The sequence below is a fragment of the Cellvibrio chitinivorans genome, assembly GCF_035117775.1.
Taxonomy (GTDB): domain Bacteria; phylum Pseudomonadota; class Gammaproteobacteria; order Pseudomonadales; family Cellvibrionaceae; genus Cellvibrio; species Cellvibrio chitinivorans.
In genome coordinates this window covers 1,441,787-1,499,457 of the sequence record NZ_JAYKKN010000001.1, presented here as the reverse complement: position 1 = coordinate 1,499,457, position 57,671 = coordinate 1,441,787, and the positions used below count along the sequence as shown (strand labels likewise).

The following is a 57,671-nucleotide window of genomic DNA, read 5'->3' as shown; positions in this document are numbered from 1 at the left end:
TGCTTAAACGCATCGACTAACGCCACAGCGTATTTGCTGGTAATAAATTCGGTGCGCTCACGCGCAAGCTCTTCCACCAAATATTCTACTGCGCGACGAATATCCAATGCAGTTACAACCAAGGGGTGCGACTCAATAAATTCGCTCAGCGTTTCGGTGATCTCTACAACCAACAAATTGATTGCATCCAGACTGCCAAACAGTTGCTGCATTTTTTTGGCAGTTATAGCGCGATCAGTCCATGTTTCAAAAGAAAGGTTACCTTTCTGGTTTTTTGACTTGAGTGAAAATTCATTGATGTTCGCCCAAAAAACTTGCGCCAAGGCACGGGCTAATGGATCAAACTTAAGTAAATCTACTGAATCCAATGCCGGAACCAAGGCTTTTAAAATAAGTACAGCGTCCTGATCATGAATCCCTTTTTGATAACCCTCTTTATAGCGAGCAGAACTGAAATCGCGCACTATTTTTGCGAGCTTTTCATCACTTAGTAAGGCTTCATGCAAAAGATCATGAGTTAAACCATCGGTTTGTTGTTCGGCTGCATCAATAATCAACGCAGCTAAATATTCCGCACGATACACCTGCGGCGTTTCCGACTCCAAACTGACTGACCAGTAATCTTTTAATTCCAGCAATTCAGTTTGGGTAACCGGTGCGTAGTAATCAGTACCCGACAAATGGAAACTGAGCGCGCCTTCGCGCGGAATAATCGTTAAATCCAGCTCTTGGGTATTTACACTGAATTTGTGTTTACCCAGTTTGATAACATTGCCGCCCTCTTCAAAAATATCGCTCTTATCGCGCAATGCACGCAGCGCTTGACCTTTAATGGCCTTAAAGCGCGCATCCAAATCATCCGCTTTAACCGCGTTATCAAGAGCTTTTAATTGCGCAACTAAATCTGCAACTTTCAGCACCAAGGCATCGGATGCAAAATAGGTATTGAGTTCATCTAGTGCACTTATGGAGAGCGAGCGTTTTTCAATACTGGCGAGAATACGCGCCGCTGCATCGGTAATGCTTTGAGCTTTTTTCTGGCGCTCATCCAGCAACCGCTGCTTGTGCTCCTGGAAACTTTCATACAGTTCCTCGCGTTTGGCCATAATGTCCGCAAGGAATTGATCGTATTCGCTAAACTGGCCTTCCAGCTCTTCCAGTCGCACCAGAGACTTGGACAATTGTTCATCGCATTTTTCTGGCGTAGTTGATAAACCCAAAGCATGGGCAATGCTTTGCGAGAACAATTTAAACTGCGCGCCAAATTGTGCAACCGCCTCGGCGGAGCCGAAATTCTTTTGTTTGTGTTTAGCGTTAGCGCGGCTTTGATTGAGTTTGGCGTAGACTTCGGAAATGGAATCAACAATGCGGGTGCGCAGAGTGGCATCGTCCACTTTTAGCGTGGCCATTAATTCCGATAACAAATCCAGACCCGCGGCGGTTTTCTCAATCGTTTCAATCACTGGCGCAATAGCCGCTGTGGTTTCTACTTTTTCAATTTGCGAATTTAATTCATCCAACTTGGTGAGATAAGGTGTAAGCGATTTTTCATCAGCCAGAAAAGTTACCGTTTGTTCACTCAAGCTAGTGTTGGATTCCAACAACTGTGTATCAAGTTGCTCAATACGTGCCTGATCGATATAACGATACTCTTTAATAGTGGCGAGCTGACCGCGCTGTTTGCGCAAGCGGCTTAAGGCATCCACATACTCTTCTGCTGAATTCCAATTATCTGGCTGCAATGAGCTCAGAATATCGGATTGAGCCTGTTCCGCTTCCTGCATCGCTTTGGCTGATTGCTGACGAATAGATTCTACTTTTTCAAATTCATCAATCACCAATTCCGCCGTAGCGGAAATATCTTTCAGCACCGCAGCAATTGGTTGAACATCAGTTTCACTCAGCCAATAAAAGGTATCGAATACTTTACGCGCAGCCAGACTCAACTCTTCATAGAGCCGTACCGATACCGCCTGATTATTGATAATGCGCCCAATACTGTAAAAATCAGAAATGCCGCGCACCAATTCATTGTTACCAATGCGGCCATAAAAATTCTGGCGCGCAGGAGCTTTGCTGGCGAACTCGGCACTCACATAAGGTGTTTCCCAAATTTGCATGGGGTGCACGCGGGTCGGCTCAGCCTCTGCAGAAAAAATAACAATTTCGCCATTATCAGCAAGCGCGTAACCACTTCCAAAAATAGGATTCTGTAATTTCTTTTCGATGATGTTATAGGCAAGCAAAGAAACAATGCCAAGCGCTGGCTCATAAAACACATAAAGTACATCCTCACCATTGGGAGAACGAATCATGCGCTTGAAACGGAATGCACTATTGTCGCCGTCAAAGGTTTTATATTCGCCCGTGTTAAGGTAATAACCACCCGGGAAAATAATGCCGTGACTCTCAGGCAACTGCACACAGCTTTGGCCGATTTGATCAATACGCAACACACTTTGTGTAAGCGTGTTGTAAATCAAATAACGAAACTCTTCTTCGCGATAGGGGCGAATTTTAAGCAATACCAGATTGCCAACGTCGGCGTAAAAAACGCTGGCATCGTCAAGCGACTGGGTTTTATCCTCTACTTCTTCGCGATAAATTCCCAAACCATCTTCGGTATTATTTTCGATTTTTATGGTGAGATCGCCACCGACCGTCTCCACAAATACTTTATCGAGAATATTCAAATGCGGATGACGACCATGAACAGCGTTTTCGCGGGTAGCGGAAACCCATTCAAAATCAAAGGCAGGCGGCAACTGAATGTCACGCTCGCCGCGGTTATCTATGTACTTTACAGTTTTCCCATCGGGCGACAATGACCAGCGAAACACGCGAATATCATCCAACCGCTCACCAATCTGGAAGCCAGCTAATAATTTTCCATTATTGATCGTTAGCTCAACAATGCGCGTGTCTTTGTAATAGCGATAAAGCTCGTCAAAATCATTAACAAAGCTTTGTTCAGCCAAAAAAGTTCCAGCAAAGGCAACCGACTCCAGCTCTGCACCTGCTTCCGTATCTTTTTTAATGAACAGTGAAAATACATCTTCCACTTTGGTTTCTTTTTTCAAACCAAGAAAGACGTTGTAGCCGAACAACAGGTATTCACCCACCTGTACTATATCGCGGGGGATACAATTATTTTCCGTGCGCACACGCACGCGCGCAGTTGCCACCATAGCTGAACTGCCAAACTCAGCAAGGCGCGCATCATTCAGCTCACGGACTTTTTGATTGAGCAACTGCCCTTGGTCGAGCAAACGCTTGCGAATAATTTCATAAGCGCCGCCCTCAGCGACGGCTTTATCGACAATATTTTCTGCAGCGGTGTCGGTATTTTGCGACATGGTTTTTTCCTTTTCACCTTCAACCAAAACCTTCTCGTGATCTCCCCTATAAATAAGGAGAGATCACACGATGGAATTAACCAATAACTTCAACGTCTTCCGCTTTTTCTTTCACTGATGTGCTGGCAACAGGTGCGCTAGCTGCTGGCTTAGTAACAAAGCGATCCAACACTGCCTGAATCACGCCACTCTTACCTGCAAGGCCGTCGATAGCTTTCCCAATCGATAATGACTTGGCGAAGTTATCGAAGAATTGCGCTTCGCCACCAACGATATCGATATGCGCTTTCTGCAAGGCAATGGCCAAAATCTCCGCATTTTCTTTGGCGATTTCTTTACCTGCCGCAATACTTGCGAGCGTTTCTTTCAACGAAGTTTCCAAGCCCATACGGAACTCTTCATGTGAACGCGCGCTTTCGCTCATCGCATTCATAGCTTCAAACTTCTCGGTTAAACCGTCCGCCTCAGCTTTAAATTGTTCGCGGGTAACATCAGCACCAGCCAAACCTACTTCTTTCTTCGCTGTCGCTTCTGAGGTTCCTTTGGTTGCAATTACATCGGCTTCAGCATGACCTTTCGCGGTAATCACTTCCGCTTCCGCTTTACCAGCTTCAGCATTAGCAGTGCCTTTCGCGCGAATCACACTTGCTTCAGCAACACCTTCTTTTTCCAGCGCAGTTGCTTTGGCTTCTTGTACTTTTGCATCTGCAAGACCAGGCGCTGCACGCTCGGCTTGAATACCTTCGGCCATTTTTTTCATGGCTTCCGCTTCTTTGGCTGAAGCTTCCAATTTGGCTTGCGCGATAGTCATGATTTCGCTGGCTTTGTGTTTGGCCGAAAGCTCTTCTGCTTCTGCTGCTTTAACTTGCTTCACTTTTTCTTCTTCAGCAGCGGCTTCTGCTGCCAATACTTGTACTTGTTTCTTACGATCTGCATCGGAAACTTCGCGCACTTCTTTAATACGCTCCTCTTCAATCGCAACGGTTTTATCTACCACCACACGCTCGCGAATCACATTGGCAATTTCTTTCTTCTGCAATTCAATCGCTTTTTCTGCCTCGATGGTTTGCAATTCCACTTCGCGCTTGCGTGCAACCACTTCCAGATCGCGCGCACGGGTAACTTTTTCTTGCTCGATTGCTACTGCACGCAAACGATTTTGCTCGGCCACTTCAATTTCGCGTTTCTGATTTTCAGTTTGCACCGATAAATCCTGCGCAACTTGAATCGCTGTCTGTTCGTATTTGCGGCGCTCTTCTTCCTGCACTTTTTTGGTTTCAGCTTCTTCACGCGCTTGAATAGAGGCTATCTCACGCTTTTGACGCGCTTCGGCATCCGCTTGTTGGCGCTCCAGCGCCAACATCGCCTCGGTGGTTTCTACGTTCTTTTTCTTGATCGCCAACTCTTCGTCGCGCTCCAGCATATTGGTGCGTACGTTTTGCGCAGCGGTCAACTCGGTAATTTTGCGAATACCTTCAGCATCCAAGATATTGCTTGGATCAAGTGATGATTTTGGTGTTTGTTCGATATAGTCAATCGCCACATCTTCCAGTACATACCCATTGAGATCATTACCAATTACCTCGATGATTTTTTCGCGGAATTCCAAACGGTTTTCAAACAACTGAATAAAGTCAATTTGCTTGCCTACTGTTTTTAAGGCTTCGGAGAATTTTGCGGCAAACAAAAGATCAACTGCATCTTTATCTGATGCACGCTCAGCGCCAATCGCTTTAGCTACACGCAGTACATCTTGCGGCGTCTCGTTTACACGCAAATAGAAGGCAACGGTGATATCCGCGCGCATGTTGTCTTTGCAGATCAAACCATCGCGTCCGCGACGGTCAACATCGAGGGTAATTAATGAAATGTTCATTAATTCTTTTTTATGGATGATGGGCCACACCAAAGCACCGGTAAAATGCACCTTAGGAGTTGAACTCATATCGTTAACAATTAACGCTGTACCCTGCGCAACCTTGTTATAAAACGCATTAAACAATCCCGCCAAACCTAATAGCGCCAAAAATAAAACTCCAATCACTGTTAGCACTGGTGTGGCCATAGCTGCTTCAAATGCTGTTTCAAACATTGTCTTACTCCTTCTACCCATTAATAGTTAACAATTATTCGTTAGACTTGCCTAAAAACTCTGCTTCCGATATCACCCGATAATGATGCTGCTCGGGAACATACTCCAACAATATAACTCTATCACCGCGCACAAACACCTTATCGCCAAAGGAGCGAGCGAAGAGAATCAAGCCTGCGCCGCCATCATCAAAATTTACTTCACCAAATTGCGCATCGACTCGCGATGACCTCACTACCGCAACCTGCCCAAGAATTTTTTTCTCAATATGCTGGTCAGCTTTGGTAAACAGCTTACGCAAAGGTTTGATAATTTGCGCAGTCATCAACACCCCAACATAAAACGAGAAAATCAGAATAGGAATACCTGCAAGGTATCTGAGCCAGTTATAACCCAATAAAAAACTTTCAAAATAACTCAAATAATAACAAGTAAACCAACCGACAAGAGCAATCAGCGTAATAACGATAGTGACAGGAACACCATTGAGACCCAGTCGCAAAAGAATACCTGAGAAAGTTTCTGCAAAAGTATGTTCCGCATGCGAATGCAACTGCCCATCCAAATCTGGACCATCTACATCCAACAACTCGATATCAACCAATCCAAAACTGGCAAATAGCCAATATAGAAGAGCCAGCCCCAGCCAGAAAGTAAAAAAAACCGTGGGAAAGCTCACAATGGTCAGTAAAAATTCGTTCATTGTGTTTGCAAGCTCCTTTCAAAAACACCTGCAGATTAGATACAGCTGCTGAGCAAAAAAATATGAAGAACTCAAATAGCCGCTGTCTTTAGCCACTTATTAGTCAGTGGCTTTTTTATTTTTAATGCGCGCAAGAATATCTTCCGCTGATGCACCATCAGTCGTTATTCCTGCAGCCTCCAGCTTGGCTTTAAGCGAGTCATCACTGCCAGTTTTTGCCATTTCATCAGCGGCTTTGATTTGTGCATCTTTTAATGCCTGACGCTCTTTAATGCGCTCCAGTGATTCCATAGCAGTGCGCATTTTCGAATCTGAACCGCTATGACGCTCAGCAACCGCTGCCTGTGCGCGCTGTACATTTTCAGTGGCTTTTACCGTATCTACTTGCTGCTTCAAACGTTTGATATTTTTTTCGGCCTGATCAATCGCTGCGCGCAATTTAGCAACACTCTGCGCAAAACCATCAGATGCTTCTTTTTCAGATGTCAGACTATTTTCAAACTCCGCAATACGACCCGCCACTTCCAGTGCGAGTTTTTCATCGCCCTTCTCAAGCGCTTTTGCGGCGTAGCCTTCATGCTCTTCGATATTTTTTTGCAGTTGCTTACATTTTTCTTCAGCAAGCTTTTGGCGTGCCATAATTTCCGCAAGGCTGTCTTTGGAACGCTTCAACTCTTCGCCCGCATCGCGCACTTCTTGATCCAGAATACGCAGCGCCTGGCTATCGACAATTGACTCGCCCGCTTCATTCACACCACCGCGCAGGGCGGTAATCATTTTCGACCAGATATTCATAGGGTTTTACCTCGTCTATAACCGCAATTTAAAAAATAGTTAACTTAAAAAATCCGCATAAGCTTCGGTTGCCTGAATGACATTGGAAGCCAGAATTTCGATTTCAAATAACACATCCTGCAAGCTCGACGCTGAGCTGAGTGCACCAAACATGTGGTAGCGATCTTCGCCATCAATCTTGTCCAGACTAATGGTCGATAACGGAAAATATTTATGCGTGCGTAACACGGTTTCATTAAACAGCGCAGGGTCAGTCACTTCTGACAGCGACCAAAGTGTTGCCTCCACAACAACCTGCTCACCCGACACAGTGACAAACAGTGGCAGATCGCCGTATTCATACATGGTGAGATGCAGAGCGGGCGCCACACCTTCGATTAGCTCAACATCCGCACGCTTGCTGGAAAACAATTCCGCTTTGATGAGCGCGTCATAAAGGCTGGTGGTGGTCCAACGGTTAACAACATCGGTCATTCGACTATCTCCTTTCACTGGCATAAACCCACGGGACACAAGCTGTTTAGCAGAAACCCGCAACTCGGCCTCATAAAGCGTAAGACGGCGCGCATTCTCCGGGAGAATCCACACTTCTTTTTTCACGAACCCCTGTTCCCTGAGCCGGTTACGGTATTCGCGCTGATAATGTGCTGATGATTTTTTCTGCATGAACGAACACTAATTCATCACATGTAATAATTCAAATATTACATGTAATAAAAACTTAATTTGATCAGAAGAAGAAAGATGAGGAAAAACAGCGACTTAAAAGCAGAAAAAAGAAAAACCCCGTTTTTTGATAACCAAAAGACGGGGTTTTAATATTTGATCAATCAGGAAAAATTCTAACCAAGCAACTCCAATCATCAAGTGTGGCTATACATCTCCCAGGTTTCCTGTTTTTTCTTCTCGCTTTTTCGCAACAAAATATAAGTCGCCCCGACCCAACCATGCCGCTTTTGCGCAGAGTGGAACGCCATCACCTCATTTAACTGCGGCAACCAGTGGGCAACACAGCTTTTTAGCTGCGCCGGCTGTTCGCGCCCTTCCCCCTTGCCGTGGGTGATAAGCGCGCAGCGAATATCGTTCGCCATACAATCATTTACAAACTGGAACACCGCATTGCGCGCCTGATCGACAGTCATATTGTGCAAATCCAGGCGCGCATCTATCTGGTACTTACCCATACGCAAGCTGCGGTATACACCATTTTGCACCCCATCGCGTTTGAACTCGATCACCGCCAGCGGGTCAAGCGGCTCGATGTATTCGCCCGACAGAAAGTTTTTATCTTTCTCTAACTCCGCCGTTGCCGCTTTGCGCCGCTTTTCCAAGCTGGTTTTGTCGTGATGAGGCGATGCAAGATCGACCTTTTCTTCGACTTTGATGGGTTTTACCCCCTGCATTTGGGAGAGGAAGAAGTCGGAATCGGAATCTTTGGACATAACAGCAGCGCCTTACAGTGAATCGATAACTTAAAACCAAGGCAAATTGTAAATCAAACCTCGCAGTCATCACAAAAAGCTTGCCCACACAGGATTACAGATGTAATCTAAAAATAGTGATTACATCTGTAATCACACAATACAATGGAGTTGTTTATGGATACAAATGAACTACAGCTTTCAGACAGCGAGTGGGCGTTGATGAAAATCCTGTGGGATAAAGCACCAGCCAGCGCCAATCAAATTGCAGAGCTCACCCCTCAATGGCACCTGAAAACCGTACGCACCATGTTAATCCGCCTGCAAAAGAAAGGCGCAATTACCCATGAGTTGGTTGATGGCATCCAACATTTTCAGCCTGTTTATGAGCGCGATTATTGTGAATCCAGCGCAACCCAATCATTTATGCAACGGGTGTTCGACGGAGCTTTAACGCCGATGATTGCTCACTTCACCCGCCAACAAAAATTAACGGATGAAGAAAAGAAAGCACTCATCGCACTATTGCAAGACAACAGCGAGCAAACCAATAAAAATCAGGGAGAACAATAATGGACGCATTAATGGAAGGATTAAATGCGTTTACAGCATGGTTATTATTGACCTCAGTTAAATCTGTATTTCTGATAGCATTGATATTGCTGATTCAGTATCGACTGAAAAAATACTTATCGGCCAAAGCGCGCCATAGCATTTGGCTGAGTTTATTAATTTGCTTATGCATTCCTGTCGGTTGGAATCTATCGTTTGATCAACAACACTTCACTTTTCCAACGAACACACCAGTAGAGAAAAGTACCGAGACAGAACAACTCTCTAACCAAATCACCTCAATAGAAAACAATACAACGACACAACCAGATGCTTCGACCACGATTGAATTTCAGCCAACAAATGAATCTATCGAAACGACTATACATCATCACAGCATATTCAGTTTTGTTTGGCTTTCAGGGCTTTGTTTTTTTATTTTAGTCACTGCATGGCAAGTGCGGCATTTTAATTTGATTTTACGAAAAGCAACACAAGCCTCTCCACAACAACACGCGCAACTGGAAAGCTATAAAAAAACACTGAAAGTAAACCAAAAAATTGCCCTGGTTTATTCAGATCAAATAACCTGCCCTCTAACACTAGGACTGATCAAATCAACAATTGTGTTGCCAATGGATATAGAGCGACAACTTTCCTCCGAAGAATTAAAGCTCGTATTCCTGCACGAACTTACACACATCCAACGCAAAGACATCCTGTGGAATTGGATTGCACACTGCATCACTCTATTGCATTGGTTTAACCCACTGATTTGGATTGCCAACAAACGTATAAGAGCCGATATGGAAATGGCCTGTGATGAAGAACTACTCGCTCAACTCTCTGCAACTGACAGGCATGAATACGGCATGACGCTAATTAAAGTCAGTCAATTTGTTTCAAGACCTCAAGCTTTCTCAAATAGTTTGGGAATTTTGGAAAATCACCGCGAACTTAAAAATCGACTAATAATGATTAAGGAATACACCACTATGAATCTGAAGAAATCACTTGTTTTTGGTTTAGTAATGAGCACTTTTACGCTTGTCGCATTAGCTCAACCCAAGACAAACCCAAATACACAGCTGGGCAACACAGATAAAACAGCCGGCAACTTTATGACCCTGGCAGAATTTGCACAGCACGCAGAAAAAGATTTGAAAACTCAAATTCTGATTGGTCAGCAATACGCCAATTTTTCAATTCCCGTCAATCTTTCCACTAAATCACTTGATTATGGGATGTTGTTAAGCCAGCTAAAAATCAATGAATTTACAGCCTACAAAACCAGCGGTTATATTCAAATTATTCCTGCTAGTGACGCTCGCTGGTTGGCAATTCCGACTGTAGAAAAAGGTAAAACCTATTTTGACGATGAATATGTTACTGACTCAATCAAGCTGGAAAAAGCTTGTGCAGGAAGCGTACTCGCCTCGTTAAGACCATTAGTGCCTAAATACGGTCATTTAACCGCAATGGAAAGCGCAAACACACTAATCATCTCAGACTTTTTCAGTAATATTGTTCGCCTGAAAGCGATGATTAAAACACTCGAAGACAACACACCAACTAAAGTTGATTGTTCAAACAGAAGCATTTCTGCCAAAAAATTACCGATTCAACCTGGAGAAAAGAAATAACATAATTGCAGAAAGCGAAAAGGCCACCCTTATGAGGCGGCCTTTTGGTTTTGCAGCAAGCGAAAAATTATTTATTCGCGCACTATTATTTACCTGCTCGGTTGGCAATCAACTCGTTCACTACAGCTGGATCAGCGAGGGTTGAGGTATCACCCAAGGTATCCAATTCGTTGGCGGCGATTTTGCGCAGGATGCGGCGCATGATTTTACCGGAGCGGGTTTTTGGCAGGCCGGGCGCCCACTGAATTACATCTGGGCGTGCGATTGCACCGATTTCTTTTACGACTAATGCCAGCAATTCTTTTTTCAATTCATCGCTTGGTTGCTCACCGCTCATTAAGGTCACATAGGCGTAGATACCTTGGCCTTTGATGTCGTGCGGATAGCCGACCACTGCGGCCTCAGCCACCTTATCGTGCAATACCAAAGCGCTTTCTACTTCGGCAGTCCCCATGCGGTGGCCGGATACGTTCAATACATCGTCTACGCGGCCGGTAATCCAGTAGTAGCCGTCGGCATCGCGACGCGCACCGTCACCGGTGAAGTAGTAGCCGGGATAGGTACTGTAGTAGGTATCGATGCAGCGCTGATGATCGCCATATACAGTGCGAATCTGGCTTGGCCAAGCGGCTTTAATGCAGAGATTGCCCTCACCCGCGCCAGTGATTTCTTTACCTTCCGGGTCAAGCAACACTGGCTGCACACCAAAGAAAGGCACAGTGGCTGAGCCGGGCTTAAGATCAATCGCGCCCGGCAGAGGCGTCAACATATGCGCGCCGGTTTCGGTTTGCCACCAGGTATCCATAATCGGGCAGCGGCTGTCGCCCACTACGCGGTAGTACCATTCCCATGCTTCCGGATTAATTGGCTCACCCACACTGCCGAGAATCTTCAAGCTGGCGCGCGAGGTCTTGGTGACAAAATTATCGCCAGCGCCCATAAGCGCACGGATTGCAGTAGGTGCGGTATAGAAGCTATTTACGCCGTGCTTGTCGATCACCTGCCAGCAGCGCGAAGCGTCTGGATAAGTCGGCACACCTTCAAACATTAGCGATGTGGCGCCATTGGTCAGCGGGCCGTACACGATGTAGCTGTGGCCAGTAACCCAACCCACATCGGCGGTACACCAGTAAACATCGCCTTCTTGATAATCAAACACGTATTTGTGAGTCATCGCCGCTTGCAGCAAATAGCCACCAGTAGTGTGCAATACGCCCTTGGGCTTACCGGTAGAACCAGAGGTATAAAGAATAAAGAGCGGATCTTCCGAATCCATCACTTCTGGCTCGGCTTCATTAGCTTGGCGCTCAACCAGATCTTCGTACCAGAAATCGCGTTTTTCATCCCATGCGATATCGCCACCGGTGCGCTTCACCACGATACAGGTGTGCACATTTGGGCAATGCGCCAGCGCTATATCCGCATTCTTTTTCAGTGGAACACGTTTGCCGCCACGCAGCCCCTCATCAGAGGTGATAACCACTTGGCAGTCAGCATCCTGAATACGGTCTTTTAATGCCTCTGGCGAAAAACCGCCAAATACGATGGAGTGAATCGCACCGATACGGGTACAGGCGAGCATGGCGTAAGCTGCTTCAGGGATCATCGGCATGTAGATGCACACGCGGTCACCCTTCTTAACGCCGCGCTCACGCAGAGCATTGGCCAAGCGACAGACTTGATCATGCAATTCCTGATAGGTGATGGATTGATCATCAGCGGGATCATCGCCCTCCCAGATAATCGCAGTTTGATTGGCGCGCGCAGGCAAATGGCGGTCGATACAGTTCACGCTGACATTCAATTTGCCATCGACAAACCATGCCACCTCACCTTTTTTCAGATCGCTTTTGGTGACTTGCGTCCACGGCTGCTGCCACGTCAAAAAGGCTTTGGCCTGCTCTGCCCAGAAGGTATCTGGCGCATTGATTGATTGATCGTACATCTCCTTATAACGCGCCAAGTTAATCGCCGCTTTGGATTTGAAGCTTTCAGGAACAGGGTACAAATGGACTTCTGACATGGTGTTATCTCACTGCCGTTATCTTGTTATTGATCGAGAAGAAGGGATAAATAAAAACGAAAGCTGGATGAAATACCGCTCAGCCAGCCGATTTACGTGAGCTGAAGCTTAGCAGGAAAAACTCGCAAAGCTCAATGACAACGTTGTCCATTTGATGCAATAAAAACATCAATATTCACTTACTGCACCAGAAGATCGCACAGAAAAACACTCTGATGCGAGCAAATTAGCTATCCGCCTTTTTGCGCCTCTTTGTCCAGACGCTCGAGTTCTTCACGATAGCGGTCTACATCCTCCCAATCGTAGGGAGTACCCGCATTTAAATGCTCCGGATGCTTGGCACGTTCTTTCGCATTTTCCTGCAGCGTATGCTCTTTGGGTTCGTCATCCTGATGTTGCAAATCCTCGAACCGCTTCAGTACTTTTTCGCCGTCATAAGGTCTATGAGCCATAGAAAATCCCTCCTTTTAATAAATTTGCCCCAATAAAAAAGGGCCGCCTGAGTGCGACCCTTTTTTGTCCTACTAAGTTCAACCAATCAATTAAGTTCAATCAATTGATCAGGCGACCTGCATAGGAATGGTGTTGGTGGTGCGATTGACGGTGTTATCTTCGTTCAAATACACCAACTTTGGCTTGTGATTCAACAGCTCAGCTTCGGTGAAGTGACCGTAGGTCGCAATAATTACGCGGTCGCCCACAGCAACTTTACGCGCCGCTGCACCATTCATAGAAAAGGTGCCAGAACCCGGCTCAGCCAGAATGATGTAGGTGTGAAAACGCTCGCCGTTGTTTACGTTGTAAATATCGATTTGCTCAAACTCGCGCATTCCCGCCAGCGCAACCAAATCGGCATCGATTGCACAGGAACCGTCGTACCACAGCTCAGCCTGGGTAACTTTAGCCATGTGCAGCTTGGCTTTAAGCATATGTGAAAGCATGGGATCCTCCGGGGAATCACTTGTGCGGTGCGCTAGAAAAACTACGCCAACACCACAGAAACGTTGTCAATTAACCGCGCGCCTTGCGTATACATGGCGCCGAGTATAGTGATCTCCCGATCATCGTGTGCCGCCATTTCCAGCGTGCGGCTATTGCAAATACTGAAGTAATCCACCCGAAACCCGGCCGCTTCAATCTGCGCTCGCGCTTCGTCCTCCAGCACTAAAAAATCGCGGCGACCATCGGCAATCGCCTGTTTGATCGCATTCAAACTGCGGTTGAGCACAGCCACTTTGGGGCGCTCATCGGTGGTGATAAACCCATTGCGCGAGCTCATCGCCAAACCGTCCGCCTCGCGGAAGATTTCACCGGCGGTAATTTTAACCGGAATACACAGGTCTTCCACCATCCGGCGGATCACTGCCAGCTGCTGGAAATCCTTGGTTCCAAATACCGCCTCATCTGGCTGGACGATATTAAATAGCTTGGTAACAACGGTTGTCACACCCTCAAAGTGACCAGGGCGACTGGCGCCACAGAGCACATCAGTCATGGTCGGCACGATCACACGCGTCTGCTCGGCCATGCCATTGGGGTAGATTTCTTTTTCATCGGGACAAAACAGGTAATTGCAACCCACCGATTCCAACTTGGCAGAATCTGCCGCCAAGGTGCGCGGATATTTGTCCCAATCTTCGTTCAAGCCAAATTGGAGCGGATTGACGAAAATACTGGTGACCACAAGATCGCAGCTTTTCTGCGCGATTTTTACCAGTTCCAAATGCGCATTGTGCAAGTTGCCCATAGTCGGCACAAAACCGATACGCTTACCGGCACGACGCTCAGCCGCCAAGGCTTCACGCAGGGAACTGATGTGATGGAAAACCTGCATTGCTAATCCTCAAACCACACTAAAAACGCCCGATAAAGCCGTCGGCAACTCGGGCGCGCGATAATACATGGTCAGGATTGATAAGTACATTTATCGATCAAAAAACAACCAAAAAGTTCACTCAAGAGAAGGATATTGGCGACAGAGGAGCCTGACTCAAACTGATTCAACCAGCGGCAGCCGGATAACCGCATCGCCCACGGCGAGTCGTCCACCCTGAATGATTTTGGCGCACAAACCACCGTAACCAAACATAGCCGCCGTACCGCCTTTGCCGAGATTTTCATCCATACGCGAACATGGATGGCAAAGCGCATTGGTTTCGATAATCACCTCACCAATCTGCAACCGCTGGTAGCGCAGCAAATTCATGTTCATGCCGGAGATGACCAGATTGCGCCGCAACAGACACGGGTCGATAGATTTATGACCAGTATGCTGGCAAATCTGCTGGATATATTCGCTGCTAATAATGGTGACTTGGCGTGCCGAACCGGGTGACTTTTTCATCCGGTGGTCACCCACCAGACCCTGACCGACAACCGCTTCAGCCTCATCAACCACCAAGACTTCGCCGCGCCGCTCGCTGCGCAAACCAATCCACTCCAGTTTTCCGGGAGTTATATCGGCGCAGAGTTTATCGAGCAGACGGGCTTGGGTGTTCATTGAAGAAATCCTTCGTTAGTCATACCCACCCTGCTGCAAATACTCAGGCGCGAGGTTGTCGAAGCGGGTGTATTTGCCGACGAAGGCAGCGCGGCAGGTGCCGATTTCGCCGTTACGCTGCTTGCCGATGATGAGTTCGGCCATGCCTTTGTCGGGGCTGTCTTCGTTGTAGTATTCGTCGCGGTAGATGAACAGGATCACGTCGGCGTCCTGCTCGATGGCGCCGGATTCACGCAAGTCGGAGTTCATGGGGCGCTTGTTGGGGCGCTGCTCCACGCCGCGGTTGAGCTGCGAGAGGGCGATCATCGGGCATTCAAACTCTTTCGCCATGCCTTTGAGGGAGCGCGAAATTTCCGAGATTTCTTGCGTACGGCCTTCGCCGCTGCCTGCGACTGTCATCAACTGCAGGTAGTCGACCATGATCATGCCGGGGTTGCCGTGTTCGCGGGCGATGCGGCGAATACGGGCGCGCATTTCCTGCGGATTCAAACCGCCGGTGTCATCGATAAACAGCAGCTTGTCTTTGAGTTTGGCGACCGCAGATGAAAGCTTTGGCCAGTCTTCTTCGGTGAGCTTACCGTTACGCATTTTGCCCTGATCGATTCGTCCAATGGACGACATCATCCGCTGCACCAGCGAGGTTGATGGCATCTCCATACTGAACACCACCACCGGGCGTGGCTGATTAAACAAGGCGCCTTCTACAAAGTTGAGCGCCAGTGCGGTTTTACCCATAGATGGACGCGCAGCAAGAACAATCAGCTCGCCCGGCTGCCAACCAGAGGTGCGCTGATCCAAATCCGTAATACCCGAGGGCACACCGGTGATATCGCTGCCGGAGCGGAAGAGTTCATCGATACGTTGTACGGTTTGTTTGAGCAGGTCATTTACACCGACCAAACCACCCTCTTTCGGGCGATCTTCGGCGATTTCGGCGACGCGTTTTTCAGCCAGTTGCAGCAGATCGTCGGAATCCAGACCGGCCGGATTCATACTCGATTTGCTGATGTCCTGCGCAGCGGCAATCAGCTGGCGCAGGGTTGAGCGCTCGCGCACGATCTTGGCATAGGCGGCGATGTTGGCGGCACTTGGGGTGTTGTTGGCCATCTCAACCAAATAGCCCAAACCGCCGACGCGCTCCAGCTCATCGTGCTTGTGCAACTCTTCAGACAGGGTGATGACATCGAGCGGCTGACCAGCCTCTTGCAGCTCAAGCATCATGCGGAAGATCAGCTTGTGATCTTCGCGGAAAAAGTCGGCTTCGGTAACAACTTCCAGCACCGCATCCAGACGGTTGTTGTCGAGCATCAATCCACCCAGTACCGATTGCTCGGCTTCTACCGAGTGGGGCAAGGCGTTGTGGCCGGATAACTCGTTGGCGAGGCGATCCTCAAAACTGGCGGAGTCGAAACTGGATTCAGGCATAGGTCGTCAAAACACTGCTGGCGTTGTTCTATTGGAATGATTATTGAGCAAATGTTGCGCAAAAAAAATCGGGCACATCTAAACCCCGGAAGGGGTGTCGATAGTGCCCGATTTCGGCTTGCTTGTCAGCCTAAGCTGACGCGCAAAGCGTTTATCGCTGAGGGATTACTCAGCAACAACCGCCAATTTAACAGCTTGGATCACTTCAGAGTGCAACTGAACGTCGATGTCGTATTGACCAACTTCGCGAATTACACCTTGTGGCAAGCGAACTTCTGACTTAGCAACTTCAACGCCAGCAGCAGAGATTGCTTCAGCGATGTCGCGAGTACCGATAGAACCGAACAGACGGCCTTCGTCGCCAGATTTGGCAGCGATGGTCACTTCCAGTGCGGCCAGCTTCTCAGCGCGAGCAGTAGCTTCAGCGATTTTGGCAGCTGCAGCAGCTTCCAATTCAGCGCGACGAACTTCGAAGTCAGCGATGTTTTTAGCAGTAGCAGCAACCGCTTTGCCTTGTGGCAACAGGTAGTTACGGCCGTAGCCAGACTTAACGCTTACTTTGTCACCGATAGCGCCTAATTTACCTACTTTATCGAGCAGAATAACTTCCATCTCTATTACCCCTTACTCGTGGCTGTCAGTGTATGGAATCAAAGCCAGGTAACGAGCACGCTTGATAGCAGTAGCCAACTGACGTTGGTATTTAGCTTTGGTGCCAGTGATACGGCTTGGAACGATTTTGCCAGTTTCGGTGATGTAAGCTTTCAGCGTTTCAACATCTTTATAGTCGATGCGCTTGGTGCCTTCAGCGGTAAAACGGCAGAATTTACGACGACGGAAAAAACGTGCCATGGGTTATACCTCCTGCTCTTCTTCGAAATCATCAGCTTCAGCGCTGTCTTCGTCAGACAGGTCTTCAGCATCATCACGACGTTCAGCGCGTGCTGGACGTGCTTTACGCTCACGGCCTTCTTTCTCGGCCTTCATGATGAATGATTCTTCAGTGATAGCAGCATCTTCACGCAGAACCATGCTACGCAGGATGGCATCGTTGTAACGGAAGTTGGTAGTCAACTCTTCCAACACAGCGTCAGAGCACTCTACGTTCAACAGAATGTAGTGAGCCTTGTGTACTTTGTTGATTGAGTAGGCCAATTGACGACGGCCCCAGTCTTCGAAACGGTGAACAGAACCACCGTCAGCTTTGATAGCAGAGGTGTAACGCTCTACCATTGCAGGTACTTGTTCGCTTTGGTCCGGGTGAACCAGGAACACGATTTCGTAATGACGCATGTTAGCTCCTTACGGGTTAAAGTTTCCCTCAAGTGAGGTGAAACAAGGAGTAGCCGGTTTTTGGATGCTTGCACATCTCATGCCCCCGGCCGGTTTGGGGTGCGGAATTGTACGGATTTGATACAGGAGATGCAAGGACAAAGCCCGCTGTAGCTTGGTTTTACCTGCCCAACTTATCGCGCCCGACAAAAATAGCCTCTCACCTTCAAAATCAGCACCTAAACGCCACCCCCCGTCATCATTTTGTCACCTGCCCCGCCTAGTTTGACCCAAGGAAACCTAACAACCGCAAGACCACCTCCAAGGCCGCTCAGCCAACTCAATTCGATCTACAGGAGTTTTTATGAACCACACAGCGTCAACATCGACACTGCCGGTGTCCGGTGGCAATGGCGGTATCTCGCCCTACAGCATTTTTTTTGGCGCTCTGTTAATCGCCGCTACCAGTTACTTTTTGTTTTGGGGCTTGGGCTATACCGAGCACAATCACAGTTTGGTATTTGTATTAGCCACCGCCTTCGGCGTGTTTATGGCCTTCACCATTGGCGGTAACGATGTTGCCAACTCCTTCGGCACCAGCGTGGGCGCTGGCACTCTCACGGTAAAGCAGGCGCTGTTGATTGCGGCAGTATTTGAGGTGAGCGGCGCGGTAATCGCGGGCGGCGAGGTAACCAAAACCATCCGCGGCGGCATTGTGGATTTAGGGGCGATGGCCGTCGCACCTATGGATTTTGTCTACATCATGATGTCCGCCCTGATCGCCTCAGCTGTCTGGTTGCTGTTTGCGACAAAAAAGGGCTACCCGGTTTCAACTACTCACTCGATTATCGGCGCCATTGTGGGCAGCTCGATTACCTTGGGCATTTTGATGAGCGGCACCGGCTCGGCCTTGGCGCTGGTGCAGTGGGACAAAATCGGGCAGATCGCCGTGTCCTGGGTGCTCTCGCCAGTGCTGGGTGGATTGGTGTCTTACGCGGTGTTTTTCCAGATCAAAAAACACATCCTGCGCTACAACGATGATGCTGATGCGCGCCTTGAGCATATTCGCCAAAACAAACGCGACCATCTGCAAAAACACAAAGAGGCATTTGAGCGCTTGTCGGAAGTGCAACAAATCGCCTACACCCATGCGATGACGCGCGACATGCACGTGATGAATGATCGCGATTTTCACCCCCATGAGCTGGAATCCGACTACTACAAGGAAGTCCTGCGTATAGACGCCCAGCGCAATGAAGTAGATAGCCATCGCGCATTGGAAAACTGGGTGCCGATGATCGCCGCCGTAGGCGCCATGGTGATTGGTTCCATGCTGCTGTTTAAGGGATTGAAGAATCTGGACTTGGGGTTAACCACCCTGCACAACTACCTGATTCTGGGCATGATCGCCGCCAGCGTGTGGATGGCTACTTTCATCTTCGCCAAAACTCTCAAACGCGAAACCCTGAGCAAATCGACCTTTTTGATGTTCAGTTGGATGCAAGTATTCACCGCCGCCGGTTTTGCCTTCAGCCACGGCGCCAACGACATCGCCAATGCGATTGGCCCATTTGCTGCAATTCTTGAAGTATTGCGCACCAACCAGATCGGCTCGGAAGCCGGCATTCCCACCGCGGCCATGATCACCTTTGGTATCGCACTTATCGCCGGCCTCTGGTTTATCGGCAAAGAAGTAATCGCCACCGTCGGCCACAACCTCACCCAAATGCACCCGGCGTCTGGCTTCTCCGCTGAGCTTTCAGCCGCGGCAGTAGTAATGCTGGCATCGATTATGGGTTTGCCGGTTTCCAGTACGCACATTTTGATCGGCGCAGTATTGGGCATAGGTTTAGTTAACAACCAAACCAACTGGGGTTTGATGAAACCTATCGCACTTGCATGGGTGATCACCCTGCCAGCGGCGGCGATTTTGAGCGCCATCGCCTTCCTGATTTTGCGCAACATTTTCTAACGGGAGCCCGCCATGAATGATGATGTGAAATTGCCCGCCTTTGATTACGAGCGGTTTATGTACGAGGAGATGATGGACAACCTCGACGAAGAAATGGAAATGGAGCTGGACGACGAGCGCTTGGATGACTTGCTTGAAACCGCTAAGGCAGAACCAGGCAAGGAGCTTGACCGCCGTTTGTACTTCCGCGAGCTGCTGCGTTTGCAATCGGAGCTGGTGAAGTTGCAGGACTGGGTGGTGGATAAAAAACTCAAAGTCGTGGTGCTGTTTGAAGGCCGCGATGCCGCCGGCAAAGGCGGCGTGATCAAGCGTGTAACGCAACGATTGAATCCGCGCGTCTGCCGCGTAGCCGCCCTGCCCGCGCCAAGTGACCGCGAGCGCACCCAGTGGTATTTCCAACGCTACATTTCCCATCTGCCTGCGGGCGGGGAAATCGTGCTGTTTGACCGCAGCTGGTACAACCGTGCTGGCGTGGAAAAGGTGATGGGCTTTTGCAACAACGATGAGTACGACGAATTCTTCCGCACCGTACCTGAATTTGAACGCATGCTGATACGCTCCGGCATCATCCTTATCAAATACTGGTTTTCGATCACCGACAGCGAGCAGCACAAACGCTTTTTAGCGCGCGTGCATGACCCGCTGAAACAGTGGAAGTTATCGCCCATGGATATGGAATCCCGTCGCCGCTGGGAGCAGTACACCAAGGCCAAAGAAGTGATGCTGGAACGCACCCACATCCCTGAAGCGCCTTGGTGGGTAGTAGGCGCGGACGATAAAAAACGCGCACGCTTGAATTGCATCAACCACTTGTTATCGCAGGTGCCCTACGGCGAAGTGGAACACCCGAAAGTGGAGCTGCCAGCGCGGGTGTACAACCCGGATTACTACCGCGCCCCCATTCCCGAAGCGATGTTTGTGCCTTCTATTTATTAATACCTGTTTCAAACCGCAGATTCATCTGTCGCCAAAGCCCGCCCTGATCATCAGCACGGGCTTTTTATCGCTTCCCACTTTGCGATTTCACTAAGTGGGGCTTCTCAGTTTTCTACAAATCGCAAAAATCAGGATGAACCCGCCTCTGTTCGAATGAAATAGTGCCGCCCATGCAGCCGAGAGACTGCATGACCAGCACCACAAGATAAAAACGACAAACGCTAACAATAAAGACACAAGAGGCAATCATGAAAAAGCTCGCCAAGGCGAGAGAACTGCTTTCAACCAAGCAGTGCTCCATCGCAGCACTTCCCTTATCACTCTTGCTTATCGGACAAGCGGCCTACGGGCAAACCTGCGGTTGGAATCAGGTCTGGAGAGACGATTTCAACGGCACCACCCTTGATCGCAACAACTGGTCGCAAGAAGTGAACGGCGACGGCGGCGGCAATGGCGAACTCCAGTACTACACGGATCGCCCGCAAAATATGTGGGTCAGCGGCGGCTTGCTGAACATCAAGGCGATTCGCGAGAACTACGAAGGCAAAAGCTGGACATCCGCCCGCCTGCGTACCAAAAACGCACAGGATTGGACTTACGGCAAGATCGAAGCGCGCATTAAAGCGCCGAGCGACTCAGGCACCTGGCCTGCATTCTGGATGCTCACCAGCGAGCAACAGCGCGATTCACACGGCTGGCCGCAGGGCGGTGAGATCGACATCCTTGAAACCGTAAATACCAGCGAAGATATTCTCGGCACCCTGCACTACGGCGCCTACTGGCCCTACAACGGCAATACCGGCTGGCCGAACCCGGACAACCTGATCGCCCCCGAAGCCGGTCGCACCAAGACCGATTTCCACACCTACGCGGTGGAATGGTACGAAGACAATATGGTCTGGTCGATTGACGGCGTACCCAAAATCACCAGCTCGCGCAGCAAACTCGACGGTGTAAACCCCGTCCGCTCCAACTGGAATTCCTTCTACAACCGTCCCTTCCATGTGATTTTGAACTTGGCGATGGGCGGTTCACTGGCCGGAAACCCCAACGGCACCGAAGCCGCTGAGCAGTTGATGCAGGTGGACTATGTAGCTGTATATAAGAACGATGCCAGCTGGTCGATTGAAGGCGATACCTACATCTACCGTGGCGATGCCTACAAAAAATACCGTGTCGATGGTCCAGCATCTGCCAGCTACAACTGGTCAGTTCCCGCTGGCGTCACCATCGTTTCTGGCCAAGGCACCCGTGAGATAGTCGCTTCCATTGGCAACTCTGCCCGCTCTGGCAACTTCAACGTGACCTTCAACAGCGGTTGCAGCCTCAAAACCGTGAGCAAGCCCGTCACTATCGAACAAGGTCGCACGCAAACGCTGGCAAGTTATGAAAGCGGGTTAGGACTTACTCACTTGCAAAATGGCGTAGCTATGGGTGCGGGTGCGATTGTTAATAACCCAGCCCCCGGCGCGGTCAACACTTCAAGCAAGGTGCTGCACTATGTGCGCGATGCCAGCCAACAGTGGGATAACCTCAAACTCAGCGGCTTTGGCAAGCTGAACGCGGGCGAACTGCGCTCCGGTCGCGCCAAGATTTTTGCCGATGTTTACTACCCAGCATCAGCCACCAATCTGCTCGGTAAAGAGATCGGCGGCGGCTTGGAAAACAACGCCGTGGTCAGCGTCACCCCCAGTTGGGATGGCAATACCGGTCGCTTGGCGCGCTTTAACGGCACCATCGGTAAAGCCGGTGAATGGCATACCGTTGAGCTGGGTTATACCGGCACACCGGATTCCAATATCGCTGCCAGCCAAGCAGACAACCTCGTGTTGATGGTTGAAGCAGGCCACTATCGCGCTGCAGATTTCTATATCGACAATATCCGTATTGTCTGGCCGGACAATGGTTACAGCGTCAAGCAAACCATCGCCAACTTTGATGGCGTAAGTAACGGTGCAATCAAAGCCGCGCCTTACACCAGCGGGGTACGCGCGACTGTCGCCAACCCTGCGCCTAACGCCGTCAATAACTCCGCCAACGTGCTGCGTTATGTGCGTGATGCTGGCGCGACTTATGACACCCTCGCATTCAATGGCATTACCGGCATTCCCGATGCGATGGATGCCCAGCACGGCATGGTGCGCGTGGCAGTGGATGTGTACACCACCGCGCCAGTGGGCACCATAATCTCCCTGAATCTGGAAAACGAGCTGCAAGTTGCAGCGGTGACACCTGCGGATTGGCAAGTCGGTCGCCACAGTTTCTACCAAACCGAGACCACCAAAACCGGCCAATGGGAGACACTGGAATTCAACTTTAACTTCCGCGCGGCACTGGGCGATTGGGCGAACAACAAGGCATCGGCACCCTTTACCGGTATCGATCAGCTTATCTTCCTTATCACCCCCGGCGTTGCGAGCACTGGCACTTTCTACTTCGATAACTTCCGCGTGATGGAGTACAACAAGGATGCACCGGCAGGTTCGGGCAACTCGTCGAGCAGTTCATCCAGCAGCGTGATAGCACCGTCCAGTAGCTCCAGCAGCAGTGTGCCATCCAGCTCGGTCGCCTCAAGCAGCTCAAGCTCAGCGGTTTCAAGTAGCAGCTCAAGCACCGCCGCGTGCAGCAACTGTCCGCCGGTATTGGTTTCCCAGGGGCGTCCGGTTATGGCCAGCACTGCATTAACACCTGCAACCAATGCAGTTGATGGCGATGGCGGCACTCGCTGGGAGTCCAACCACGCCATAGACCCCAGCTGGATCATGGTGGACTTGGGCAGCCTTAAATCCCTGAGCCAAGTCGTGATTGATTGGGAAGCCGCTAACGCTGCCGACTATCAAATCCAGGGTTCTACTAACGGCGCAAGCTGGACGACATTAAAAACCATCACCGGTGGCACCTTTGGCACCCGCACTGACACCAACGCGGTAAGTGGCAACTATCGCTATGTGCGCATTTACGCCACCGCGCGCAGCACTGGCAACCAGTGGGGCTATTCGATCTGGGAACTGAAAGTCTACGCCCAAGGCACGGCTGCTAGCAGTTCAGTCGCTAGCAGCTCATCGTCCAGTGTTGCACCTGCTGCACCGCTGAACATAGTTGCCGCTACCGCCAGCACCGCCTTAACCCCAGCCGCCAATGCGATTGATAACAACAGCGGCACTCGTTGGGAATCGGCGCACGCGCTTGACCCAAGCTGGATAGTTCTGGACTTAGGCAGCAGCAAAACCCTGAGCAGCATCGCCATCGATTGGGAAGCAGCTAACGCAGCGACCTATGCGGTGCAGGGTTCCAACTCAACCAACTTCGCCGACAACAACAGCTGGACCACCCTCGCGACCCGCTCCGGCGGCACCTTTGGCGAACGCACCGATACGCTCAACATCGCGGGCAACTACCGCTATGTGCGTATCTACGCCACCGCCCGCAGTGCCACAAACCAGTGGGGTTATTCGATCTGGGAAGCGCGCGTGCTGGGCTGGTGATTCATACCCTCCACCCAACCTCCTCCCAGAGGGAGGAGGGCAAAAAGCTCCCTCAACCGCGCTCCCAGACCCGATGAGCGCGGAACTTGTCACCCGGCATTGCAGCAATGCCATGCCGGGTTTTTTAACCGGGTAATCAACTCCACCGAATAAAAAATAATTCCCTTGGAGGAACTATGTCCTTACTACATCTCTCTTTTTTGAAAAGAAAACCATTAGCCGCAACACTGCTTGGCCTTTGTGCCGGCGCGGCTCAAGCCCAAACCGCCTACAACGATCCCTGGTGGGCAAGCCCCAACGCCAACACCAGCTTTGTCGATCAGTTCGATGGCGTAAGCATCGACCGCAATAAGTGGTTGGTGGAAAAAAACATCTTTGTGAACGGCGAAGATATCGACTATCAAGACGTTGAATATCCCGCCGCGGATTGGACTTTCCGCGTAGGCCAACCGGATGCGGGCGCAAGCGATGGCAAGGTGCTGAACCTGAAAGCGCGCTATATGGATGGCCAGATTCAAGACTACTACGGCGGTGTCGCCAATCAGGGCAAGCCGCTGTTTATTCGCGCGGGGCGGATCGAATCACAAATCGCCGATGACTCTACTTTTGTGTACGGCAAGTTCGAAGCACGCATCAAAATGCCACCGGCGCGCAATGGTGAGTTCCCCGCATGGTGGCTGCTGGGTAACTTCCCGGATGTGGGTTGGACCGCCTGCCAAGAGCTGGACATTATCGAGTTCACTGGCGCCAACGCGAGTAAAGCACCGCAGACTCACTGGTCAGCACCCTATGCGGCTTATGGCGGCAATCCGTTTGGTACTACTTACGCGCAACTGGGCATTAACCCGAGCGATCAGTACATCACCTACGGTGTGATCAAAACGCCTGAATACGTTGAGTACTACGTCAACGGCGTAAAAACCTACACTTGGACTAAAGCCGAGCGCGGCGATCAACCTTGGCCGTACGTATCGCCGATGCGCATGATCCTCAACCACGCCATCACCCACGTGGAGTGGCCGGACGTAGGTAACTACAACCAGTTCAGCACCAATGCGAACGTCGCCAACAAAACCGGCTACACCCGCACTACCAATGGCGTGACTGAATACGAGTACATAGATACCGCCGCTATGAACACCAATATCGGCCGCGCCGGTACTGATTTCCTCGTGGACTACGTCGCTCACTGGCCGCTGCCAGCGACCGACAGCTGGCACAAGTACATCGACGAGAGCAAATACAGCTTCTTCCGCCCGACCAACAACACCAAAGGTTTTTATTCACTCAAAGGTTGGATGGCACCGGTATCGGTAACGGCAGACGCTTACTTGCAAGAAGGTGATAACGCCTACCGCGACAACAGCGCCAAAAACGCAGCCGATGGCTACGTCGGTTCCAAGTGGGCCACCCCGCGCGACGACAACATGCACTCGGTCACTATCGATTACGGTGTGGACAAGCCGATCAAATACTTCTGGATTGAATGGGCGTGGAATCTGCCCAAGTCTTACGAGATTTACGGCAAAACCGCATCCGGCAACTGGGAATATGTGCTGACCTCCAATCAGGATGCTGTGGGTTGGGCGACGCATACCTTTGATGTAAACAAGACTTATCGCTACATCAAACTCGTCACCAAAGGCCGTATCGATAAAGCCGAGCCCATCTGGCTGCTGGAATTCAAAGCCTTTGAAGATGTCGCCAACGTCTATCCAAAACCGGCAGGCACTGCGCAATTGGATCGCAGCGTTAACGTACTGAACAACGGTAACTTCGCCAGTGGTTTGAGCGGCTGGACGGGCGAAAACTACGACGGCTCGGGTGCGGCTTATTCAGTGGTAAATGGTGAAGCGCGTGTGACTGCGGCGGCGCAAGGTACGGGATCAGGCTCCTATCAATTACACACCGAAGGCTTTGGCTTGAAGCGCAACTATCGCTATCAAGTAAGCTTCCGCGCACGCGCAGAATCGCCACGCAATATCCAGCTGCGCTTGTCGGAAAACCAACTGAACCCATCGGCGGGCGGTACCTATTTGCTGCAAACCATCGCCTTGGGCACCAGCATGGCGAACTACAGTTTCAACATCGACTTCACCGCTGGCGATAACGCCGGTCGCCTCGCGTTCCTGTTTGGCGCTATGGGCAACGCGACGACTTATATAGATGACGTAGTGATTCGCGAAGTTGCCTACATTGGCTCTGGCGATCCGCTGGTTCCTGCGATCAGCGCTACCAACTTCACCGGTGCAAGCTCTGGCTGGGAAAGCGAATGGTGGGGCGTGGCGCAGCGCGCTGTGGATGGCTCAACCGGCAACAAAGCCAGCGGTAAACCCGGTGTGGCCGATAACCAAGACCTGTGGGTGAGCGTGAATATCGACCCGGATTTTGAAGTAAAAGAAATTCTGGTCGCAGGCGATAAATCATCACCGCGCAGCCTTGCGCAATTCAAAGCTGAGTACGGCACCGCCAACACCACCATGATCAACTGGACCAACAGCAATACCGATGGCACTTACGAAACCTTCAACAGTTTCAGCGCTTATCCACCAGCGAACGAGCGCAACTTCCGTTTCTGGTTCCGCCCGCCAGCGGGCGAAGTGGTTGAAGTCGCCGATGTGCAATTGATGGCCGTGGATTTAAAACCGCATCGTATTTATCCCATCAATTTGGATGGCGTAGGCAGCATCACCCCCGCCAATACAGTTCGCTACAGCAAAAACAATAACGAGTCGGCAACCTACACATTTACTCCGCCCGCAGGTCAGCAAGTGGCGAATGTAATTGTGGATGGCGTTTCACTGGGTGCATTAAACAGCTACACCTTTAATGCGATTTCAGCGAGCCACACGCTTGCCGTGTCCTTCACTGGTTCCGGTGGGCAGCAGTCGTCATCCAGCTCAAACACAGCATCAAGCACGCCATCTTCATCAAGCGCGTCGAGTTCAAGTGCGCCAGCGCCGGTGTTGTTATCCCAAGGTCGCCCCGTCGCTGCCAGCAGCAATTTCCAACCCGCCGCTAACGCAGTGGATGGCAATGGCGGCACGCGCTGGGAATCCACTCATGGTGTAAGCCCGAGTTGGATACTGGTGGATTTGGGTTCCAGCAAAAATCTCACTCAAGTCGCTATCGATTGGGAAGCAGCAAATCCAGCGGATTACTTAATTCAAGGCAGCACCAACGGCGCCAGCTGGACAACCTTAAAAACCGTCACCGGCGGCACCTTTGGCGAGCGTACCGACACTCACGCAGTGAGCGGCAGCTATCGCTATGTGCGCATCTATGCCACTGCGCGCAGTGCCGGAAACCAGTGGGGTTATTCACTCTGGGAATTGCGCGTGCTCGGTTATTGAGTTAATTATCGCGCCTTCAGTATTTAGCAAAATCAATACAAAACTGCCCGCAGGTTTGCGGGCAGTTTTTAAAATAAAACGGCTTTATCAAAATCAACTAATGGACACGACAATGAAAAAAGCTCACTCACTTTTACTGTCATTATTCTTATCACTCGGATTAATTACCGCCGCCAACACTCAAGCTGCGGTAATTACTTTTGATGACCTACCTGCAACTGATGTAGATGCAATCCCTGAAAACTACAACGGTTTTATCTGGGGCGATTCGTTTTTCACCAATGTTTCTTACATCAACAAAAACACAATTCCCGATAGCGGCTATGCCAACGGTGTAGTGTCTGGTGATTACGCTGCTTTTAATATTTTTTCCACCACCAGCATGATCAACACCAGCGACGGCGAGCAGTTTGATTTTAACGGTGCCTATTTAACCGCCGGTTTGTACGATGGTTTAAATATCGAAGTTACCGGTTTGTTAAATAGCTTAGTTCTCTTTACCCAAACTATTACAGTCAACACCCAACAAGCACAGTGGTTCGATTTTAATTTCCTCGGCATCAACTCACTCAGCCTGCGCGCATGGGGCAGTCCATCCGGCAATGATTTTTTTGTACTCGATAATTTCACCTACAACGAAACCAGCGTCCCCGAATCATCATCACTCGCCCTACTCTTACTCGGCATGACCGGACTTTTGCTCAGCCGAAAAACACAAAAAGCCTGATCTTTTTCCTCCATAGCGACCCGCTTTGCCGCCACCAAGCAATTGGTAGCGGCGTTTTTGTTTTTGGGCTTAAAATGCCACCACTAACACCAAACTAGGGACGTTTATTTATGCGGATTCCGCTCATCACCATTCTCTTTATTAGCATTGCGGCTTGCAGCACGACCCGCATTCATGTTCATACCGCCGGTGTTGATCAACACAAACAACAAGAACTGCGCGAATCTCTCATGCAAGAAGGTTTCAACGTGGAGTTACACAACTACGAGCTTCCTCAACTAAAACAAGGAAGCTATCTTGTTTACACGCCTGATTCACAATCAAATCAACGCGTTCAAAAAATTGAAGACGCATTAAGCTCGCTAAACTTACCGCTACCAGAGCAACGGTTATTCAGCTTGGGAGAAGGAATCAGCGCGCACAGTTACACCAAGGGGAATATTGGCCTTTATATAATTACAAACCAAACACAAGAAACTAATAATTTAAACACGCTACTGCAAGAGAGCAGCGTTACAGATTGGGAGTTGGCATCTACCGACTGCAAAAAATCTTACATTTTGGAGTTTGCAGAGAATAGAAAAACCTACATAAGCGGATTGAATGACGGTGTAGAACTTTCCGAATTAAACTGGAAGACCAATGGCAAGGAACTGATATTGCGCAAATGGCTCAACAGTTATGTTTACCGCATATCAGAGGCTGAAAAAACAATTACCCCAACTCAAAAATACCCAGAACCCTACGGCTGCCAATACCGCAGCGATTTCAAATCAGTTGTGCAAAAAATTCAGCAGAAATAAAAATGATCGACCAAGGGAATTCCCATTGAAACTGGACGTACAGATCGCCCCACACAAAAGCTAGAAGGTTGGTGCTGAGCGCAGCGATGCCCAGCATGACAAACCCACTGCAAGGAAAGTTTAGGGTTTGTAACCAAAAATCCGCGAAGGCAAAAATAACACCGCTTTTAAAAACGCGAAGATCGCTTCAAAGGTGATTCCGATCAAACGGAAAGGTAGAGAGATTAGCCACACAATTGGCCACAACACCAGTGCAAGCAATGCCAGTGGCCAGCAGATAACCCAAAGCAACAACCACAAAAGAAAAGTCAACATGCTCTCACCCTCACGCGTAACTGTTATTGGGGTTAGACACTGAAAACGTGAAGTTTGGATTCAACAGTTTTGAATCCCTATCAGTTTTCGCCTGCAACCCAACTTTTCTGAATTGGATTGCAGGCGAATAATTAGAATGCCCAGTTAATACTAAGCGAGTAGAAATCCAGATCATCATTCAGCATTGTATATTCCAACTCGGAAAACACATGTGAAGTGAACTTGTAGCCCACACCTAAACCGGCAGAAAAATCAGAACTCGTCTCTGAAGCTTTTTGCTTGGTTTCAGCAGCAAGATCATCAAATTCTTCATCACTACTATTTGCACTGAACTCTATCGGGTCGCCATTAGCAACGGCTATATACATATCGATTGATTCAGCAACTGCAGTAAGAGTCGACTTTTCAGACAGGTATCCCGCTTTCGCCTTAACATACAAATCACCGCCTGAACGATAAACGCCGTATATCGCAGTAGTTTCAACGTTTACATCAAACTTCATTGTCATATCAGCAACAGCAAAAGGAAACCATGATTGAGCGTCACTTATGGTTGCCCCTGGATTCATTTCCACAATGGATTGCCACCACGCCTCAGAAAAATCTACTCCTTCTTCTGTATAGCGAGCGGACGCATCCTTGGTAGATTTTGAATACTGCCCCTCGATAGAAAAGTTTTTAGTGAACTGATACCCGAGTTGAATAAACCCATTGTTAGGGTCTGAAAATTTAATTCCATCAACCTTGGGAACGGAAACAACGCCGTAACCAGCACCAACATAAAAACCCGTTGCCTGCTCTTGTGCAGCTACAGCACACGACATCAACGCCCCAACAACCCCAAGCGATACCAACCTCTTCATAAAGGCTTCCTATTTTTTAATTAAATATCCAATAACCCATAATGCTAAATCCGCTATATTTTTGCGGCGCCGAATTCTACCATTCCGATATACACAAGCAATCTTTCCTGGCTCTGTTTAAGCTTAAATTTCTGGGGTCAGCTCTACCACCACAGTAAAATACAACAACCCGTATCTCCCCCATAACAGGCAATATCCAACATGATCATCCGCAGCTGCACCCCACAAGATATCCCCGCCATTTGCGCTATTTATAACTACTACATTGAGCATACCGTCATCACCTTTGAGGAAAATCCGGTGACGGTTGCGCAGATGCAGGAGCGGATTGAGACCATCATGCAAACCTACCCTTGGCTGGTTTGTGAGGTTGAAGGTGAGATTGTGGGTTACGCCTACGCGAGCAAATGGAAGGATCGCAGTGCTTACAAACATACTGCCGAAGTGACTGTGTATCTTCATCACGAGAAAACAAAAGGCGGAATTGGTAGCGCGCTCTATACGGAGTTAATTGCACAGTTAAAGCAGCGGGGTATGCACATACTCTTAGCTTGCATCGCCACTCCCAATGCCGGGAGCGAAAAAATCCATGAGCGATTCGGATTTAACAAAGCGGCACATTTTCCCGAAGTGGGTTTTAAGTTTAATCGCTGGATTGATATTGGATATTGGCAGAAACGACTGTGATCAACCTTCATATAAACGTTCACACCACAAAAAAATGATAAATGCGCCAAATAAGTAATTTAAGCGTCACAAAAAAATCAGTTCCATTTTTTTTAAATTTTTTTCGCTATAAAAACTTGGTATTCACAAATCCTTTCTATACTGAAACGGCCTATTAAAAATGGATGGAGTCTTTACCATGTTGAAATGTTCTTTTTTCAAAAAGGCAATAATGGCCAGTGTACTTACGCTGACCTTTGGCGCCGTATCTGTAAACGCACAAGACAAGCCCAACATAGTCGTGATTTTTGGTGACGATGTTGGTTACTGGAACCTAAGTACCTACAACCAAGGCATGATGGGATATAAAACTCCCAACATTGACAGCATTGCCAATGCCGGTGCCAAATTCACTTCGTATTACGCCGAGCAAAGCTGTACCGCTGGCCGCTCTTCATTCATCACCGGGCAAATGCCATTCCGTACCGGTATGAGTAAAGTAGGTATGCCAGGTGCGCCGCAAGGTCTTCAAAAAGAGGATGCAACTATTGCGGAGATCCTCAAAAACATGGGTTATGCAACCGGTCAGTTTGGTAAAAATCACCTCGGTGACCGCGATGAATTCCTGCCAACTGCGCACGGTTTCGATGAGTTCATGGGTAACCTTTACCACCTGAACGCCGAAGAAGAGCCGGAAAACCCTGACTACCCGAAAGATCCTGCATTCAAAAAGAAATATGGCCCACGCGGCGTCATTAAAAGCACTGCTGATGGCAAGATTGAAGACACTGGTCCATTAACCATAAAACGTATGGGCACTGTGGATGAAGAAACCTTGGCCGCCACTAATGACTTTATGGAGCGCCAGGTAAAAGCAAAAAAACCTTTCTTTGCTTGGTATAACACCACCCGCATGCACAACAAAACTCACCTGAAAGATGCCAGCGTCGGTAAAACCGGTTTGGGTTTCTATGCAGATGGTATGGTTGAGCACGATGCCATCGTCGGTGATGTACTGAAGAAGATCAAAGACTTGGGTATTGAAGACAACACCATTGTTGTTTACACCACCGATAACGGCCCAATGATCGCCACTTGGCCAGACTCAGGTATGACTCCGTTCCGCGGCGAGAAAAACACCGGCTGGGAAGGCGGTTTCCGTGTACCCGCAATGGTTCGCTGGCCGGGCAAAATCAAACCGGGCACAATTCTTACTGACATTTTCGGCAGTAATGACTGGTTCCCAACACTGGTTGCTGCTGCAGGTGATACCAATATCAAAGAGGATTTGCTGAAAGGCTACAAAACCAGCAAACGCACTTTCAAAGTACATCTGGACGGTTACAACCAACTTGATTACCTGACTGGCAAAAGCGAAAGCAAACGCAAAGAGTTCTTCTACTGGAGTGATGACGGCGATTTGTTAGCAATGCGTTATGACCGCTGGAAAGCACACTTTGTTATTCAAGAGAATAACGGAATGAAAGTTTGGCAATATCCATTCGTCAAATTGCGCACTCCATTGCTATTTGATCTGGAAATTGATCCGCTGGAGCGTGGTGATACCGGTATGGGCTACCTGCCGTGGTTCTATGATCGCATCTTCCTGTTAGGTGGAGCACAAGGCTACGTAGGCAATATGCTGAAATCATTCGAGGAATTCCCACCTCGCCAAAAACCCGGCTCATTCACTGTTAGTGATGTTGCGGCGTTAATTGAGCAAGGTGCACACGCTAACAAGTAACGCTTAGGCTTTACTGACCCCAAAAAATCGAGCGAGCTGTGAAAATGGCTCGCTCGATTTTTTTATTCCCGCCGTTATAAGCTGAGAAGAATTAATTCTTTTCTAAAAAAATGTCTTCTAACTAAGATGCGCGCATTCACCCTAGTTATTCACCTTGAGCAAGGTTGCGCAATGCCTCTTACCGAGTTAATGAATTATTTTAATGACCAGCTGCAAACGCAGGCGCGCACTTTGTCGCTCCCCAAAACCGGATTCTTTAAAGCAGACAAAACTTACTGGGGGCGTTTTGGCAACCTGATTCTGGGCAGCCAATTTCACCCTGTAGCAAGCCACCCTGACGGTCAACTGCTGGGTTATGACAGTGAACTATTGGTTAGATCATCTACCGGTAATTCACTCAACATTGACGATATTTTTAATTCACTGGATAGCACAGATCAGATTATCCATTTGGATCGTTTGATGCGGACACTGCATTCACTCAATTACTTGCAGCAGCACGATGAGCGAAAGGATTTGCTTTTATTGCCAGTGCAGCCAAGGCACATCACCAGTGTGACCAGCGACCACGGCAAAACGTTTGAGAAGATATTGAGCGATTGTGGATTGGGACCGGCGAGAGTGTTGCTTCATACACGCCTGCTTGACCAAGCAAGTCTTGCACACTTTTATCAGGCGTTAAGCAGCTATCGTTTGCGCGGCTATAAGATTGGCCTTCATTTAAAAACGGATGTGGATATTGCGCTGTTGCTTGATTTAAAACTCATTCCCGATGCGCTTTTTATCGACAACCCGGATATTAGTGAGCGATTAAAACTACATCCATCAGCTGGGCAACTGGCGCAATGTCTGCGGATATTATCGACTGCGCCAAAAGACCATCTCACTGCTGCGTAATTCAGGAAACACAACAGTGAGATGCGAACAAGGTTAGCTCGCGTATTTAATTGAGCAACCGTAAGGAGCGGTGCTTTGGTTGGGGATTTTTTTACCCTCAGCCATAGCCTCCAGCGCTTCTTTTACATAGGGCGTCGCCTTGGGGATATCGGCTTCATTGGTGGTTTTAATGCTATCTATACCGCCTTTGTAAACCAAGGTGCCTTCCGAGTTAATCACAAACATATGCGGCGTGGTTTTAGCGTTATACATTTTTCCGATTACTCCATCGGCATCGAGAATAGTATTGCTCGGAGCAGCGCCGCGTTTTTCATTCAAACTAATCGCAGTTGCACCATCCACATTGCCCTGCTTGCCGGGTGCAGATGAAATCACTTGCAGCCAAACCACATCATCCGCCGTAGCCGCTTTTTGTAAGCTGGGAATATTGCTGCTTTTATCGTAGTGTTTTACTACATAGGGACACTCGTGGTTAGTCCATTCCAACACAACTGTTTTCCCTTTCAAATCTTCAAGATTGATAAGTGAACCATCGGCGGTTTTACCGACAAAAACCGGCGCAGGTTTGTCGATAATCGGATCGGCAATAACCGGTGATGAGGCAATTGCCAAGACAATGGTTGCTGCTGCTATTTTTAACAATGACATAATTCAGACTCCTATCTATAAGTTAATAATCAAACGACAAAAAATTACCGCAAAAAATTAAGGTTTTTATCATAGGCGCTCCTTTCGTTAATCTAAAAATTACTGTGCTTGGGTTACCGCAGAGATCACCATGTTTGGTGTCAGAATTTGCGACAGCTCCACCGGTTGCTCAGGCTTTCCAGCGGGATAAAAGACATATAAGGGAACACCGCTGCGATTAAATTTTTGCAAAAACTGGGTGATGGTTTGATCGCGATTGGTCCAATCACCTTTTAAATACACGATACCTTCTTTTTTAAACGCGTCCTTTACCGACTCATCACTTAGTGCCACTCGCTCGTTGACCAAACAGCTAATGCACCATGAGGCGGTAAAATTTAAAAACACGGGTTTGCCTTCTGCTAATAATTGCGCGAGTCGTTCATCGCTAAAGGCTTCCCAATTTTTGTCGGCGATATTTTCTGCTTTTTTAAGCTGTCCACTCGCAGGTTGATTAACGCCCGCATAACCCATGTAGAGCGCAGCCAAAATTAATATCAACGCAACACCATTGCCGACTAAACGCGCGCGCCCATTCGCCATTGCAGTAGCGCTATAGAGCCAGGCGGCAATTGCGATTAACAACATGCCGCCCAATGCGATCACTACCGCATTTACGCCCGCCTGTTGCACTAACACCCAAACCAACCAAATCGCGGCTGCATACATCGGAAAAGCCAACACTTGTTTGGCAAGCTCCATCCAGGCACCGGGTTTGGGCAGCCAGCGCTGCAAACGCGGCCAGCAGGTAAGCAATAAATAGGGCAACGCCAAACCCAAACCGAGGCTTAAAAATATCGCGAGTAATTTCACTGCGGGTTGCGCCAAGGCATAGCCCAATGCCGCCGCCATAAAAGGCGCGGTGCATGGCGTAGCGACTATGGTTGCCAAAACGCCGGTAAAAAAGCTGCCGCCGTAACCCGGCTTTTCAGTAAGCGATGAGCCAACACCCGCCACCGAACCGCCAATAAAAAATACGCCGGACAAACTTAACCCCACGGCAAACATCAGGTAGGCGACTAGCAACACAAACAGCGGCGATTGAAATTGAAAGCCCCAACCTATCTGCGCCCCGCCCGCCTTTAGCAAAATCAATAACACAGCAAGCAATGCAAAACTCACCAAAACGCCGAACGTATACATCACACCATGCGCGCGAATTTGTGCTGCACTTTGATTGGCGTGGCTCACTAGCGACAAGGCTTTAATCGACAACACCGGAAACACGCAGGGCATCAAATTCAAAATCACACCGCCCACTAAAGCCAACAATATTGCCGCCCAAAATCCAATTGATGATTCACTTGTCACCGCAGCTGACTGGAGAGGAATCATCACTTCAAATCCGCGATTAATCGATGAATTATTGTCATCACTCGCGCGTTCGCGAATCACCAGCACACCGGTAAGCAGCTCACCAATATTGAGCGGCGCCTCTCCGGTTGGAATACGTAAACGAATACCGTCATCGGTGTTTAATCGCTGTTGCTGTGCGCTCTGTTGAATTCGCCCCCAGTCATAAGGGTAAAACCAAATGTCGCTTACACGCTCGCGTTGCTCCGCAGATAAGGCGATCTCTAAACTCAATTCGCCTTGCGCTGTATCCGGGTTAATTGATGTTTGGCTCGCCTGAATTGCCCAAGGGCTTGCAATCGGAACCTGAGCCAAAGCTTGTGTGATCTGAGCATCACCACTGCTATTAATATTCACAGGCGCATCGCCCGCGGCAATTGGCAACTCCAACACCAACTCAACCTGCTGCGGAATACATTCTTCTTGGCACACCAACCAATCCACCAACGCATGAACTTTAAAGCTATCGCCAGAGTGTAAATTGGCAGGCGGCGTAATTTGCGTCACCAGTGTGACTTCATTTTCATAGGCGTAATTGGTGATTGGTCCCATCGAAAAACGGCTGGGCGATGGCCAGATAATCTCGCCTGCGTGAGCGCCATCGGGCAAGGTCCAAACGATGCTGGTGGCGTTGCCCGAGTCGCCGGGATTCACCCAGTAGGTATGCCAGTGCGGAATAATTTTTTGATGAACGCCGACATAAAACGCCACGCCCGGCTGAACCTGCGCAACTGAAGCGATAAGGCTGGCCGCGACCTGCGGTGTTGCCGCGCGGTCGGTTTGCGCATACACAGGCGACATCAGTGCCGATAACAGCATCAACAAAATGAGGCTCGCGAATTGCGCTTTGGTTGTTATTGATTTGATCAAAAGCTCTTTCCTTCCTTACAGATGCCTATTTTCATAAACGCTTAAGATAAATCCAAAGCTTCTCATCTGTATCTGATTTAACTTTTCTTAAACGAAAAATGACCAATGCGTTCCATCACATTAGCCAGCTCTCCTCGACAACACCCTCGCCAATACCCTCGCCATCTCCTCCCACTATCACCCAAGGTCATCAAAACTTATCTTGTTATAAGCTAATAAAAAATCAGTATTTTTAGTTTTAAATGCGTCTGAATATGATGGCGCCACACCACAGGAATTGCCCTGAATCAGATTAAGAAGCGAGATTAATTATGGATACGCATCGCACCCGAAACGCGACAATTCCAGAGGATGTACTGGAAGAAATAAAACATCAGCTGGCGTTTATTCAATACGGTTCGTTGGAAATACAAATTCACAATGGGCAGGTAGTGCAAATAGAACGCCGCGAAAAAAAACGCTGGGAAAAAGGTGTTAACACCAAGTAGCCGGTTATCTGTAACTCAACAAAAATCAACAACCAACAATTCAACCTCAACATTTTTAACAACAAGCAGTAAACACACCACAAAAAAATCCACTGACCGGACCACCGGAAGTGATATGTGACCTTTGGAGCTTAGCATGTCATTTCAAAAAACCTGGTCGGTTGCCCGATCGTTTGTTCGTACAAACCATTTTATTTCCAGAAAAGAGTTTCATCGCAATGCATTAGCCACTGCCGTTGGCATTGCACTTTCAGCCAATGCATTTGCAGGCTTTCCAACGCTTTACGGAAAAATTCACCTCAGCGCTAACCAATATGATTTGGAAAAACTCGCGTTTTTACCTGTAACCCAAGGTGGCGCCGTCTTTCGCCATGATGGTGCAACAGATGTCGAAACCGAGCTGGATACATTTGCACTGGAAAGCACAGGTTCACGCTTGGGAATTCAGGGCGATTTTGATGCATCAGAAAGCATTACTGTTTTCTACCGCATTGAATACGGTGTTGATGTGGACAACGGCCTCAACAGCAATGGCCGCGAATTAAATCAGCGCAATATTTTTGGTGGGCTGCGCGGCGATTGGGGTTCTATTCTCGCGGGCAAAAACGATACGCCCTTTAAAACACTACAAACCAACACAGTACTGCGTTCGGATGTAGATCGTTTTAACGATGCACCACTTGCCGACATAGGAACATTTTTAGTCGGCGAAAACCGCCCTGACAATGTTATCCAATATACATCGCCCATTTTATTCGGCGGATTGGAAATCAATATCGCTGCGATTCAAGCAGAAGAAACTGGCGTACCCATCACCGAAAATATTAAACAGGATGACAATGATTTTGCATCAGGCAAATCCATCTCCGTTACCTATGGAAAAGCAAAATGGTTTGTTGGCCTTGCGTATGACGAAAACGTTGCCACAACCGATGCGTTGCGCGCAGTAGGTGAAGTAACACTTGGCTCGGTAAAACTGGGGGCAATTGCACAGACTGCCGAGCGCCATAGCGATGTTGATGTACTGGGTGGGTTCTCAACTTTTGTTGGTGCCAACACCGTCACCCTAGGTGCACAACATGGTTTAAATCCGGTATCGGAATGGGATGGTTTGGCAGGCAACTGGTTCACTGAGCAAGAGGGTTATGTGCTCAACGCGCAGTGGAAAATTGCCGGCCCCTGGACTGCAAAAATTCAATATGCAAGCTCAACCACCACTCCACTCAATACAAGCTATGACGATGTTGAACTGGAAGGAATCGCCGCAGGTTTGGATTACAACATCAATTCCAGTACGCGTGTATTTGGCTATTTCGCCAGCGTAGAAACAACGGGTGACGAGCAAATCGGCACTCAATCACCAATCGATAAAACCGCCGCCCTCGGTTTTGATTTCCGTTTTTAATTTACGCGTTTAATCGCATACACGCTCGCCCTATCGCATAAATGATAGGGCGCACTAATCCAAAATTTTAGGAGTTATATACCATGAAATTAATTGCAAAATCTGTCGCCATAATAGCTGCCAGCTTCCTCGCTGGCAGCGTACTCGCTAAAGACGTAAAGCTGTTAAACGTTTCCTATGATCCAACCCGCGAACTCTATCGCGAATACAACGCCGCCTTTGCCAAACACTGGAAAGAAAAAACGGGCGATACCGTCACTATCGATCAATCCCACGGCGGTTCGGGCGCACAATCGCGCGCAGTTATCGACGGATTAAAAGCAGACGTAGTGACACTCGCACTCGCGGGCGATATTGACCCTATCGCAAAAATTGGAAAATTATTACCGCAGGATTGGGTAAAAGCACTGCCGCAAAACAGCGCGCCTTATACATCCACCATTGTATTTTTAGTGCGCAAAGGCAATCCGAAAAATATTAAGGATTGGGATGATCTGGTTAAAAAAGGCGTAGAAGTTATTACGCCTAACCCTAAAACCTCTGGCGGTGCACGCTGGAATTATCTAGCCGCTTGGGCCTACGCCAAAAAGCTCGGTAAAGATGATGCGGGTGCAAAAGAATTTGTGCGCGAATTATTTAAAAACGTTCCGGTTCTGGATACGGGCGCACGCGGTTCAACCACCACTTTTGTGCAACGCGGTATTGGCGATGTGTTAATCACCTGGGAAAACGAAGCCTTTTTGGCAGTGAATGAACTGGGTGAAGACGCGGTAGAAATCGTAGTGCCAAGCCTGTCTATTTTGGCCGAACCTTCTGTTGCTGTGGTTGATGAAAATGCAAAAGCAAAAGGCAATCAGGAGGTCGCTAAAGCTTACCTTGAATACCTTTACACCAAAGAAGGCCAAAACATTGCAGCCAAACATTACTACCGCCCACGCGACCCACAAGTTGCTGAAGCCTTTGCCAAAACATTTCCTAAGCTGGAATTAGTGACCATCGATGATTTTGGTGGCTGGGAAAAAGCACAACCTTTCCACTTTGGCGATGGCGGCATCTTCGATCAGATTTATCAATAATTAATCCCTCCCCAGCCCTCCCTTTTACAAAGGGAGGGAGTTTTACTCCCCTTCGCAAATGGCATGAGCCAATCGCTCCTCCCCTTTGAAAAAGGGGAGGCTGGGAGGGGATTTCTTTAGCTAAGAAATTAAACAGTTTCCTGATGACAGGTACGCCAAGAGAGTTGTAGATGAGTGAGATAACGTCCGTCGCGCTAGCAACCACAACCGCTAGGCCAAGCAACAAAAAATATTTTTGGAAAAAGAAATCGGTACTACCGGGTTTTGGTTTATCACTCGGGCTCGCTGCACTTTATGCCAGTTTGATTGTGTTTATTCCACTTGCAGGCTTGGTATTAAAAGCGCTGGAGCTTAGTTGGACTGAGTTGTGGCAAGTGGTTAGCAATCCACGCGCATTGGCCAGTTACCGGCTCACATTCACCGCATCATTTGCGGCAGCCAGCATCAATTTATTTTTCGGTTTAATCGTCGCTTGGGTATTGGTGCGCTACGATTTTTTTGGCAAACGCGTGATTGATGCGCTGGTCGATTTACCCTTCGCACTTCCCACCGCTGTCGCCGGTATTGCACTCACCGCGCTCTACACCACCAAAGGTTGGGTCGGGCAATGGTTTTGGTTGGCAGATATTAAAATCGCTTACACCTGGCTCGGCGTAACACTTGCACTCACCTTTATTGGTTTACCGTTTGTCGTGCGCACTGTGCAGCCCGTACTAGCCGATTTGGAAGCAGAAGTTGAAGAGGCCGCAGCAAGTTTAGGTGCATCGCGCTTGCAAACGTTTCGCCGCATTTTATTGCCTGCACTTATCCCTTCTCTGCTCACCGGATTTGCTTTGGCGTTTGCGCGGGCGATTGGCGAGTACGGTTCGGTGGTATTTATTAGCGGCAACATGCCTTACAAAACCGAAATCACGCCGTTGTTGATTATGACCAAGCTCGAACAATTTGATTACGCGGGTGCAGCAGCACTGGGCACAGTCATGCTGGTGTTTTCATTTGTTTTATTACTACTTATTAATCTGCTCCAGCATTGGAGCCACAAGCGGACGGGAGGTTAATCATGGCCGGTACAGTTTCATCCTTGCATTCACATAAAACGGGTACAGCCCATGCAGCGACCAGTGAAGCCCCTTGGGTACGCGTGGTTCTGATTAGCATTGCATTAACATTTTTATCGCTGGTTTTGTTTTTACCGCTGGTGATTGTTTTTGCTGAAGCCTTTGCCAAAGGCGCTCAGGTTTATTTTGCATCCATAACAGAACCTGCTGCGGCTCACGCGATAAAACTGACCTTAATCGCCGCCGCCATTGCAGTGCCTTGTAATGTCGTTTTTGGTTTGGCTGCCGCTTGGGCAATCGCCAAATTTGATTTTCGCGGCAAGCAGCTTGTTATTACCTTGATCGATTTACCTTTTGCCGTTTCACCTGTTATCGCCGGATTGATTTACATGTTGCTATTTGGCAGGCAGGGATTTTTTGGCCCCTGGTTAAATGATCACGATGTGCAAATTATGTTTGCAGTTCCGGGAATAGTATTGGCCACTGTGTTTATTACGTTTCCGTTTGTTGCGCGCGAATTAATCCCACTCATGCAAGAGCAAGGTAAAGAGCAAGAAGAAGCAGCAATTACCCTTGGTGCCAGCGGTTGGAAAATGTTCTGGCGAGTGACTCTGCCCTCAGTTAAATGGGCGCTACTGTACGGCATGATTTTATGTAATGCACGTGCGATGGGCGAGTTCGGCGCGGTGAGTGTAGTGTCCGGAAAAATTCGCGAGCAGACCAATACCCTGCCGCTGCACATTGAAATTCTGTACAACGAATATCAATTCGCCGCCGCCTTTGCTGTTGCATCGCTACTGGCGCTGCTCGCACTGGTGACTCTGGTATTAAAAAGTTTGCTGGAGTGGAAAACCGCGCGTGAGCACGAATTAGCTGCACGTGCGGCCAATTCACAATAGAAATGATTAATCTCCCAAAACCTGTAACGGAGAAAAAAATGAGCATTCAAGTTCGAAACCTACACAAAACCTTTGGCAGTTTTACTGCATTAAATAACGTATCGCTGGATTTTCCGTCCGGCGAACTGGTCGCATTACTTGGCCCTTCTGGCTGCGGAAAAACAACCTTGTTGCGCATCATCGCCGGTTTGGAAACACCCGATGCCGGCAGCGTTCACTTCGATGGTGAAGACGCAACCAATGTGCATGTGCGCGAGCGCAATGTCGGTTTTGTATTTCAACACTACGCGCTCTTCCGCCACATGACCGTATTCGATAACGTCGCCTTTGGTTTAACGGTGCGCCCTAAAGAGACGCGCCCAAGCAGCGAGCAAATAAAAAAGCGCGTGCATGAATTATTGGAGCTGGTGCAATTGGATTGGCTGGCGGATCGCTATCCGCATCAATTATCCGGCGGGCAGCGTCAGCGTATCGCCCTTGCGCGCGCACTGGCAGTTGAACCCAAAGTATTATTGCTCGATGAACCTTTTGGCGCTCTCGATGCAAAAGTGCGTAAAGACTTGCGCCGCTGGTTGCGCCGCTTGCACGACGAGTTACATATCACCTCGATTTTTGTAACTCACGATCAGGAAGAGGCAATGGAAGTCGCCGATAAAATCGTAGTGCTCAATAAAGGCAATATCGAACAAATCGGTTCGCCGGATGATATTTACAACACGCCTGCAAGCCCGTTTGTGTACGACTTTATTGGCCAAGTGAATTTATTTCACAGCCGCGTTGATGATGGCTGGGCGCATATTGGCGATTACAAAATTCCCGCACCTGAACATGAAGCGGTGAAAGATCAAGCGGCTATCGCCTATGTTCGCCCGCACGACATTGAATTGAGCGAGCATAATACTGATGGTGCAATCGCAGCGCGCGTTGCTCACGTAAGCACTGCGGGCTCGGTGCTGCGCATTGAGCTTTTGCATCAGTTGAATCACGACCCGTTACACGTAGAGCTGCCACGCGCGCAGGAACGCAGTTTGAACCTGAGTGTAGGAGCAACTATTTATGCAAAACCCATCCACTCCAAAATCTTTTTGCAGCCGTGATGTTTACGGCTGCAGTGATTTTTTAATCGGTTATAAGCTGATGACAAGTCGGTATTTCTCAAGGCTACGGGATTTCAATAGGATGCGCTCACCCTACACTGGAACGGATATAGCGTTAAATGAAAATTCGCGATCTCGATTTAAACGATACCCCAATCAACAAGGAACATGCGGCTTTTGGTATCCCTCCTGTTGAGCAAATCCCGCTGCATCCGGTCATTCGCAGCGCAGTCTGGTTTGCGATATTCACACTTGTCGGCTTGGTAGTTCTGGGCGCTGCGCAACTGTTTGGTAGCAGCTGGGGCGAAGGAGTCGACACCATCAAACTCACGCTCCACGATTCTATGTTCTGGAATGCGCTGCTGGTCGGTCTGCTGGCGCAGATAATCGACGGGGCATTGGGCATGGCTTACGGCCTCACTTCCACCAGCTTTTTGTTAGCGACTGGCGCATCGCCAGCGTTAGCAACAGCATCGGTACATATGGCGGAAGTATTTACTACCGGCGTATCGGGTATTAGCCACGCAAAATTTGGCAATGTGGATAAAAAATTATTTTTGCGCTTATTAGTGCCCGGCATTATTGGCGGCCTGCTTGGTGCCCTGCTGGTCACTCAAATTGATGGCAAAACCTTGAAGCCGTTCATCACCGTGTATTTATTGTTGATGGGTGTTTATGTATTGAGTAAAGCGTTTCGCAAACACATAGCCACACGTAAAGGCGAACCAAAACACGTGGCAAAATTAGCGCTGCTGGGTGGCTTTGTAGATACATCCGGCGGTGGAGGATGGGGACCGGTAGTGACCACAACGTTAGTTGGTACAGGTCACGACCCGCGCACGACAATCGGTTCGGTAAACTTTGCAGAGTTTTTTCTAACACTGACCAGCGCTGCATCGCTGTTTATTTTGGTCGATGAAACCATCTGGCATGTAGTTGCAGGTTTGATTATCGGCGGTTTATTTGCCGCGCCTTTTGCCGCCTATGCGTGCAAAAAGTTTTCAACCAGAACCTTGTTAATTTTGGTTGGATTGCTGATCAGTGGAATCTCCTTGTTCAATTTATACAAAGCACTGCTCAGCTAATTTATATAACAGAACCCAAGCGCAGTTCGCTGCGCTTGGGATTTACCTCAGCGAAACACCCGCTCCGCCCACACCCCCAAACCTGCCGCAACGCTGCCGAAGTGATCGCCATCAACTATCGCAATTTCATCGCCAAATAAAGTGCGTATCACCTTGCGAATTAATGGCGATTTAGCGCTGCCACCGGTGATGTAAACCACATCCGGTTGTGCTTCCGCCTGTTGCGTTGCTTCGCTAATAAGCGCGGCGATTTTTTGCAGCAATTGCTCGGCGACTTGAGCGTAATCTTGCGCGCTGCATTTCGGCGATAAATCGCGCTCGATAAAATCGAGTTGGAATTGATGCTGATCTTGCGCAGAGAGCGCGATTTTCCCCAACTCTGCTTCACGCACAACCGCAAAGTTATGTTTGTGTTCACGCATACCAATAAAGCGCTCAAGCAATACTGGCTCAAGTGTTTCGCGTGTTAAGCGCTCCAGCAGAAAACCGGTTTTAGCATCGTAAAATTCCGTTTGCGCACCTATATCGTTAATCGCCATCGCATTCACAAATGGCATCAGCGGCATAGGCAAACCAGTTTTGAGCGGCGATAACATACCGAAGTGCGGCATCAGAATTTTTTGCGCGAGCTGGATATCAAAATCATTTCCGCCGACGCGCTCACCGGTGTGCCCAAGGAAATCCTGCGCACGATCAAGTTGCTGAATATGCTGCGGCCCCATCAACACCATTGAGCAGTCAGTCGTACCACCACCCACATCCACGACTAATACGGTTTTGTTTTCAGTCAGCCGCGTTTCAAAATCGAAACCGGCGGCGAGCGGCTCATACAAAAATTCAATGTCGGTAAAACCAATACGCTTACCTGCCGCAGCCAAAATCGCTTGCGCTTGTTGGTTACTCTCTTGCGCATTGATTCCCTGAAAATTCACCGGGCGACCAATTACCACTTGCGTGATATCTTTTTGCAGATGCTGCTGCGCGCGCTGCTTTACATTGAGCATCATGGCCGCAACAACATCTTCAAAAAAGTCGATTGATTGCTGACGCAAACCGCTTGCCCCTAAAAACGACTTGGGCGATTTAATAAAATAGCCTTCACTTGGGTCGCTGATGTAATGCGCAATCGCTTCACTGCCAAAGAAGATCCCTTCGCGCACATGATCAATGTCGTGCTCAATTTTACCTGCACGCGCCAAACCCAGTAGCGCCGAACGGCTGTGTGCAAACTCTTTTTTGCTATCACCTTCCGGCAATTGCTGCGCAACCAATTCAGCGATAAACGCACGCTCAAGCGCATACAAGGTAGAAGGAACAAACGCATCATTGCCATAGAGCGGAATTAATTGCGCACACCCTTGGTCAACCCAGGACATAGCGCAATTAGAGGTACCGTAATCAAAACCCACATGCATACAAACAATCCAACATCATTTAAAAATTACACATTTACCAAATAGCGGCGCTCAAGGTGAGCTTTAAAATAACGCGCATTCAGCGGCTCGCCGGTGGCGGCAATCATCAAATCATCGGTTGATAACAAACTCGCCTGCGACCAGATATTGTTTTTTAGCCACTGAAATAATTCATTCAAATTGCCAGCGGCAATCTTGTCGCGCAGCTGTGTAATCGCCCGCTCAGCTGCAGCAAATTCCTGCGCAGCGTACATAGCCCCCAGAGTGTAAGACGGGAAATAGCCAAAAGAACCGCCAGCCCAGTGAATATCCTGCATACAGCCATTGCGATAATTGCCATCAGTGGACAACCCCAAATAGGCCTGCATCTTTTCATTCCAGAGCGATGGAATATCATCCACCTCGATATCACCTTCAATCAGCACGCGTTCGATTTCGTAGCGCAAAATCACATGCGCGGGATAGGTCATTTCGTCCGCATCCACACGAATAAAGTCGCGCTTCATACGCGTATTCACCGCATAGAGATTAGCTTCACTAAAGGCGGCATCCTGTTCACGCCCGAGCAGTTTTGCGGCCATAGGCGCAAGCAGCTTGGTGAACTCCGGCGAGCGCGCCAACTGCATTTCAAAAAATAAACTTTGCGATTCATGCACACCCATTGAGCGCGCTTCGCCTACTGGTAAACCGGCCCATTGCACCGGAAGATTTTGTTCATAGCGCGCATGGCCCGTTTCGTGGATCACACCAAATAGCGCCTTCATAAAATCGTTTTCATCGTAGCGCGTGGTGATGCGCACATCGCTCGGCACGCCGCCACAAAATGGATGCGCACTTACATCCAAGCGCCCGTGATTAAAATCAAAGCCAAGTAATTGCATAGCGGCCAGACCCAATTCTTTTTGCTGTGCAATCGCAAAAGGGCCCTGTGGAGTAAGCAGAGTTTGGCTCGCTTGAATATCCGCAGCGCGCTGAATAAATTCAGGCAACCAGGTTTTGACTTCGCCAAATAGCACATCCAATTTCGCGCTATTCATACCCGGCTCATACAGATCGAGCATTGCATCGTAACGGCTAAGATTATTACTCGCCGCGCGAATGCTCGCCTCTTCACGCGCAAGCTCAACTACTTTGGCGAGATTGGTTTTAAAACCCTGCCAGTCGTTATTTTTGCGCTGCTCGCGCCATGCGTGTTCGCAAGTAGAATTGGCGAGCGATTGCGCCATCACCAAGTCTTCCGGCAATTGATTCGCTTGCTGCCAGCGGCGCTTGATTGCCGCGAGACTTGCACGCTCTTGCGCTGCAAGATTTTCTGTCTCTGCTGCGGCAATCCAGTCACCTAATTGCGGGGCTGTGGTGAGCTGATGAATTAACACCGACAATTCCGCCATAGCAGCGCCGCGCGCGTCATTGCCACCATCAGGCATTACCGCCGCCTGATCCCATGAGCAAATAGCATCGAGATGACTAAAGTGAGAAATTTTTAAAAAATGCTGGTGCAACTGTTGGTAAGACATAGAGGCTCCTCGCAAGAAAATTTATAAACACTTGGCAGAAATAAAAAAACCGCACAGTCGCGCAATTAACAATACGCAGCTGTGCGGTTTTAGAATTGCAATATGGGCACTGCCTAAATAACGCCATTCTCCGCATCAATCGTATTAATCGCAAATAACTGTTCGATAACGTCAGGCACAAATGGACGACCGCGCTCGTTAAGCGAAGTACCGGTAATTTTGGCAGCGAGCATCAATTTGTTATCGTTTTTGCGATAAATGTGCTGCACAAAATCAAAACGCACGCGCGATGATTGCTCCACGTCAACGGTGACATAAAACAGATCGCCACTCACCAACGGCAATTTGTAATCCAGCTCTGCGCGCAACACCACCAGATTAATTTTCTGGCGCGCCAGCTCAGCAAAATCAACGCCTTTGGCGAGCAAATACTCGTGGCGCGCGTGCTCCAAATAATTTTGATAGACACTGTTGTTGACTATGCCCTGCATATCGCACTCATAGTCGCGCACTTTAAAATCGAGCGTAAATACGTCCTTATCCATTTTCTCTACCTTATTTCGCTAATTACTTTACTACCGATGCAAACACATCAAAGTAAGTTGGGAAAGTTTTTGCCGTGCATTTCGGATCATTAATACGCACAGGCACACCGCCGAAAGTCGCGAGCGAGAAGCACATCGCCATGCGGTGATCGTCATAAGTATCAATCGCTGCGTTCGGTATTAAATTCTCCACCGGCGTAATACGCAGCCAGTCTTCGCCCTCTTCCACAATCGCGCCCAGTTTGCGCAATTCAGTTGCCATTGCGGAGATACGGTCGGTTTCTTTCACGCGCCAGCTGGCGATATTGGTCAAACGCGATGGACCATCGCAAAAGAGCGCAACTACCGCAAGCGTCATGGCTGCATCGGGGATGTGGTTAAAGTCGCGATCAAAGGCTTTGAGCGGCAGCGATGGCGCCGAAGCTTCAATCCAGTTCTCGCCCTTGGTGATAGTCACACCAATTTCTGCCAGCGCATCAGCAAAGGCTACATCGCCCTGAATGCTGTTTGCACCTACGCCCTGCACACGCAGCGGGCCAGCGCCCAAAGCACCAGCCGCAAGGAAGTAAGACGCAGAAGACGCATCGCCTTCCACAAACACAGTTGCCGGGCTGGTATAGCCAGTTGCAGCAGGAACGGTAAAACGCTCCCAGCCATCGCGCGCTACGTTAACGCCAAATTGCGCCATCAACTTCAGGGTGATTTCAATGTAAGGCTTGGAGATAAGCTCGCTCACCAGCTCGATTTGCGTCTCTTTGCCGGTCATTGGCAGAGCCATCAGCAAAGCAGTAAGGAACTGGCTGGAAACATCGCCGCGAATTTTGATGCTGCCGTTAGCAGCGATCTTGGCAGGCTTGATCAGCAGCGGAGGGAAGCCTTCTTGCCCGAGATAGGTAATATCTGCGCCTATCTGACGCAGCGCATCCACCAAATCGCCAATCGGGCGCTCGTGCATACGCGCTACGCCGTGCAACTTGTAAGTACCGCCGCTCAGCGCCAAGGCTGCGGTCAGCGGGCGAAACGCAGTACCAGCGTTGCCGAGGAATAAATCCGCCTCTTTATTCGGGAAGCTGCCGCCAGTGCCGACCACGCGGTAATCGTTCTCGCCAGTTTTGGTGACACTTACGCCCAGCGAAGCCAGCGCTTCCAGCATGCGGTCAGTGTCGTCGGATTTCAGCAGATCGCGGATCTGCGTCTCGCCCTGCGCCAAGGCAGCCAATAACAAGGTGCGGTTGGAGATACTTTTGGAACCAGGCAATTGCACTGTGCCCTGAGCACGGGTAACGGGGGCGAGATCGAGAAATTCCATCGTGAACCTATTTATTGAACAAGTATTGAATAAAGGTTGTACAGAAAGGTGCAGTCCGCAAAATTGAAGAAATATGCGCCGCAAAAGAAAGTGCGCATCATACCCGCATCAGCCAACACCCGCACCCCTAAAGCCGTACTGAAAGAATAGAGAAACGTGATTTTGGGGTTGACAGCTCGCCCAGCTATCGCCAAAATGCGCGCCTCTCAATTATGGCTAGATAGCTCAGCTGGTTAGAGCACAGCACTCATAATGCTGGGGTCGGCGGTTCAAGTCCGCCTCTAGCTACCATATTTGATAAAGCCAGCTTGGTTAAAACCTCGCTGGCTTTTTTATTTTCTATCGCATTAAACACCAACAAAATCAAATCCTCGCCACATATAACAGGATATGCCGCTTCAAATTTACTTCTGCAGATAAGCCACACGGGTTTTGTTGATGATGGCGATCACACCTTTGCCACACAAATCCTTCACCACCATGTCCACCTCATCTTCGGTGAGTGTTTTTTGAAAGAGTGCATTAATGGTGCTGGATAGGGTTTTAACCGTCGCTGGTTTACCTTCCATCTGCGCCAAACGCGCCTTTACTGCGCCGGTTCGTTCAGGCAAGGTGGTTAAGCTGGATTTTTGTAGCAGCGCGATTTCTGTGATGCAACCAGAGCGGGAGGCGAGAATATTGCGCTCGTTGAGATGTGCAATTAGCGGATCAAAGCCAGCATCTTTGGAGATGATATGGAAGTAGGCATCCGGCTCAATCGCTGCGCGCTCACCCAAGTAGCAGGCGATATGAAAATCCAGCGCATTTTTGCCAGAACCCGAAATAACCACATATTCCACCCTGGCTCCCAGCGGCTGCAAGCAGCGCACTAAATTGGTATTGAGCTTGGATTGTTGGGCGCCGAGGAAGACGAGGATATAAAAGTTTCCCTTCTCCAAACCGGCGATGGATTCGGGTTGTACATTTTCGTAGTCGATAAAAACATAGTTCTTGCGCACACTGAACCTCCGTCTCCAGACTAAAAACTATGTATAGCATTGATCGGCCACACTGGCGAGAAACAGACGCCAAACAAAAAGAGCCCGCAATCGAAAATTGCGAGCTTTTGAGCTTAACGGTGACTAAGTCATTGTTAATCCAACAAATCGGCCGGAACCTTACCGCCATTTTCCGCAATTTTGTTCAGCACGGTTTTGTGCAACCACATATTCATTTGCGCTGAGTCGCTCATCTTTTCAGCGGGGCAGCCTAACTCTTCAGCGAGTGATTTGCGCGCGGCAAGGCTGCTATCCAAACCGAGCAGTTTAAGTAAATCCACAATCGAGATTTTCCAATTCAACTTCTCAGGATTTTTTTCTGCCAGCGCCGTTAAATGCGCCTCAATATCCACCTCCTCTACGGGTGCAGCATCAGGCACCGTGGCCGCCGCTGGGCGATCAAACGCAGCGCCCATTGCCGATGTAGATGAACTGGCGTGAGAAGCCGCTGGTGCCGCAGCGGGTGTAGAACTAACGTCAGCTGCAGCCTCGGCAGAACCGAGCCCCAATTTGGACAGAATCGATGAAAAGAAACTCATAGCAACCTCCAACATTAAATGATGTGAACTTCAAAAGTAGCATAGGCTTTTGACAGATGTTGGATTCAATAGAGATGAAAAGATGAGGAAAGAAGTTTCAGGCGACAGGAGTATTTGGAATTAACACGTGAAGCTCGCGAAGTAAAACGCTCACTCAAGAAAACACTATTTGGCAGAATCAGATTTGCGCGCAACAAAAAACATAATCAACCCAATAATTGAAAACAGTACAACAACCGGCTGCCACCAACTCGAATCGCTACGCGCTGCGAGCCAATCATTAACCACTGGCATGTGGGCATTGCTATTAGGTATTACCATCACAGCAGCCAAAGCAGTGGAATCAGCGACATCCCTGTCGTCATTTCCTCCCTGATGGACAACAACATCCTTGTGCAAGACCGCAGTCTCCATCGGCGCCGGATGCACATCCGTGGGCGCTGCAGCTACCGATGAAACAATTGAAAAAGCCATTAGCGCGATGGCAATGAGTAAGTGGTTAAACATTCGCGCAACTCCTTTTTCAGATGACATAAACTCAGGGTCTCTATCCTTGTATCTGTGCAGTGAAGGACGCCAATCACCTCATCAACTCGATACCCTGTCACCTTAACGCGCCAGCCACCCCAGATCAGTGTGTTAGTTGGCGCGATATTTGTGACTTATTCACATACTTAACGCGGGCGGATTATGATTTGAGGGTCAGTCTCTTTTCCGTTAGCACGAATTCCATATTGATAGACAATTTCATCTTTATCTTTGTTAGATGGATCATCCCGATCTTCCTGAGCAAAAACATCCTTCGGAATATGTAACGTCAAACTGCCAGTTGTAGTCGAAATCGATGATTCATTTTTAGGCAGTGGCGACCGCCCATCTTTAAGAAAAATCGTAAATTCCTCGGGACCAACAAACACAATATTTTGCCCCGGAGCAACCACAACCTTTTCCGCTGTCGGCTGGGGAAAGCCTTTTTTATCGAGATAAAATCCAACCATTGCATTGGGTGTACCAGGCAAGACTGTTGCTACTTTACTTTTTTCACATTCCACATTTGCGCAACCTACCAGTGAAAATACAGCAGCCCCCAGAAACCCGCACTTAGAAACAAACGATGAAGAAAACATAGCAAACTCCTATTTATTAAGATTAACTTCAGTTTTTAACACGCCGTACAAATAGTCATCACTGACTAAAACTTTAAAATAAGGATCCGATAAAATTAATCGGTCTGAATAACCGCTCGATTTTAATTTTTTAACCTCACTTATAATTTGATCATAATCCATTTCTGCCACTGCAATTCTTAGCCCAACATAGCTAGAAAAGTAATGATTAGGATCTATTTCATTTGCCTTAAATAAGGACGCCTTGGCTTCAGCAAGCTGCCCAAAATGAGTGCTAGCCATAGCAAAATGAAGGTACCCCAATACATTTAATGGATTATCTGCAATCTCTTTTTCTGCATAGGATTTCACTCGCCGCCGGAAGTCATTAGCAACATCTTCTTTTTGATCAATAAAATGATAGGCATCAGCAATGTTGTTTAGGTTTGTCATTTCAAGCGGCGACAAATCAATCGCTTTTCTGTAATAAAAAGCAGCCTTATCAAATATCCCCAAATAATAATAGGCCGTACCCAAATTAGAAAAAGCCGCACTACTAGGAGATAAATTCAACGCGCTCTTAAAATAGGTGATTGCTTGTTTAAATTCGCCCAGAAAAAGATGTGACGCCCCGACATTATTAATGGCAACAATATTATCCGGTGTCAGCTCTAGTACTCTAAAAAAATGATTAATGGCCTCCTTATGCCGACCATAACTCACTAAAAAGTACCCGTACCCTTGATGTACTTCCCAGTTTTTGGGCGCTTTTTTTATTAGATCAAGATAAATATGCTCTGCCTTATCTTTTTCCTGTAATAAATCATAGGTTCGCGCCAAAGCGATATGTGCAGATACACTTTCAGGATCTTTTTTGACTGCAATTTGCAAATAATTCATAGCATCAGCATAACGTCCAACATCGCGATAAAATGCTCCCACGGCAGCATTCGCCTTCGGGGAGTCGCCATCTAATTGCAACGCTTGAAGGCAGTATTTTTCTGCTTGCACAATCCAATCAGTCAGCAGAGTCCATTCATATTTAAGACGGTATGCCTCACACATTCCGGAGCTTGCTTGTACAAAAGCCCCATCGTGAATCAAGGCCTGAGAAAACTGCTGAATCGCAGCATCAAAATTTTCTTGCGATGAGGGTTTACTTAAAAAAGACAACCCTTGCAGATAGTAATCGTATGCCGCGACATTATGAGTTAGGCGCAAAGGCGCAGGGCGAAAATTTTGTAATTCAAACTCTTCAGATAAATACTGGGCAATCTCCCCCACCAAGCGATCCTGCAGAATAAAAATATCCTGCTCTGTACCATCCAACTTTCCTCCCGCAATTTGTACATCATCTTTGCGGCGAAATAAGCGATAGGAAATGCGAATTTTTTCGCCGAGATGCTGCACACTACCTTCAAGACGGACAGGAGCATTAACACCTTCTTTAGCATCGACGATATACACATCACGCATATCCGCTAATTGCGAGCGAACAGCGGCGGTAATCCCTGCAGAAAAATAATCGCTCTCGCCTTTGCTATCCATTAAATTTTTAAAGTCGGCGATTTCTACATAGTTAGCCGCATAACCCGGCACTAACCAGCGAGGGATAAAATAAAAACCAGCGGCGATTAGCGCAAACAAGCACACTGTTAATGGATAGCGATAAGCGATAATATTTTTATTGAGTCCGCGCAGGAAATAATGCAGGTGATCGCGCCAGCCGATACCGGCAGGTTTAATTAAATAGACGCGGATTTTTTGTTGGATATTTTTTAATGCCTGCACACCCAAGCGTTTTGCTGGCGACGACAATGTAAGGCGAACTTCATCGTAAACTGCTTGCGAAATACAGATACCATCGGCGACAGCGAGAGGCTCCAGGCGCGCGGCGATATTAACGCTGTCGCCAAACACTGCGTTATCGCGCAGGGTAACTTCACCTTTATGCAAGCCAATACGTGTTTGCAGGCGCGGTAATTTTTTATCGCGCACTTCATTAAAGGCGAGTAAATGTTGTTGGATGGCTATGGCCGCTGCGATGGCGGCATTGGCACTGGAGAAACGCGCGAAGACTGCATCGCCGATAAACTCAACGACCAATCCGTCTTGAGATTCAATATGCGCAAGCAGAATTTTGCGATAGTCGCCCAACATTTCTATCGCCAGCGATTCATTTCGCCCCATAAGGCGCGAATAGCCAACGATATCGGTGAACATAAGTGTCTGTTCACAATGTGAGTGATGTTCGACGACCATTTTGCAGTTTGCACTCCGTGCGTTAGCGATAGTTGGGGATTAACAACCGAATATCCTTGCCACACACATCAGGCAGAACTAGCAGGGAATTATTGTGTGTTTTCACACCAATAACAACCAAGCAAGTTGGCTTCTTCTTATGGATACAAATTTCTTCTCACCCTTTTGAAGATTTTGACGCCAAGTTCGCCCTGTCGCGGATCACACGTTATGATGTGTATTACGTCAATCACCTACATCAAGAAGCCAACGCTATGTTAGAGAACGTTCGTTTATTCACTGATGTGCCCGCAGAATTTCTTGCGCAATTGGAAAAACTCAGCATTCCGCGCCGCTTTCCAAAAAATACCGTACTGGTTACAGAGGGCGATGAATCGTCGCACCTGTATATTATTCGCCGCGGCACTGTGAGCGCATTTCTTACCAATGAAGATGGCCGTCAGGTCAATTTGAATTACATGCAAGAGGGTGAATATTTTGGCGAGTTGTCGCTGCTGGATGGCAATCCACGTTCAGCGTCAGTCATCACTATCACCGAATGTGAAATTATTTTGGTTCCGCGCGCGGGCGTGTTGGAACTACTCCATCAACACCCAGAATTTGCGATGGTGCTAATCACTGAGCTCACGCGCCGAGTGCGCGAATTGACGGATAGTGTAAAAGACATGGCGCTGCTGGATGTGTACGGCCGTGTAAGTAATGCACTGGAGAAATTGGCTGATGGCGATAAACGCATCCATAACCCTAAAGTGACCCATCAGGATATCGCCAATATGGTGGGCTCATCGCGCGAAATGGTGAGCCGCATTATGAAACAGCTATTAATTGGCGAATATATCGAGCAAAACGCAGGCTATATTGAAATCAAAAAACAATTGCCGCGCTACTGGTAATTTATTTTGCAACAACACACGCTACTGAGAGGTAATTAATGAACGGCAAACTGCTTACATGTATGTCCATCTTTTTATTCACCCTTGCAGGCTGCTCACCCAAAGAAGCAGAGACAACAGCATCGAACACCAGCACTCCAGCGGAGACACCGATGAAACTGACAGGCGAAGTGTCTTATCGCGAGCGCATTGCAGTACCACCAACCGCACAGGTTGAAATTTTATTGGAGGACGTGAGCCGCGCCGATGCGCCCGCTGAAATTATCGGCAGCCAGACCACCCCCAATGCCGGGCAGCCGCCTTATACATTTTCCATCGAATATCTTCCCAGCAAACTGGTCGCCAACCATCGTTACAATCTGCGCGCACGCCTCACAGTGAACGGCGAGTTAATGTTTACTACCGATCAATCCTATCCGGTATTTGTGAATGGGCAGGAAAATCAAACCAAGCTGCTGATGCGCCGTGTTGCGCGCCATGCTTCATCTACAGAACAAGCTCCTGCAACCGACTCAACAACAGCTACCAGTGAATTTGCCAACACCTATTGGAAGCTCGTCAGCCTTAAAGGACAGGAGGTGACCGTTAGTCAAAACCAGCGCGAGCCGCACTTGGTTTTCGCTAGCGATATGCGCGTCAGTGGCTCTGATGGTTGCAATAGTTTGGGCGGCAGCTACACTGTGAATGGTAGCCAAATCAACCTTGGACAAATGATTAGCACGCAAAGAGCCTGCATTGAAGGCGGCGAACAAGCCCATGCATTTACGATGGCATTGAGTTCGGTTAAGAGCTATCAGATCCAGGGGGATAAATTGGAACTTCTCGATGAGAGCGGTGCGGCTATCGCCGGTTTTGTTGCAGTTGCACTCCAATAATCACTGCAAAAATTACCCTAAGGCAGGCACAGATCTGCCTATTAAAAATAGCAAGACCACACGCAGCTCCAGAAACGAACGATGCCCGAATTACAACAACTAACGGGCATCAGACTTTATCTTTTCGGGAAGCTGCAACTATGTATATTGGCGAAGTCTCCAAACTGACCGGGCTATCCATTAAAGCAATTCGCTTTTACGAAGAAAAAGGATTGCTCCCTTCTCCCCTGCGCGCAGGCCGCTACAGGGTCTATCGCGACAGTCACATCAACATCCTCATTCTGATTAAAGAAGCCAAAGCACTGGGCATGACGCTCACTCAGCTGCGCTCGGCTGCGCGCTTTCACGATGGCGAATTGGATTGGCAACATGTGGTTGATGTGATGCTCGATATCCGCCACAAACTGGTTGAACAGATCACCGACCTGCAGAGTAAAGTCGCGCGACTGGATGAGTGCTATTCACAGCTATCCCCCAGCACTACCACTCCCATACCACGTCTTGTCGAAATGTAAAGAAATGTTTTCATAACGCTTGACTCTCCCCTTAAGGGGAGACGCCATAATGGCACCTCATTCATCACAAAGAGGATTTGGAATGAGCAAGAGAGTGTTAGTTTTGAGCGGCAGCCCCACAGCAGGAAGCTTTTCAGAGGAGCTGGCAGACACCTATAGCATGGCTGCACAAGCCAACTTTAGTGTTCGCCAGATAAAAATATCGCAATTGGATTTCACCCCCACACTGCATGACCACCACTACACGAGAGAACGCACCATCAACCCAGCCATCAGAGAGCTACAACAGTCGCTGCACTGGGCGGAACACATACTAATAACAACCCCTGCCTGGTGGGGGGCGCTACCGGCCAAGTTCCGGCAAATGATTGGCCATGCTGTGGCCGACAATGGCGCACTCACCTGTCACGACAGTCAAAACATACGGGTAAGACATCTTAGGCACAAAACGGCGCGCATCATCATGGCAATGGATGCACCGCCCTGGCATTACAAGTTCGTGCAGGGCGCTCCGGCGTTTAAGCAACTGGCGCTCGCCAAGCTGCGCCAGCACGGAATTAAAAAAGCCAAATACTCCCTGTGGGGGCCAGTTGGCGACGCGAGCCAAAACGAGCGAAACAACTGGATGCTGCAAGCCATGCTACTCGGTAAATACGCACAGTAGCACGCACAAAAAAGCCCTTGCCAGCTAGCTGACAAGGGCTTTTCGTTATCGGCTCACTACTTATCACGCGCTGCACCTTGTTGGCGAAACTCGGTGGGCGTCATATCCACCATGCGCTTAAAAAACCGGTGAAAGGCTGAAGGGCTATTAAAACCGGACTTATAGATAATTTCCAAAATAGTTTCATCTTTGAACTCAGGCGATAGCAATAAACGCTTGGCCTCTTCTACACGATAACGGTTGATAAACTCAAAAAAATTCGATTGATAATGCATTTTTAAAATCGCCGAAATATCGCGCGGTTTTAATCCGATTTGCTCCGCAAAACGCTCCAGATTGATATTACTTTCCAAAAACAATTTATCTTCATGTATCGCCTTTTCGATGATCTCCACCTTGTGATCCATCTTGGTGGGCTGCACAGGTTTTGCTGCCGGAACCACATGTGCATTCAGCAGCTGGCGAGTATTAATCAAACCAAATACAAATAGACCGTTCACCAAGATCACTGTCAGATAGTTATCGATAATGCCCAGGGTATCGCTCACAGAAGCACTCACCATTCCTTCCAGCAAATACGCCAGCAGCGACCAGAGCCAATGCAAACAAAAACCGGCGAGCACTACATCCGCTAGCTTCAATTCTGATGTGGAAATATCTGCATACAAATGCTGTAACTGTTCGCGCAATCTATATTCGGCAATCACACAGGCGATGATGTAACCCAGCGGTGATAGTTTTACCAGCGCCCACACAAATCCAACCGCTGCATTTTCTGCACCCGCCAATTCCGTTACCGGCTGCCACTCAAGACTATCAATATCAAATGCAATCAATAACACCACTGCAATCAACGCGGGCAATAAATGAATTCCGTTGCGCCAACGCAGCAACTCAACGCGCTCGGAAAGCGAGCGCATATAAAAATACAGCACCGGCCCCTGCAACAATAAACAGGCCGAGAGCAGTGTAATTACAAATGGCGATTGATTGATCGCGGCGGTTTTTAAATCGCCATTCCACACAATCAGGGTAGTGGTTAGCACCAGCGCGATCAGTAAAAAGAAGCCAGATAAAATACGGCGCGGCTGCACTTGCTTAGCGGGCAATAAATTTAACAACACCGCCAGCACACAGCATTCAACTGCAGTCAGCACCAAGACCAGATCGTGAATATTGAGAAAATTGGTTTTCATCAGGATTACTTAAATACACAGTGCTTGGCGTAATCCTTAGCCTCGTTCATGGTGAGATCGCCGGTTGGCTTGGATTCAATCTTTTTGCACCAGTCGGGGCTGCCGACTTCGGGTGCACAAGCGGCCAGGCCAACTACGACAAGAGAGAGCAAAACAAGACTGGAGATGAGTTTGAGTATCTTTAAAGATGAAGACATACAGGGCTCGCGTTATTGGTTTTATCAAGGCGCAAGGATA

Annotated in this window: 52 protein-coding genes and 1 tRNA gene (1 of these 53 cut by a window edge); 23 read left to right on the top strand and 30 right to left on the bottom strand. The window is 48.6% G+C overall.

Annotation, left to right across the window (positions count from 1 at the left end; all coding sequences use genetic code 11):
- From SPL68_RS06310 to smrA, 6 genes are all read right to left on the bottom strand, one after another.
- A protein-coding gene (locus SPL68_RS06310; protein WP_323814229.1) for a DNA repair ATPase crosses the window boundary here: on the bottom strand, window positions 1-3,356 show its 5' portion. 1,951 nt of this gene lie to the left of the window's left edge; the window shows 3,356 of its 5,307 coding nt (coding positions 1-3,356); the start codon lies at window positions 3,354-3,356; the stop codon falls past the left edge of the window.
- A 76-nt stretch (window positions 3,357-3,432) separates the two neighbouring features.
- Window positions 3,433-5,448: a hypothetical protein gene (locus SPL68_RS06305; protein WP_323814228.1), complete on the bottom strand. Its 2,016-nt coding sequence runs from the start codon at window positions 5,446-5,448 to the stop codon at window positions 3,433-3,435.
- A gap of 34 nt (window positions 5,449-5,482) precedes the next feature.
- The gene (locus tag SPL68_RS06300) at window positions 5,483-6,151 is read right to left on the bottom strand and encodes a DUF1449 domain-containing protein (RefSeq protein ID WP_323814227.1); all 669 of its coding nucleotides are present in this window, start codon (window positions 6,149-6,151) and stop codon (window positions 5,483-5,485) included.
- A 99-nt stretch (window positions 6,152-6,250) separates the two neighbouring features.
- Window positions 6,251-6,946: a PspA/IM30 family protein gene (locus SPL68_RS06295; protein WP_323814226.1), complete on the bottom strand. Its 696-nt coding sequence runs from the start codon at window positions 6,944-6,946 to the stop codon at window positions 6,251-6,253.
- Window positions 6,947-6,985: 39 nt separating this feature from the next.
- The gene (locus SPL68_RS06290; RefSeq protein ID WP_323814225.1) at window positions 6,986-7,420 is read right to left on the bottom strand and encodes a YjfI family protein; all 435 of its coding nucleotides are present in this window, start codon (window positions 7,418-7,420) and stop codon (window positions 6,986-6,988) included.
- Window positions 7,421-7,809: 389 nt separating this feature from the next.
- A complete protein-coding gene (gene smrA / locus SPL68_RS06285; RefSeq protein WP_323814224.1) occupies window positions 7,810-8,388 on the bottom strand; it encodes a DNA endonuclease SmrA in 579 nt (192 codons plus the stop codon).
- A gap of 156 nt (window positions 8,389-8,544) precedes the next feature.
- Here smrA and SPL68_RS06280 point away from each other — a divergent pair, with 156 nt between their 5' ends.
- Together SPL68_RS06280 and SPL68_RS06275 are read left to right on the top strand one after the other, a co-directional pair.
- Window positions 8,545-8,940: a BlaI/MecI/CopY family transcriptional regulator gene (locus SPL68_RS06280; RefSeq protein ID WP_323814223.1), complete on the top strand. Its 396-nt coding sequence runs from the start codon at window positions 8,545-8,547 to the stop codon at window positions 8,938-8,940.
- Window positions 8,940-10,562, top strand: a complete 1,623-nt coding sequence (locus SPL68_RS06275) for a M56 family metallopeptidase (protein ID WP_323814222.1) — start codon at window positions 8,940-8,942, stop codon at window positions 10,560-10,562. Before SPL68_RS06280 ends, SPL68_RS06275 begins: the two co-directional genes overlap by 1 nt.
- Window positions 10,563-10,647: 85 nt before the next feature.
- Here SPL68_RS06275 and acs read toward each other — a convergent pair whose 3' ends face one another.
- From acs to rpsF, 9 genes are all read right to left on the bottom strand, one after another.
- The gene (gene acs, locus SPL68_RS06270; RefSeq protein WP_323814221.1) at window positions 10,648-12,585 is read right to left on the bottom strand and encodes an acetate--CoA ligase; all 1,938 of its coding nucleotides are present in this window, start codon (window positions 12,583-12,585) and stop codon (window positions 10,648-10,650) included.
- A gap of 230 nt (window positions 12,586-12,815) precedes the next feature.
- Window positions 12,816-13,037, bottom strand: coding sequence for a hypothetical protein (locus SPL68_RS06265; protein ID WP_323814220.1), 222 nt, complete (start codon window positions 13,035-13,037; stop codon window positions 12,816-12,818).
- 108 nt (window positions 13,038-13,145) lie between these two features.
- Window positions 13,146-13,526 carry an aspartate 1-decarboxylase gene (panD, locus tag SPL68_RS06260; protein WP_323814219.1) on the bottom strand — a complete coding sequence of 127 codons (381 nt, stop codon included), beginning with the start codon at window positions 13,524-13,526 and terminating at the stop codon, window positions 13,146-13,148.
- 41 nt (window positions 13,527-13,567) lie between these two features.
- On the bottom strand, window positions 13,568-14,419 hold the full coding sequence (gene panC, locus SPL68_RS06255) for a pantoate--beta-alanine ligase (RefSeq protein WP_323814218.1): 852 nt from the start codon (window positions 14,417-14,419) through the stop codon (window positions 13,568-13,570).
- 156 nt (window positions 14,420-14,575) lie between these two features.
- Complete coding sequence (locus SPL68_RS06250; RefSeq protein ID WP_323814217.1) at window positions 14,576-15,085, bottom strand: MOSC domain-containing protein; 510 nt, start codon at window positions 15,083-15,085, stop codon at window positions 14,576-14,578.
- A 15-nt stretch (window positions 15,086-15,100) separates the two neighbouring features.
- Complete coding sequence (gene dnaB, locus SPL68_RS06245; RefSeq protein ID WP_323814216.1) at window positions 15,101-16,510, bottom strand: replicative DNA helicase; 1,410 nt, start codon at window positions 16,508-16,510, stop codon at window positions 15,101-15,103.
- 165 nt (window positions 16,511-16,675) lie between these two features.
- Entirely contained in the window at window positions 16,676-17,122 is a 447-nt protein-coding gene (rplI, locus tag SPL68_RS06240) for a 50S ribosomal protein L9 (protein WP_323814215.1), read from the bottom strand.
- A gap of 12 nt (window positions 17,123-17,134) precedes the next feature.
- Complete coding sequence (rpsR, locus tag SPL68_RS06235; RefSeq protein WP_007643439.1) at window positions 17,135-17,362, bottom strand: 30S ribosomal protein S18; 228 nt, start codon at window positions 17,360-17,362, stop codon at window positions 17,135-17,137.
- Between the two features lie 3 nt (window positions 17,363-17,365).
- The gene (gene rpsF, locus SPL68_RS06230; protein ID WP_323814214.1) at window positions 17,366-17,803 is read right to left on the bottom strand and encodes a 30S ribosomal protein S6; all 438 of its coding nucleotides are present in this window, start codon (window positions 17,801-17,803) and stop codon (window positions 17,366-17,368) included.
- A 343-nt stretch (window positions 17,804-18,146) separates the two neighbouring features.
- On the opposite strand from rpsF, the gene SPL68_RS06225 reads away from it, so the two are divergent.
- From SPL68_RS06225 to SPL68_RS06200, 6 genes are all read left to right on the top strand, one after another.
- On the top strand, window positions 18,147-19,754 hold the full coding sequence (locus SPL68_RS06225; RefSeq protein WP_323814213.1) for an inorganic phosphate transporter: 1,608 nt from the start codon (window positions 18,147-18,149) through the stop codon (window positions 19,752-19,754).
- Window positions 19,755-19,766: 12 nt separating this feature from the next.
- Window positions 19,767-20,690: a polyphosphate kinase 2 gene (gene ppk2 / locus SPL68_RS06220; RefSeq protein WP_323814212.1), complete on the top strand. Its 924-nt coding sequence runs from the start codon at window positions 19,767-19,769 to the stop codon at window positions 20,688-20,690.
- Between the two features lie 248 nt (window positions 20,691-20,938).
- Entirely contained in the window at window positions 20,939-24,175 is a 3,237-nt protein-coding gene (locus SPL68_RS06215; RefSeq protein WP_323814211.1) for a discoidin domain-containing protein, read from the top strand.
- Between the two features lie 176 nt (window positions 24,176-24,351).
- A complete protein-coding gene (locus SPL68_RS06210) occupies window positions 24,352-27,528 on the top strand; it encodes a discoidin domain-containing protein (RefSeq protein ID WP_323814210.1) in 3,177 nt (1,058 codons plus the stop codon).
- 112 nt (window positions 27,529-27,640) lie between these two features.
- Window positions 27,641-28,255, top strand: a complete 615-nt coding sequence (locus SPL68_RS06205; protein ID WP_323814208.1) for a PEP-CTERM sorting domain-containing protein — start codon at window positions 27,641-27,643, stop codon at window positions 28,253-28,255.
- Between the two features lie 110 nt (window positions 28,256-28,365).
- Window positions 28,366-29,058 (top strand): hypothetical protein, encoded by a 693-nt coding sequence (locus SPL68_RS06200; RefSeq protein WP_323814207.1) that lies wholly within the window; start codon window positions 28,366-28,368, stop codon window positions 29,056-29,058.
- A 120-nt stretch (window positions 29,059-29,178) separates the two neighbouring features.
- Here SPL68_RS06200 and SPL68_RS06195 read toward each other — a convergent pair whose 3' ends face one another.
- Together SPL68_RS06195 and SPL68_RS06190 are read right to left on the bottom strand one after the other, a co-directional pair.
- On the bottom strand, window positions 29,179-29,373 hold the full coding sequence (locus tag SPL68_RS06195) for a hypothetical protein (RefSeq protein ID WP_323814206.1): 195 nt from the start codon (window positions 29,371-29,373) through the stop codon (window positions 29,179-29,181).
- Window positions 29,374-29,504: 131 nt separating this feature from the next.
- The gene (locus tag SPL68_RS06190) at window positions 29,505-30,236 is read right to left on the bottom strand and encodes an outer membrane beta-barrel protein (RefSeq protein ID WP_323814205.1); all 732 of its coding nucleotides are present in this window, start codon (window positions 30,234-30,236) and stop codon (window positions 29,505-29,507) included.
- 201 nt (window positions 30,237-30,437) lie between these two features.
- On the opposite strand from SPL68_RS06190, the gene SPL68_RS06185 reads away from it, so the two are divergent.
- From SPL68_RS06185 to SPL68_RS06175, 3 genes are all read left to right on the top strand, one after another.
- Window positions 30,438-30,923: an arsinothricin resistance N-acetyltransferase ArsN1 family B gene (locus SPL68_RS06185; protein WP_323814204.1), complete on the top strand. Its 486-nt coding sequence runs from the start codon at window positions 30,438-30,440 to the stop codon at window positions 30,921-30,923.
- A 211-nt stretch (window positions 30,924-31,134) separates the two neighbouring features.
- Window positions 31,135-32,646: an arylsulfatase gene (locus SPL68_RS06180; RefSeq protein ID WP_323814203.1), complete on the top strand. Its 1,512-nt coding sequence runs from the start codon at window positions 31,135-31,137 to the stop codon at window positions 32,644-32,646.
- A gap of 171 nt (window positions 32,647-32,817) precedes the next feature.
- Window positions 32,818-33,543, top strand: coding sequence for a hypothetical protein (locus tag SPL68_RS06175; protein WP_323814202.1), 726 nt, complete (start codon window positions 32,818-32,820; stop codon window positions 33,541-33,543).
- Window positions 33,544-33,576: 33 nt separating this feature from the next.
- Here the strand turns inward: SPL68_RS06175 and SPL68_RS06170 are convergent, their stop codons facing one another.
- Together SPL68_RS06170 and SPL68_RS06165 are read right to left on the bottom strand one after the other, a co-directional pair.
- On the bottom strand, window positions 33,577-34,191 hold the full coding sequence (locus tag SPL68_RS06170) for a redoxin family protein (protein WP_323814201.1): 615 nt from the start codon (window positions 34,189-34,191) through the stop codon (window positions 33,577-33,579).
- Window positions 34,192-34,290: 99 nt separating this feature from the next.
- The gene (locus SPL68_RS06165; RefSeq protein WP_323814200.1) at window positions 34,291-36,453 is read right to left on the bottom strand and encodes a protein-disulfide reductase DsbD family protein; all 2,163 of its coding nucleotides are present in this window, start codon (window positions 36,451-36,453) and stop codon (window positions 34,291-34,293) included.
- Window positions 36,454-36,764: 311 nt separating this feature from the next.
- Here SPL68_RS06165 and SPL68_RS06160 point away from each other — a divergent pair, with 311 nt between their 5' ends.
- The 7 genes from SPL68_RS06160 (at window position 36,765) to SPL68_RS06130 (ending at window position 43,561) form a co-directional block, all read left to right on the top strand.
- Window positions 36,765-36,941, top strand: a complete 177-nt coding sequence (locus tag SPL68_RS06160) for a YezD family protein (RefSeq protein WP_323814199.1) — start codon at window positions 36,765-36,767, stop codon at window positions 36,939-36,941.
- A gap of 136 nt (window positions 36,942-37,077) precedes the next feature.
- Complete coding sequence (locus SPL68_RS06155) at window positions 37,078-38,346, top strand: porin (RefSeq protein WP_323814198.1); 1,269 nt, start codon at window positions 37,078-37,080, stop codon at window positions 38,344-38,346.
- An 83-nt stretch (window positions 38,347-38,429) separates the two neighbouring features.
- Window positions 38,430-39,422 (top strand): sulfate ABC transporter substrate-binding protein, encoded by a 993-nt coding sequence (locus SPL68_RS06150; RefSeq protein ID WP_323814197.1) that lies wholly within the window; start codon window positions 38,430-38,432, stop codon window positions 39,420-39,422.
- A 170-nt stretch (window positions 39,423-39,592) separates the two neighbouring features.
- Complete coding sequence (gene cysT, locus SPL68_RS06145) at window positions 39,593-40,480, top strand: sulfate ABC transporter permease subunit CysT (RefSeq protein WP_323814196.1); 888 nt, start codon at window positions 39,593-39,595, stop codon at window positions 40,478-40,480.
- A 2-nt stretch (window positions 40,481-40,482) separates the two neighbouring features.
- The gene (cysW, locus tag SPL68_RS06140; protein WP_323814195.1) at window positions 40,483-41,379 is read left to right on the top strand and encodes a sulfate ABC transporter permease subunit CysW; all 897 of its coding nucleotides are present in this window, start codon (window positions 40,483-40,485) and stop codon (window positions 41,377-41,379) included.
- A 38-nt stretch (window positions 41,380-41,417) separates the two neighbouring features.
- On the top strand, window positions 41,418-42,476 hold the full coding sequence (locus tag SPL68_RS06135) for a sulfate/molybdate ABC transporter ATP-binding protein (protein WP_323814194.1): 1,059 nt from the start codon (window positions 41,418-41,420) through the stop codon (window positions 42,474-42,476).
- Window positions 42,477-42,595: 119 nt separating this feature from the next.
- Complete coding sequence (locus SPL68_RS06130) at window positions 42,596-43,561, top strand: sulfite exporter TauE/SafE family protein (protein WP_323814193.1); 966 nt, start codon at window positions 42,596-42,598, stop codon at window positions 43,559-43,561.
- A gap of 47 nt (window positions 43,562-43,608) precedes the next feature.
- On the opposite strand, the gene yegD is transcribed toward SPL68_RS06130, so the two are convergent.
- From yegD to aroA, 4 genes are all read right to left on the bottom strand, one after another.
- Window positions 43,609-44,976 (bottom strand): molecular chaperone, encoded by a 1,368-nt coding sequence (gene yegD, locus SPL68_RS06125; protein WP_323814192.1) that lies wholly within the window; start codon window positions 44,974-44,976, stop codon window positions 43,609-43,611.
- A gap of 26 nt (window positions 44,977-45,002) precedes the next feature.
- Window positions 45,003-46,493 carry a carboxypeptidase M32 gene (locus SPL68_RS06120; protein ID WP_323814191.1) on the bottom strand — a complete coding sequence of 497 codons (1,491 nt, stop codon included), beginning with the start codon at window positions 46,491-46,493 and terminating at the stop codon, window positions 45,003-45,005.
- 113 nt (window positions 46,494-46,606) lie between these two features.
- Window positions 46,607-47,038 (bottom strand): acyl-CoA thioesterase, encoded by a 432-nt coding sequence (locus tag SPL68_RS06115; RefSeq protein WP_323814190.1) that lies wholly within the window; start codon window positions 47,036-47,038, stop codon window positions 46,607-46,609.
- A 22-nt stretch (window positions 47,039-47,060) separates the two neighbouring features.
- Complete coding sequence (gene aroA, locus SPL68_RS06110) at window positions 47,061-48,347, bottom strand: 3-phosphoshikimate 1-carboxyvinyltransferase (protein WP_323814189.1); 1,287 nt, start codon at window positions 48,345-48,347, stop codon at window positions 47,061-47,063.
- A gap of 214 nt (window positions 48,348-48,561) precedes the next feature.
- On the opposite strand from aroA, the gene SPL68_RS06105 reads away from it, so the two are divergent.
- Window positions 48,562-48,638 (top strand) — tRNA-Met (locus SPL68_RS06105).
- 113 nt (window positions 48,639-48,751) lie between these two features.
- On the opposite strand, the gene SPL68_RS06100 is transcribed toward SPL68_RS06105, so the two are convergent.
- The 5 genes from SPL68_RS06100 to SPL68_RS06080 form a co-directional block, all read right to left on the bottom strand.
- The gene (locus SPL68_RS06100; protein WP_323814188.1) at window positions 48,752-49,345 is read right to left on the bottom strand and encodes a PIN domain-containing protein; all 594 of its coding nucleotides are present in this window, start codon (window positions 49,343-49,345) and stop codon (window positions 48,752-48,754) included.
- 134 nt (window positions 49,346-49,479) lie between these two features.
- Complete coding sequence (locus SPL68_RS06095) at window positions 49,480-49,923, bottom strand: DUF3597 domain-containing protein (RefSeq protein WP_323814187.1); 444 nt, start codon at window positions 49,921-49,923, stop codon at window positions 49,480-49,482.
- 165 nt (window positions 49,924-50,088) lie between these two features.
- Window positions 50,089-50,430, bottom strand: coding sequence for a hypothetical protein (locus SPL68_RS06090; protein ID WP_323814186.1), 342 nt, complete (start codon window positions 50,428-50,430; stop codon window positions 50,089-50,091).
- 167 nt (window positions 50,431-50,597) lie between these two features.
- Entirely contained in the window at window positions 50,598-51,050 is a 453-nt protein-coding gene (locus tag SPL68_RS06085) for a hypothetical protein (RefSeq protein WP_323814185.1), read from the bottom strand.
- Between the two features lie 9 nt (window positions 51,051-51,059).
- Window positions 51,060-53,219 (bottom strand): tetratricopeptide repeat protein, encoded by a 2,160-nt coding sequence (locus SPL68_RS06080; protein ID WP_416377417.1) that lies wholly within the window; start codon window positions 53,217-53,219, stop codon window positions 51,060-51,062.
- A 326-nt stretch (window positions 53,220-53,545) separates the two neighbouring features.
- On the opposite strand from SPL68_RS06080, the gene SPL68_RS06075 reads away from it, so the two are divergent.
- The 4 genes from SPL68_RS06075 to SPL68_RS06060 all read left to right on the top strand — a co-directional run bounded on the left by SPL68_RS06075 (window position 53,546) and on the right by SPL68_RS06060 (window position 56,238).
- Window positions 53,546-54,184: a Crp/Fnr family transcriptional regulator gene (locus tag SPL68_RS06075; protein ID WP_323814183.1), complete on the top strand. Its 639-nt coding sequence runs from the start codon at window positions 53,546-53,548 to the stop codon at window positions 54,182-54,184.
- A gap of 38 nt (window positions 54,185-54,222) precedes the next feature.
- The gene (locus SPL68_RS06070; RefSeq protein WP_323814182.1) at window positions 54,223-55,059 is read left to right on the top strand and encodes a YbaY family lipoprotein; all 837 of its coding nucleotides are present in this window, start codon (window positions 54,223-54,225) and stop codon (window positions 55,057-55,059) included.
- Between the two features lie 140 nt (window positions 55,060-55,199).
- Window positions 55,200-55,574, top strand: coding sequence for a MerR family transcriptional regulator (locus SPL68_RS06065; RefSeq protein ID WP_323814181.1), 375 nt, complete (start codon window positions 55,200-55,202; stop codon window positions 55,572-55,574).
- Window positions 55,575-55,656: 82 nt separating this feature from the next.
- Complete coding sequence (locus SPL68_RS06060) at window positions 55,657-56,238, top strand: NAD(P)H-dependent oxidoreductase (protein ID WP_323814180.1); 582 nt, start codon at window positions 55,657-55,659, stop codon at window positions 56,236-56,238.
- Window positions 56,239-56,294: 56 nt separating this feature from the next.
- Here the strand turns inward: SPL68_RS06060 and SPL68_RS06055 are convergent, their stop codons facing one another.
- Window positions 56,295-57,434, bottom strand: coding sequence for a helix-turn-helix domain-containing protein (locus SPL68_RS06055; RefSeq protein WP_323814179.1), 1,140 nt, complete (start codon window positions 57,432-57,434; stop codon window positions 56,295-56,297).
- A 5-nt stretch (window positions 57,435-57,439) separates the two neighbouring features.
- On the bottom strand, window positions 57,440-57,631 hold the full coding sequence (locus SPL68_RS06050; RefSeq protein WP_323814178.1) for a DUF3012 domain-containing protein: 192 nt from the start codon (window positions 57,629-57,631) through the stop codon (window positions 57,440-57,442).
- Between the last annotated feature and the right edge of the window lie 40 nt (window positions 57,632-57,671).

Bases quoted from the DNA above. Each gene is read 5' to 3' on its own strand.
- SPL68_RS06250 (WP_323814217.1), bottom strand. From the start codon at position 15,085: ATGAACACCCAAGCCCGTCTGCTCGATAAACTCTGCGCCGATATAACT.
- panD (WP_323814219.1), bottom strand. From the start codon at position 13,526: ATGCTTTCACATATGCTTAAAGCCAAGCTGCACATGGCTAAAGTTACC.
- SPL68_RS06065 (WP_323814181.1), top strand. From the start codon at position 55,200: ATGTATATTGGCGAAGTCTCCAAACTGACCGGGCTATCCATTAAAGCA.
- SPL68_RS06305 (WP_323814228.1), bottom strand. From the start codon at position 5,448: ATGTTTGAAACAGCATTTGAAGCAGCTATGGCCACACCAGTGCTAACA.
- cysT (WP_323814196.1), top strand. From the start codon at position 39,593: ATGAGTGAGATAACGTCCGTCGCGCTAGCAACCACAACCGCTAGGCCA.
- yegD (WP_323814192.1), bottom strand. From the start codon at position 44,976: ATGCATGTGGGTTTTGATTACGGTACCTCTAATTGCGCTATGTCCTGG.
- SPL68_RS06205 (WP_323814208.1), top strand. From the start codon at position 27,641: ATGAAAAAAGCTCACTCACTTTTACTGTCATTATTCTTATCACTCGGA.
- SPL68_RS06055 (WP_323814179.1), bottom strand. From the start codon at position 57,434: ATGAAAACCAATTTTCTCAATATTCACGATCTGGTCTTGGTGCTGACT.
- cysW (WP_323814195.1), top strand. From the start codon at position 40,483: ATGGCCGGTACAGTTTCATCCTTGCATTCACATAAAACGGGTACAGCC.
- SPL68_RS06200 (WP_323814207.1), top strand. From the start codon at position 28,366: ATGCGGATTCCGCTCATCACCATTCTCTTTATTAGCATTGCGGCTTGC.
- SPL68_RS06185 (WP_323814204.1), top strand. From the start codon at position 30,438: ATGATCATCCGCAGCTGCACCCCACAAGATATCCCCGCCATTTGCGCT.
- aroA (WP_323814189.1), bottom strand. From the start codon at position 48,347: ATGGAATTTCTCGATCTCGCCCCCGTTACCCGTGCTCAGGGCACAGTG.
- panC (WP_323814218.1), bottom strand. From the start codon at position 14,419: ATGCAGGTTTTCCATCACATCAGTTCCCTGCGTGAAGCCTTGGCGGCT.
- SPL68_RS06060 (WP_323814180.1), top strand. From the start codon at position 55,657: ATGAGCAAGAGAGTGTTAGTTTTGAGCGGCAGCCCCACAGCAGGAAGC.
- SPL68_RS06155 (WP_323814198.1), top strand. From the start codon at position 37,078: ATGTCATTTCAAAAAACCTGGTCGGTTGCCCGATCGTTTGTTCGTACA.
- SPL68_RS06135 (WP_323814194.1), top strand. From the start codon at position 41,418: ATGAGCATTCAAGTTCGAAACCTACACAAAACCTTTGGCAGTTTTACT.
- SPL68_RS06275 (WP_323814222.1), top strand. From the start codon at position 8,940: ATGGACGCATTAATGGAAGGATTAAATGCGTTTACAGCATGGTTATTA.
- smrA (WP_323814224.1), bottom strand. From the start codon at position 8,388: ATGTCCAAAGATTCCGATTCCGACTTCTTCCTCTCCCAAATGCAGGGG.
- SPL68_RS06080 (WP_416377417.1), bottom strand. From the start codon at position 53,219: ATGGGGCGAAATGAATCGCTGGCGATAGAAATGTTGGGCGACTATCGC.
- SPL68_RS06195 (WP_323814206.1), bottom strand. From the start codon at position 29,373: ATGTTGACTTTTCTTTTGTGGTTGTTGCTTTGGGTTATCTGCTGGCCA.
- SPL68_RS06150 (WP_323814197.1), top strand. From the start codon at position 38,430: ATGAAATTAATTGCAAAATCTGTCGCCATAATAGCTGCCAGCTTCCTC.
- SPL68_RS06225 (WP_323814213.1), top strand. From the start codon at position 18,147: ATGAACCACACAGCGTCAACATCGACACTGCCGGTGTCCGGTGGCAAT.
- SPL68_RS06190 (WP_323814205.1), bottom strand. From the start codon at position 30,236: ATGAAGAGGTTGGTATCGCTTGGGGTTGTTGGGGCGTTGATGTCGTGT.
- SPL68_RS06075 (WP_323814183.1), top strand. From the start codon at position 53,546: ATGTTAGAGAACGTTCGTTTATTCACTGATGTGCCCGCAGAATTTCTT.
- SPL68_RS06300 (WP_323814227.1), bottom strand. From the start codon at position 6,151: ATGAACGAATTTTTACTGACCATTGTGAGCTTTCCCACGGTTTTTTTT.
- SPL68_RS06070 (WP_323814182.1), top strand. From the start codon at position 54,223: ATGAACGGCAAACTGCTTACATGTATGTCCATCTTTTTATTCACCCTT.
- SPL68_RS06210 (WP_323814210.1), top strand. From the start codon at position 24,352: ATGTCCTTACTACATCTCTCTTTTTTGAAAAGAAAACCATTAGCCGCA.
- SPL68_RS06095 (WP_323814187.1), bottom strand. From the start codon at position 49,923: ATGAGTTTCTTTTCATCGATTCTGTCCAAATTGGGGCTCGGTTCTGCC.
- ppk2 (WP_323814212.1), top strand. From the start codon at position 19,767: ATGAATGATGATGTGAAATTGCCCGCCTTTGATTACGAGCGGTTTATG.
- SPL68_RS06085 (WP_323814185.1), bottom strand. From the start codon at position 51,050: ATGTTTTCTTCATCGTTTGTTTCTAAGTGCGGGTTTCTGGGGGCTGCT.
- SPL68_RS06130 (WP_323814193.1), top strand. From the start codon at position 42,596: ATGAAAATTCGCGATCTCGATTTAAACGATACCCCAATCAACAAGGAA.
- dnaB (WP_323814216.1), bottom strand. From the start codon at position 16,510: ATGCCTGAATCCAGTTTCGACTCCGCCAGTTTTGAGGATCGCCTCGCC.
- SPL68_RS06180 (WP_323814203.1), top strand. From the start codon at position 31,135: ATGGCCAGTGTACTTACGCTGACCTTTGGCGCCGTATCTGTAAACGCA.
- SPL68_RS06115 (WP_323814190.1), bottom strand. From the start codon at position 47,038: ATGGATAAGGACGTATTTACGCTCGATTTTAAAGTGCGCGACTATGAG.
- SPL68_RS06160 (WP_323814199.1), top strand. From the start codon at position 36,765: ATGGATACGCATCGCACCCGAAACGCGACAATTCCAGAGGATGTACTG.
- SPL68_RS06265 (WP_323814220.1), bottom strand. From the start codon at position 13,037: ATGGCTCATAGACCTTATGACGGCGAAAAAGTACTGAAGCGGTTCGAG.
- acs (WP_323814221.1), bottom strand. From the start codon at position 12,585: ATGTCAGAAGTCCATTTGTACCCTGTTCCTGAAAGCTTCAAATCCAAA.
- rpsF (WP_323814214.1), bottom strand. From the start codon at position 17,803: ATGCGTCATTACGAAATCGTGTTCCTGGTTCACCCGGACCAAAGCGAA.
- SPL68_RS06090 (WP_323814186.1), bottom strand. From the start codon at position 50,430: ATGTTTAACCACTTACTCATTGCCATCGCGCTAATGGCTTTTTCAATT.
- SPL68_RS06175 (WP_323814202.1), top strand. From the start codon at position 32,818: ATGCCTCTTACCGAGTTAATGAATTATTTTAATGACCAGCTGCAAACG.
- SPL68_RS06295 (WP_323814226.1), bottom strand. From the start codon at position 6,946: ATGAATATCTGGTCGAAAATGATTACCGCCCTGCGCGGTGGTGTGAAT.
- SPL68_RS06280 (WP_323814223.1), top strand. From the start codon at position 8,545: ATGGATACAAATGAACTACAGCTTTCAGACAGCGAGTGGGCGTTGATG.
- SPL68_RS06215 (WP_323814211.1), top strand. From the start codon at position 20,939: ATGAAAAAGCTCGCCAAGGCGAGAGAACTGCTTTCAACCAAGCAGTGC.
- SPL68_RS06170 (WP_323814201.1), bottom strand. From the start codon at position 34,191: ATGTCATTGTTAAAAATAGCAGCAGCAACCATTGTCTTGGCAATTGCC.
- rpsR (WP_007643439.1), bottom strand. From the start codon at position 17,362: ATGGCACGTTTTTTCCGTCGTCGTAAATTCTGCCGTTTTACCGCTGAA.
- SPL68_RS06050 (WP_323814178.1), bottom strand. From the start codon at position 57,631: ATGTCTTCATCTTTAAAGATACTCAAACTCATCTCCAGTCTTGTTTTG.
- SPL68_RS06120 (WP_323814191.1), bottom strand. From the start codon at position 46,493: ATGTCTTACCAACAGTTGCACCAGCATTTTTTAAAAATTTCTCACTTT.
- SPL68_RS06290 (WP_323814225.1), bottom strand. From the start codon at position 7,420: ATGACCGATGTTGTTAACCGTTGGACCACCACCAGCCTTTATGACGCG.
- rplI (WP_323814215.1), bottom strand. From the start codon at position 17,122: ATGGAAGTTATTCTGCTCGATAAAGTAGGTAAATTAGGCGCTATCGGT.